Here is a 51,544-nt window from a genome sequence, read left to right as displayed (position 1 = left end):
TGCGCTCATGCGTGCCGGGAATATCCTTGGCATCGTAAAAGTGTCGCCGCAGGGCGCGCATGAGGATGTCATCGACCAACGTCGATTTTCCGCTTCCGGAAGGGCCGGTGACGCAGGTGAAGCTGCCAAGAGGAAAGGTGGCGGTGACGTTGCGCAAGTTGTGAGCGGTGGCGCCGTGGATCGTTAACGAGTTCTGGGTTCTTGGTTCTTGGCTCTTGATCAGGAGCGTTTGCGGCAATGCGGTGGCCTGGATGCGCACTCTTCCGCTCAAATAGCTGCCGGTGATCGAATTGGCATTCGCGGAGATTTGCCCGGGCGAGCCTTGGGCGATGATTTTTCCGCCGTGCGGACCGGCGGCGGGGCCTAGTTCGATGATATGATCGGCGGCACGCATCGTTGCCTCGTCGTGTTCGACGACGAGCACCGTGTTGCCGAGATCACGCAGGCGCAGGAGCGTTTGGATGAGCCGTTCGTTGTCGGCGGGATGGAGGCCGATGCTCGGTTCGTCCAAAACGTAGAGCACACCAGCCAAACCGGCGCCGATCTGCGAAGCTAGGCGGATGCGCTGCATCTCACCGCCGGAAAGCGTGCCGCTTTCACGGTTCAGAGCGAGATAACCGAGTCCCACATGCTCCAGGAACTCGATCCGCTTCACAATCTCGCGCTGCAACTCGCCCACATAAGCCTTCTGCTGCTCGGTGACCTCCAGTTCGCGCATCCAGCCGAGCGCGTCGCGGATTTGCAACGAGGTGAACTCGTGGATGTTGAGATCCAGGCCGGGTTTCAGGTTTGAAGTTTCAAGTTTCAAGTTGGTGTCCATCGCGGCGTCCAGCTTGAGACTTGAAACCTGAAACTTGGAACTCAACCTCACCGCCAGCGATTGCGGTTTGAGCCGTTTGCCTTCGCATTTCGCGCATGGCTGCGGATTCATCAGCCGCGTGAGATTCGCGCGGAGCATCTCGCTCTCGGCGTTGTCGTAGAGGCGGCGGACTTCGTTGAGCAGGCCTTCGAACGGCTTCGCCACGCTGCGCTTCGTGTCGGATTTTTTCCAGCCTGTGTTGATCAGCACATCGCCGGTGCCGTGGAAGAGCGCGTCTTTGAACTCCTGCGGCAGCGAATTGAAAGGCGCGTCCATCGACACCTCAAAATGCTGCGCCAGAGCTTCGATGCCGCGGTTGAAGACGACGCGGAGCTTCGGGTGCTTGGCCCACCAGGCTTTGATCGCGCCTTTGGCGAGCGATTTGGACTCATCGGGCACGAGCAGCGTCGCGTCCGGCGTCAACGTCGTTCCAGTGCCTTCGCACGCGGAACAGGCACCGAGGTGGGTGTTGAAGGAAAAGTGCTGCGGCGTGAGGCGTTCGATCACGTACCCGGTGCGTGGATTGGCGAACTCGGTCGTGTAGCTGAGGATTTCCTCGCTGCCATCGAGGTTCACGAGGAACTGCACCTCGCGCTCGTTCCAGTGCAGCGAGCTTTCGATGGCTTCCATGAGCCGCTGCCGCGAATCAGCCCGCACGACGAGGCGGTCGATCACGATCTCGACCCGATGTTGGCTGCTGGCTGCCGGCTTGAGCGAATCGTCGATCTCCACGACCTCGCCGTTTAAACGTACGCGCACGAAGCCCTGGCGCTTCAGCTTTTCAAACAACGCCCGCACCTCCGTGCCGTGCGCTTTCGCCTGCGGCGACAAAACGACCACGCGTGTGCCTTCGCCGAGTGCGAGAACCTTGTCGGCGATCTCTGGCGGCGTGCTGCGGATGAGTTTTTCACCCGTTTTCGGGTCGTGCGGTTGTCCAGCCACAGCATAGAGCACGCGGAGGTAATCGTAGATCTCCGTGACGGTGGCGATGGTCGAGCGCGGGTTTGGATTCGAGTGCACCTGCTCGATGGCCACCGCCGGGGAGAGTCCCTCGATGAAATCCACGTCCGGCTTCTGCATTTGATCCAGAAACTGCCGCGCGTAGGCCGAGAGGCTCTGCACATAACGCCGCTGCCCTTCCGCGAAGAGCGTGTCGAAGGCCAGGGAAGACTTCCCGCTGCCGCTCACACCCGTGAGCACCACGAGCCGGTGCCGCGGAATGTCCACGTCGATGTTCTGGAGGTTGTGCTGCCGTGCACCACGCACGCGGATCACGTCTTCGGGCATGAGGGGTAGTTGCCGCGTGGGGCGGGGGACTTCAAGCCCAAGAAAAGGCCGACAATGGCCGTTGCATGGGCGGCGGCAGAGAGCAGATTGCCGCCAAGTCTGTCACCCCCAGCCCATTCAGCCATGAAACCTCTCATCGTCATCATTCTCGCGATCGCCGTCGGATACGTCTCCTACGAGTATGTGTATCCGCCCTTCGCCGACGCCATGAAGTTCACCAAGCACGTGCCGAAGAAGGTCGAGCCGAAGAAAGAGGTCGTCGTGGCTCCGCCGCCGAAGCCGGTCGTCAAAGAAGAACCGAAGGTCGTGATGGAGGCTCCCAAGCCCGAGCCCAAACCGGAGATGAAGCCCGAGGAGCCGAAGCCCGAGATGCCGAAACTCCCCGAGCCGCCGCCGGTGGACCCGAACGCCTTTGTCGCTCCGGTGTTCCCGCCTGTCGAGGAACTCACGCAGAACTGGGCTGCGGTGCCTGCCGGTTTCTTCAATCCGAAGAATCCTCCGCAGGTCACTCTGAAGAAGGATTTGGAGATCAAGATGGCCATGGGCAAGGCCACTGCCGCCTCCAACTTCAAGACCGGTGCCAAAATCTACGTCATGGGCCAGCAGGGCACGGATCTCGTCGTCGGCGCTTCGGCAGGTTCACCCATGCGAGGCCTTGTGGCGATGGATGACACCGATTTCAAAGATGTTTTCAACAAAGCCTACGAGAACATCAAAATCGTCCGCACTGAGCAGGCCCGCAAAGCGCATGAATACCGCCTTGCCGCCGCCGAACGTGCCAAAAACGCCCCAGCATCCGCTGGCGGTGGTGGGGGCGGAGGCAGCAGCAATGACAAACCGGTCAAAGATGCGGATGGAACGTATCCGCTGCTCCTGGCCAGCATGAAGTCCGGCGAAGTGACCGAGATCAAACCTGACAACGTCAAATCGTGGGGCGAGGCGGCTCAGGAAAAAATCGACGGCACCGATTACTGGACCGTGAACGTCAAATACGAAACCCAGACCATGTTCGGCAAGTTCGAGACCGAGGCCCAGGCCCGCATCAAGAACGGCAAGGTCGAAAAATGGGTTTACACCGGCTCCGGTGAGATTGTCCCGTGATCCATTCGTCCGGAATGGCGGCCGGTTTAAACACCTGGTTGTTCCGTGTCCGGCACAAAATCAATTCGAGGAGCGGGCGCGGACCAGCGCCCGCTTTCCATTTTCAGCCGTAGTCTGGATTTCTTGACTCCTATTCCTTCCGCCCCATTGACTGGTGCTCCCCATGAAAGTCCTTCGTCCCAAAGATTCCGATTACTCCGCCGCCGTCACCGCTCTTAACCGCCGTGCCGAGGCCAGCGATGCGGTTCGTGATGTCGTGACAGATGTGATCAAGGCTGTGCGCGAACGTGGAGACGCCGCCGTGCTCGAACTTGTGGAGAAATTCGACGGCGCGAAGCTCACCTCCGCGCAAATGCGCGTTCCGCAGGCCGAAATCGACGCCGCTTGGAACAAAGCCGACGCCATGCTGCGCTCCGCGCTCGAGGCCTCACATCGCAACGTCACCGCTTTCGCCAAACGCAGCCTCCGCCAGGGCTGGAACGGCCGGAACGAGCAGGGAGCCGAGCTCGGAGAGGTTTTTCACCCGTTTGAACGCGTCGGCTGCTATGTCCCAGGCGGCACGGCGCCGCTCGTTTCAACGGCCATCATGACCGTCGCCATCGCCGCGGCCGCCGGAGTGCCGGAAATTGTCGTCTGCACGCCCTGCGGACGCGATGGCACCGTTAATCCCGGCCTGCTTGCCGCTCTCAAAGTCGCGGGAGCCACCGAGGTCTATAAAATCGGCGGATCACAGGCCATCGCAGCTCTCGCTTTCGGCACGGAGACGATTCGTCCCGTCGTGAAAATCTTCGGTCCTGGGAACAGCTACGTCGTCGAGGCCAAACGCCAGTGCTTCGGCGTCGTTTCCATCGATCTGCTGCCCGGCCCCAGCGAAGTGCTCATTCTTGCCGATAAGTCTGGCAACGCTGCTTTCATCGCCGCCGATATTCTCGCCCAGGCCGAGCACGGCAAGGACAGCATGGCCGGGTTCATCACCGATGACGCCGCTTTGCTGGATGCGGTGGTTGCCGAAGTCGAGACACAGTCGAAAACGCTCAGCCGTCAGGCCCAGCTCGCGCCGGTGCTCGAAAAAGGTGTGTTTTGCATGCTTGTGCCGTCTTTGGAGGAAGGCGCGCGTCTGGTTAATGATTTCGCGCCCGAGCACCTCTCGCTCATCACCACGCGTGAAGAGGTGATTCTGCCGCTCATCCGCACGGCGGGCGCGATTTTCCTTGGCAATCACTCTCCTGTGGCCGTGGGCGACTTCCTCGCCGGTCCCAGCCACACGCTGCCTACGGGCGGCTCCGGCAAATCCTTCCCCGGCATCACCGCCGACATGTTCCAGCGCCGCACCAGCATCATCCGCCTCAACCGCGAAAGCTGCGCCAATTCCGAGCCCGTCGTCCGCGCCTTCAGCCAGGTTGAAGGACTGGATGCTCACGGCCGCTCCGTTTCCATCCGCTGCTCATGAAGATTGTCGTTTTCATCGCTTTCGCCGCTCTGCTGCTGGCTTCCTGCCGCAAGGATGACGCCAAGCCTCAGGCTGTGCCCACCGCGGCCAAAAAAGCGGAGCCCGAGAAAAAGGTGCCGCTCATTCCCCAAGGTGAGCTGCCCAAGATGGAGCCGGAGAAAGCCAAGTTCATCGCCGTTCCGAGTACTCCAAAAGATTCGGTGCCCAAGAAGGAAGCGAAGCCTGTCGAAGAGGTCAAAAAGGCCGCTGAAAAGGCTGCCGAAGCGAAGAAGTAGCTGCGAGTTAAGCTGGAATCCGAATTCTCAGCCACTGGCTGTCTTTGACCAAGGGTTTCACTTCACGTGTCTTGGAGTCCAGACACGCTGGCACCAGCGCAAAGTCGCCCGCTTTCAAAGTCATGCCGCCGACGCTGATTTCGCCGCTTACCACGGCCAGTGTCACTCCTTCGCCGGCATTACCGGCCGCTCCGAGCTTGTCGCAAAGCTTCACGTCGAAGTATTCGCAGCTCACCAGCGTTCCATCGGCCTCGATCTGCTGTACCTGTGGTTCAAAATCATCAAAGTCGATGCTTTGCAGCGACTCCTCGACATGCAGCGCCCGCGGTTTGCCGTCCAGACCGACGCGGTTCCAGTCGAACACGCGATAGGTCGTGTCGCTGTTCTGCTGGATCTCATAGATCAGTAATCCAGCGCCGATGGCATGCACACGTCCGCTCGGGATGAACAGGCAGTCGCCGGTGCGCGGCTCGATCACATGCACCACCTCCGCAACGGTGCCGTTATCCAGGGCCTCTTCGAAATCTGCGCGTGTCACGCCGGGTTTGAGGCCCGCGTAGATCTTCGCGCCTGGATCGGCATGCGCGATGAACCACATCTCCGTTTTCGGTTCCCCGTTCAAGGCTGCGGCCATGCTCGCCGGCGGATGCACCTGGATGGAGAGATCGTCGCAGGCATCGAGGATCTTCATGAGCAGCGGGAAACGTTCGCAGGAAGGTGCGCTGCTGCCGAAAACCTCGTCGTGATGCTTTGACCAGAGATCATGCAATGACAGGCCGTCCTCAGTCACACTCTGCGCTTCCGGGCGGTCCGAGACGGCCCAGGCCTCGCCGAACGGCGTGGTTTGATCCGGCAGTGTGTGGCCGAGCAGGGTCTCCATGCGGCGGCCGCCCCAGACGCGGCTTTGGTGGATTGGGATGAAACGAATCGGCTGTGTGAATGGCATGGGTGGAGTATCGCGTTTGAAATTCCCCACCCCCAAATCAAAAAATGGGTGGATTGACAACACGCCATTTGCCACTCTCCGCCCGTGAACACCTGCGAAGCCAGCTTTATTCAATCGTTAAAGGAAGCCTTAGCGCCTGAGCGTGTGCTCACATCGGACGAAGACCTCGTGCCCTACAGCTTTGACGGCACTGCCGCCCTCAAGCAACGCCCGGGTGCCGTGGTGTTTCCGCTCACCACGCTCGAAGTGGCCGCCTGCGTCAAGCTGGCGAGGGATCGCTCCATTCCCGTCGTCAGCCGCGGCTCCGGCACCGGGTTGAGCGGCGGCAGCGTGCCGCTGGCGGGCTGTCTGGTGATCTGTCTCGTCAAAATGGACAAACTCATCGAGCTCGATGAGAAGAATCTCACCCTGCGGGCGCAGAGCGGTGTGATCACGAAAGAGATCGACGACGCCTGTGCCAAGGTGGGCCTGTTTTATCCACCGGACCCAGGTTCGATGAAAATCTCGACGATTGGCGGTAATGTGGCTGAAAACTCCGGCGGACTCCGCGGCCTGAAGTATGGCGTGACGCGGGATTACGTCATGGGCATGGAGGTCGTGCTGCCGGACGGCACGCAGACCTTCCTCGGCAACAAATGCGTGAAGGACGTGGCCGGCTACTCGATGAAGGACCTGTTCATTGGCAGCGAGGGCACGCTCGGAATCATCACCGAGGTGATCCTGAAGGTGCTGCCGCGGCCGAAGGCGCGTAAAACGATGCTTGCGCTCTATGATTCGATGGAAAAAGCAGCCGAGACCATCTCCGCCATCATCGCGGCGAAAATCATCCCCTGCACGTTGGAGTTCCTGGACCGCATGACGGTGCGATGCGTCGAGGATTACGCCAAAATCGGCCTGCCCACCGACGTGGAGGCGCTGGTGCTCATGGAAACCGACGGACATCCCGTCGTCGTCGAAGAGGAGGCCGCGCAGATGATGGCGCTCGCCAAAGCGAACGGGGCACGTGATGTCCGCGCTGCTGCTGACGAAAACGAGGGGGCGAAACTGGCTGCCGCACGCCGAAATGCCTTCTCCGCCCTCGCACGCATCCGCCCCACGACGATTCTCGAAGATGTCACCGTGCCGCGCAGCGAGCTGGCACGCATGGTTTCATTCATTGATGGCGTGGCAAAGCGGCATCGCCTGCTCATCGGCACTTTCGGCCATCTCGGCGATGGCAACCTGCACCCGACCTTCCTCACGAACGAACGCGACCACGAGGAGATGCACCGCATTGAAGCCGCGCTGGAGGAGATCGTTGATGAAACCATCCGCGTAGGCGGCACCGTGACCGGCGAGCACGGCGTGGGTCTCGCGAAGAAGGGCTTCCTCAAGCGCCAGCTTGGCGAAGGCAGCTACGAACTCATGCGCAGCATCAAGCAGGCGCTTGATCCGCAGGGATTGCTGAATCCGGGGAAGATTTTCGATGTGAGGAACTGACCATGGCGCAAGCAGCACTCCTCAAAGACCTCGACTACTCCGTGCTCCAGCAGTGCATGCACTGCGGCATGTGTCTGCCAGCCTGTCCGACGTATGTCGAGACGAAGCTGGAACGAAACAGCCCGCGTGGGCGCATCTCGCTGCTGCGGGCTGTGGCGGATGGCGAATTGGAGGTGTCGCGGGCGCTTTCGGACGAGATGTATTACTGCCTCGGTTGCCTGGCATGCCAGACGGCGTGCCCGGCGGGCGTGAAGTACGCGGAGCTGTTCGAGACAGCACGCGCCGAGGTGGAGCTGGCCAGTGTGAACGATGGTATTCAGCGCGGATTCTGGCGCTGGCTCACGCTGAATGTCATTTTCATGAAACCGTGGCTGCTGCGTCTCGTGGGGCGTGTGCTGCGTCTTTATCAAAGCACCAAGCTGGATGAGCTGATGCGCAAGGTGCGCTTCTTCGGCCTCATGCCGCGTTCGCTGGCCGCGCTGGAGCCGCAGACGCCGCGTGTCGCGGAAAAATTCTCGAACGAGCTCATCTGGCCCGTCGAATCGCCGAAACAGAAGCGGGAATACCGCGTGGCGCTGCTCACCGGCTGCGTGCAAGACCTGGCGTTCTCAAATATCAACCGCGACACAGCCGATGTGCTGCTCGCTAATGGCTGCGAGGTCGTCACGCTTTCTTCCCAGCATTGCTGCGGCTCGCTGCATGCTCACAACGGGGAGATCGAACTAGCCCGCGAACTGGCGCGCAAGCAGATCGACAGCCTCGACCTCGATTCACTCGACGCGATCATTACAAACGCTGGTGGCTGCGGCTCGCATTTGAAGGCTTACGGCCATCTGCTGCATGACGATCCGTTCTACGCGGCCAAGGCGAAGGTCTGGGACAAGAAGGTGAAAGACATTCACGAGTGGCTGGTGCAGATCCGCTTCCGCAAGCCGACCGCAGGCGCAGGTGTGAGCGAAGTGACGTATCACGAGAGCTGTCACCTTTGCCACGGTCAGAAAGTCGTTGCGCAGCCACGTCAAATTCTCTCCAGCATTCCCGGACTCGCGGTGAAGGAGTTGCCAGAGTCCAACTGGTGCTGCGGCAGTGCGGGCATTTACAACATCACACAGCCGGAGCAGAGTCAGAAGCTGCTCAAACGGAAACTGGCGAACCTGGAGCAGACGAAGGCAGCGGTCGTCGCGACGAGCAATCCGGGCTGTCATTTGCAACTCGCGAATGGTTTGAAGGCTCGTGGAGGTCATTCCTGTCACGAAGTCACGCAGCCAGTCACGTTGCTCGCGAGTGCCTACCGTGCGGAAAATGTCGAATGATGAATTTACGAATGACTAAATAATGCCGAAGCTCGAATGCCAGAAGGGGGCCGTCACTGGGCTTTCGAGCTTAATTCTTCATTCGGTATTACTCATTCGTCATTTTCATTCCTATGGAACTCGATCTCACCGGTCCGCATCGCGAAGACGCCTACATGATCCTCGCGGGGCTCGTCACGCCGCGCCCGATCGCGCTCACGACCACGGTTGATCCTGAAGGGCGTTTGAACGCGGCACCCTTCAGCTTTTTCAATGTGCTGGGTGATTCACCGCCGATTGTCGGAATCTGCCCCGGAGATCGCGAACCAGGTGTGCCGAAGGACACGGCGCGGAACATCCGGCTGACGCATGAATTCGTCGTGAACCTCGTCGATGAAGCCATCGCGGAGAAGATGAACCTTTGTGCTGCCTCGTTGCCGCCGGGTGAGAATGAACTGGCGCATGCGGGCCTCACGGCGGTCGCGAGCAGTGTGGTCAAACCACCGCGCATCGCCGAAGCCCCCGCCAGCCTCGAGTGTCGCAGCCACAGCATCATCGAGATCGGCGACAACCGCCTCATCGTCGGCGAGGTGCTGCGCGTGCATGTGCGCGATGGCATTTTCGACCCTGAAACGTGGCTGGTGAGGCCAGAGCGCTACCATCCGATCGCCCGCATGCAGAGCCCGCACTGGTATGCACGCACTCGGGACATGTTTGAGATGCGTCGGCCGAAGTGACTCACGCCAGCGGCATCAACTCGCGAATCGGCTCGCCAGACGGCAGGATCGGCATTGGGCGGCCTTGGAAGTCATCGAACGTGTCGTTCGGGTCGATGCCGAGATGCTGGTAAACCGTGGCCCACAGATCATTCGGGCTCAGCGGACGCTCGATGGGGAATTCCGCGCGCGGATTCGTGGCACCGATGATCTGCCCCGTCTGCATGCCGCCGCCACTGACGATGAAGGACATCGCCTGCGGCCAGTGATCGCGTCCCGGCTGGCTCACGCCGGTCTGCGTGCCGATTTGCGTGTTGATCTTCGGCGTGCGGCCAAATTCACCCGTGATGATCACCAGCACGTCCTTGTCGAGACCACGCTGATGGATGTCCTCGATCAAAGCGGACGCCGCCTGGTCATAGACCGGCATGCGCCAGCGCGCGTCGGCATACATGTCGCAATTCACCGCGTGGCTGTCCCAGTTGTAGGTGCAGTTTTTCGGAATCTGCGTCGAGAAGGGATTCTCCCACACCATCGTCACAAAGCGGCAGCCGGCCTCGACGAGGCGCCGCGCCATCAGTCCGCGCTGGCCGTAGGTGCTGTAGCCGTAGCGCTCGCGCACTTTTGCCGGCTCCCGGCTCAAATCGAAGGCGTCGCGCACTTTTTGCGTCGTGAGCATGCCCACCGCACGCTGGCTGAAGCTGTCCATCGCCTCCATGAGGCCGCCGCGGTCCATCGCGCGCTTCAGATTGTCCATGCCCTGAAGCAAGTGCACGCGGTCGTCGATGCGCGACGCCATGTCCGGCGTGAGGCCGATGTTTTCGACTTTGAAGTCCTTCGCGCTCGGATCACCAACGACCATGAAGGGCGATGCTGATGGCCCCAAGTAAGCGCTGCCGAGCGAAAACGTGTCGATCCCGCTGCGTCCGCGATCCACGCCCGCCACGCACACCGGCATCGGCTCGTCCGCACGCTGCAGCTTCCGCTGGATGATCGAGCTCACGGACGGCGCATCGTTCACGAAGCCCACCGGCAGCGCCGGCGCGCGGCCGGTCATGAAGCGCTTGTGGCCGCCGCCGTGGTCCGAGAACTCGTGATGCACACTGCGGATGATGTTGAATTTGTCCGCGATCTTTGCCTGCCGTGGAAACAGCTCACAAATGTGCGTGCCGGGCACATTCGTGCGGATGGGATTGAGCACACCGCGATACTCCACCGGCGCATTCGGCTTCATGTCATAGCTTTCGAGCTGCGACATGCCTCCCGGCAACCACACAAAAATCACCGATTTGTCCTTCAGCTTTCGTCCCGCCGCCTTCGCGATCGTTTCCGCGCGCAGCGTGTCCGCCAGCGACCAGCCGGTGAGCGCAAGGGAGCCGATGCTGAGAAAACTCCGGCGTGAAACCGGACCGCAGCAGGAATGTGGGGAAGTGGAGGGCATGAACGCCGACATTACGCCCGCAGTGTGAGGCTCATTTCAAACTCAAGATGAACGCCTTCACGTCCGCAAACTCCTGGGGCTTCAGGATGAGGTTCATCGGCGGCATCGGCGATATCGGCGTCGCGGTGTAGCCTTCGGCGAGCTTGGCGTTCGGGTTGATGAGGCTTTCGAGGATGTAGGCCTCGTCTTTGCGGCTGGCGATGCCGTCGAGAGCTGGGCCGACGGCGCTGCCCTGGCCTTTGAGGATGTGGCAGTTCTTGCAAGCGGCCACGGGATGCTCCCAGAAGATCTTTTCGCCGCGTTTGGCATCGCCGACGAGCTTGCTGGCATCGTCTTCGTTTTCGAGGATGAGCTCGCAGAGCTTCACGTCGTCGAAGTAAATGTCGCCTTTGCCGACGTGGAGGAGGTTGATGCTGGCTTTGGGGCGGTTCTTGCTGTTGAAGACGACTTCGACCTCGGTCCAGTCCTGGTTGCGGCTGATCTTCGGCGAGGTCTCAGCGCGGCCGATGTGGTCGTTGAGGCTGGCTTTGCCGCGGAAGGCGTGCGTTTTGATCCAGGCGCTGAGTCGATAGTCGGTGTTCGGTTTCAGCGCCACATCGGCGAAGGAGCTGGTGTCGGCGTCGTCGCGGGTGATGCAGCGCATGGCGCGTTTGCCGCTGTGGACCATCTTCGGATCGGTGACGAAGCCCCACTGCGCGTCTTTGTTGCCGGGGCGGTTGCCGTAGTCGCGCTTCTTCCAGGTGTCGCCGATGGGTTCTTCAAAGCCGGGGTTGGGGAGCAGGTTGGGGCCTTCTTTGTAATTCAGGGCCTTGTGCTTCTTCCCGAGCATCTTGGCGGCCTCGGCGAGCCATTCGTCGTTTTTGACGACAGGATCGCTGGCGAGCTTTTTGACGAGTGTTTGGATTTCCGGCGTCGTGGGGAAGTCGGAGAGCTTCACGAACGCGGCGAGGCGTGTGTTCAAATCGGGATCGGAGATGACGCCGGAGCCGAAGAAGAGATCCTGCGCGGCTTTGTCCGATCCTAGAGCGCGGATGGCGTTGCGGCGGAGTTTGGCGTCTTTGGAGATGAGGGCGGCTTGGTGGGTTTTGGCGTCGAGAGTGCCACGAGCCTGTTTGACCCAAAGAGCGTGGATGTCGGACAGGTCAGACACGTCTGACCCGTCGGACGCGAGACGCTGGTTCGTGAGCCTGCCATAAAGCGTATCCTTGGCCTTCGTGGCTCCTTTCGCGGTGATGCGGTAGATGCGCCCACGGCTGTGATCGCGCAGCTCATTCTCATGCGCACCACCGACGCCCGTGGTGGCCACGAAGCCGCCGCGTTCTTTGCTGGGTGTGGGGTTGTGCTGGATGATGAAGTTTTCGAAATCGGCCACCCATACCGCGCCATCGGGACCGACTTCGGCATGCACGGGGCTGTTCCATTCATCGCTGCTGGCGTAGATATTGAATGCATCGAGCGCCTTGTAGCCGGCGCCGTCGGGCTGCACGTCCATGAGGGCCACGACCTTCATCGTGGGCTCGCAGACCATCGCCATGCCCTGGAAGCGCTTTGGCAGCGCATCGCTGTAGATGAAGTTCGAGCCTGCGGCGGCGGTGTAGCCGCCGAAGACATCCACCTGGCGGAAGTTTGGCGTGATGGTGTGGCAGGTGTCGACCACGTTGATCTTCTTCGCGGTCATACCACGGCTTCCTTCGGCGTAGGCTGTAGCAGGAATGCCGCCGAAGAAGATGGGCGCACCATTGGCGGTGCCGCCGAATTGATCGCCCGCATCATTGTAGCTGTGGCCCCACGCGTTGTTGGTGAACTGATGCAGGAACTCCAAAGCGCTGCCGTCCGGCTTGAAGCGATACGTTCCCATCGCGAACTGGTGCTGCTTGCCGCCGACGTAGCCTTCGATGCCGCTGTAGCCGACGCAGCCGTAGATCCAGTTGTCGAAGCCGTAATGCAGGCTGCTGGCCTGTGCATGCGTGTCGCGGATGCCCCAGCAGTCGATGATGACCTCGCGCTTGTCGGCTTTGTCGTCGCCATTCGTGTCTTCCAGATAGATGAACTGCGGCGGCGCGGCCACGATGATGCCTTTGCGGGCGAAAACGATGCCGGTGGGCAGGTTCAGCTTGTCGGCGAAGACGGTGAATTTGTCCGCTTTGCCATCGCCATCGGTGTCTTCGCAGATTTTGACGCTGTCCTGGCCTTCATGGTTCTCGCTGACGCCGTGCGGGTAGTCGCGAGTCTCCACGACCCAGCAGCGACCACGCTCATCCCACGCGAAAGCGATGGGCTTGGCGATGTCTGGCTCGCTGGCGAAGAGTTTCAGCTCGCAATCGTCCGGCACCTGCGTGCGCTCCATGCTGCCTTTGGGCGAAAACGGCTTCTGGAAGGTCAGCGGCTCCGGGCGCTTCTCGTAGTTCGCGACCTGCGGATGCTTCTCACGCACCTCGGGCTCTCTTTGGGCCAAAAAGGCCTCGTAGGCGGCTTTTCTTTGAGGAGAGAGCTTTGCCAAAATGTGTGCCTTTAAGTCTGACGGGTCGGACTTGTCGTACAAGTCTGACGGCGTGACCGTTAGATCGTAGTCAGCGGAAACCTTCTCCTTCGCGTAATCAAACCAGATGGCGTCTCTTCCGAGATCCCGCATGGCATTGTGCAGCGGCGTGGTGTCGGCACCGGGCGTGTCGATGTAGAGCACGCGGATAGGATTGGCGGCGGCGGTGAAGGCTGCGAGCAGGAACAGGATCGTTTTCATGGTTGTGCTCATGTTACGGGCTCGGCGTGCCGCCCGTGCGGACAACTTTTGGGCGAAATCGGCCACGGAGTATTGGCGGTTGTGGATTCATCGGCGCGGGGCATCATCCGCGCCCGTGACCGATTCAAAACAACTGCGTCTATTTCTGCTCCTGGCTCCGTTGCTCAGCGGGTTCATCCTGGTCTTCGCATTTCCTGGCTGGAATTCCAACCTGGCAGTCTGGGTGTGGTTGTTTCCAATGCTCGCGGTGCTGTGGGCGTGGCGGGATTTGGAAGGTGTGAAGGTGCGGCCTTTCTGGCGCGGGTATCTCGCGGGGTTGGCGTTCTTTCTGCCGAACCTGTGGTGGGTGCGGCATTCCTCGCGGGTGATCGGCGGTGCCTACGATGACTCGTGGGTGGGCTGGGGGCCGGAGCTGATGGGCTTTGGCGCGGTGATCGGGCTGTCGGCGTATTGCGCGGTTTATTTCGGCCTGTGGGCGTGGTTCACCCATCGTTTTGCACGGCCTCGGGTGAAGACGCTGACAAAGGACGCGTGGTGGCCGAGCGTGCTGCATTCCTTGAGGTGCGCGTTCCTCGCGGCGGCGGCGTGGGTGGCTTGCGAGTGGCTGCGCAGCACGACGGTCTTCACCGGCTTCGGCTGGAACGGCCTCGGCGTGGCGATGCATCGAAATCTCGTGCTCATCCAGGCTGCGGATTTCGTCGGCGTGATGGGGTTGTCGTTTCTGCCGGTGTTCACGGCATGCACGGTCTGGAACACGCTCACGCGGCTCATCTATGCATATCGCGGGGAGGGGACGTGCAAGACGCGGCTCGACTTCACGGTCGCTTTGATCCTGATGCTGGTGGCCGCCGGCCACGGCATGCTCCAATTGACCGCAAAGCCTGGGGAGAGTGTCAAGGTGCGCACGGTGATGGTGCAGCCGAACGTGGCGCAGGTGGACGCGTGGACCGGACGGCTGACGGAGCAGATTTACGGGCGGTTGGACAAGTTCACGCGCATGTATGCCTCCGCCCGCGATGGAAAGACACCCGCCGACCTCGTGATCTGGCCGGAGAGCGCGCTGCCGGTGAACATCAACGACAAGTTCCATCAACTGCCCGAAGGCTGGCACACGCGATACTTTGACGACCTGCTGCACTCCGGCGACTTCGCCCTGCTCACCGGCACGGAGATCCTGCAGGAGGATGACAAGGCGCATGTGTCAGCGGTCTTGTTTCACGGCAACGCGGCGAGCCGGCAGGACTACCACAAGGTGCATCTCGTGCCCTTCGGCGAATACCTGCCACTGCGGGACATTCCGCCGTTTTCCTTCCTGCGCGGCGTGCTGCCGGGGGATTTCACTCCGGGTGTGCAAACCGAGCCGTTACGGCTCATGAAGCCAGACGTACAGATCATTCCGCTCATCTGCTTCGAGGACACGGTGGGACGTGTGGCGCGGAAATTCGCGCGTGAGCAGCCGCAGATGATCGTGAGCCTCAGCAACGACGGCTGGTTCCTCAACAGCATCGAGACCGAGGTGCATCTGGCCAACGCGATCTTCCGCGCCATCGAACTGCGACGCCCGATGGCGCGCGCGACGAACACCGGCGTGACCTGCTTCATCGACACGCACGGCCGTGTGACTTCGCGGCTGGATGATCCAGACACCGGCACGTCTTTTCTCGAAGGCGTCCTGCCCGGCGAGGTCCATGTGCCGCTGAAGGGCGAGATGACGGTTTATGCGCGGTTCGGTGACTGGTTTGCGATTTCGATGCTGCTGGTCTGCATCGCCACGTGGTTTTCGGCGCGCCTGTTTCGCCCGGCTACTTCGTGACCTGGATCAATCCCGCGCCCACGGCTGTGTTGGGTGCGTCGAGCGGCTTCGCGGTGCGCGTGAGCAGCGGGATGATGTTCTGCGAGTAATAGCCGCGTCCGAGAAGATAAGCGACGACGCCGGTGGTGATCGCGGTGGACTGCGAGGTGCCGCTGCCGATGACGAGCTTGTTGTCAGCGTAACCGGAGACGATGCCTACGCCCGGGGCGACGAGGGTGAGGCCGCTGCCGGAGTTGGAAAAATAGGCCTGAGTGCCTGTCGCATCGACCGCGCCGACGCTGAGCACGCCGGAGAGGCCGGCGGGCATGGAGAGGGCGTTTTGCTGCTCGTTTCCAGCGGCGGCGACGATGACGGCGTTGCGACTTTGCGCATAGCGAACGGCTTCTTCCAGCATCGGCGATGTAGCGGAGGAACCGAGGCTGATGTTGATAACGCGGGCACCGAGGTCGGCGGCTTTGACGATGGCGCTGGAGAGCAGGGCGGTGTTGCTGTCGCCATTCGTGTCGGCGACGCGGATGTCGAGCAGTTTGACCGCCGGAGCGACGCCGCCGACGGTTTCACTGCTGCCGGCGATGAGCGAGGCCATCGCGGTGCCGTGGCCGTTCATGGCGCTGCCGTCGTTGACGAGGTCGATGTGGGTGATCTGTGCGTTTCGCAGCGAGGGATGCGCGGAAATGCCGGAATCAATGACGGCGACGGTGACACCCTGTCCCCAGCCGGAGCGATCTCCCGCGGCACCGATCATTTCGAGCCCCTGGCTGCGAAACGGCTCGCGTCCGCCGGCGTTCGCGGTGTCGGTTTGCGGCAGTCCCGGCACGCGCACGAGGTAATTCGGCCCGACGTGAGTGTAATCGTCGCCGTGCTCGTTCAGATCGCGTTCAAGGCCGCTCGTGTCGCGAAAGCGCACGCGTGCGCTGCGCAGTTTGGGATCGTAACCGAGCACTTCGAGGCCGACTAATGCCGCACGGTCGCGAAATGCGGCCAGCGCCTCCGGCGTGCGGAACGTGAGCAGCGCTTCGTTCGGGATTGAGCCGGGAACGTTGAGCGTTTGAACCTTCGGTGCCGGTTTGGCGGCCTGTGAAGCTGGTTCGACCACGGCCGGTGCTGCGACTGGCGCTGATGTGGTTTTAATGACGGGCCTGTCACTTCTCACGGGTATCGCCGCCGGGATGGCTACAGCTTGCGGGGCGCGATTCATCTCAATGAGCAGCCAGCCGAGCGCGCCCGTCATCAAAAGGATGGCGGCGGCGAACGCGATGACTGGCAGGCGGCTGGGCGGCATGGGCGCAAAAATTTCGCACAGGGCGGCGCTGGCGCGAGTTTTGCTTTTTTTGAGAGCGTCGCCGCACTTTCCTGAACAACAGTCTTGTCGCGTCGCGACGCTTTGCCTAACCTCGCCGCCATGTCGCAACAAAAAGAAGCTTGGGGATCACGTCTGGGAGTCATCATGGCCGTCGCGGGCAGCGCGGTGGGATTGGGGAACTTTCTCCGCTTTCCGGGCCTCGCGGCGCAGTATGGCGGCGGAGCTTTCATGCTGGCCTACGCCATCAGCTTCCTGATCATCGGCCTGCCGATCGGCTGGGCGGAATGGGCGATGGGGCGCTACGCGGGCAGCAAGGGCTACAATTCCTGCCCAGGTGCCTTCGCGGCGATCCTGAACAGCCGCTGGGCCAAGTATGTGGGTATCATCGGCGTCATCGTGCCGGTGGTGATCTACATGTACTATGTCTTCATCGAGTCGTGGTGCATCGGCTATGCGGTGAAGTTCTGGACGGGGCAAATCCACCTCAGCAACACGGAGCAGACGGTGGAGATGTTCAAGATGATCAGCGGGCAGGCCGGGGACGGCGCGGCGTTGTCCTTGTCCTGGAACTCGGCGCTGCCGTGGCTGGTCATCGTGTTTGTTTTCAACTTTTGGCTGATCTACCGCGGCCTCTCCGGCGGCATCGAGAAGATGTGCAACTACGGCATGCCGCTGCTCATCGTGCTGGCACTCGTGGTGCTCGGCCGCGTGATGACCCTCGGCGCTCCTGATCCCGCCAAGCCGCATGACAACGTGGTCAACGGCCTGGGCTACATGTGGAATCCGAGCAAGGTGCAGGTTGAGCGCGCGCAGCCCGCCGAAGGTGAGAAAACCCTCGTGCGCGAGGTCGTGGGTGCGGCGTCCATCGCCGAGGCGGAAAAGGAGGTCGCGGCCAGCGGAGGTGCTTTGAAGCTCGTCACCATCACACCGTGGCAGCAGCTCAAAAACCCGCTGCTGTGGATGGCGGCGGCGGCGCAGATCTTCTTCAGTCTCTCGGTGGGCTTTGGCGTCATCATCGTGTATGCGAGCTACTTGAAAAAGCAGGACGACGTGGTGCTCAGCGGCCTCACCGCCAGCAGCGCGAACGAGTTCTGCGAGGTCGCGCTGGGTGGATTGATCACCGTGCCGGCGGCGGTGGCCTTCCTCGGCCTCGCCTCGGTCGCGGGGCAGGGGACCTTCGGTCTCGGCTTCACCGTGCTGCCGCTGGTGTTCGCCAAGATGCCCTTCGGGGCGTTTTTCGGCGGCGCGTTCTTCTTCATGCTCTTCCTCGCGGCCATCACGAGCTCAATCTCGATGCTGCAGCCCGGCATCGCCTTCCTGGAGGAGGCAATGAATGTCGGTCGCAAGGTCAGCGTGACCATCCTCGGCCTGCTCACGACCTTCGGCACCGGCTTCGTGGTCTATTTCACGCACGACCTGAAGGCGCTCGACACGCTCGACTTCTGGGTGGGCACCTTCCTCATCTTCATCCTCGCCACCATCCAGATCATCGTCTTCGGCTGGCACTGGGGCATCGAGCGCGGCCTGCGGGAGGCGCATCAGGGAGCCTCCATTCGAATTCCGTCGTTCTTCGGTCCCATCATGAAATGGATCTGCCCGGTGTTCCTGCTGGCCATTTTTGCCATGACGGTGCTGACGAGCCTTTTCGGCTTCGATTTGAACTCGATGACCTTCGGCGCGCCGTCCGCCTACGTCATGGATTTGATCGGCGGAACGAAGGACGGCAAGGCCGTGGGCACGAACCAAGCCGCGCAGCTCAGCGTCGTGCTGGTGGTCGTCGTCGCCATCTTCTTCAGTCTGCTCTCCGCCCGCTCGAAGGCCTACCAACGCGCCGAGCAGGGCCTCAACAAGCATGATTGAACCAAGCACGAAGAACAACGAACCAGAAACCATCCCATGACCACCTCCGGCCTCCTCGTCATGCTACTGTCAGTCGGCACCGTCACCGTACTGTTCGGCTGGTGCATCTACAAGGTGCTCACCACGCCAAATGAGACTGAAAAAGTCCATGGCGTGGAGTTTCACACGCCGGACATGGACGCGGACCGTTAGGCGCGCACTTCCGCAAGGTACTCGCGCACGGCACGCAACGTTTCTCCTGCGACGTCGGCGCGGGCTTTCGCAAATGGTGGACGAAACCACGGGAAGCTGCCGAGAATGTCCGGCGTGACAAGAACCTGCCCGTCGGTGCCCATGCCCGCTCCGATGCCGATGGTGCTCGCCTTCACCATCGCTGTGATTTGCGTCGCCACATCTGGAACGATGCTTTCCAGCACCATCGCCACGGCTCCGGCCTGATCCAGGGCCTGTGCGTCGGCGATGAGGCGGTCGATTTGCTCGCTCGTCTTGCCTTTCTTCTTGTAGCCGCCCTCCTCCTTCACGCTCTGCGGCAGCATGCCGATGTGACCGACAAAGGGGATGCCCGAGTCGATGATCGCACGCACCTGCGGCAGCATGCCGACGCCTCCTTCGAGCTTCACGGCGGATGCGCCGCATTCCATGAGGCGTTTTGAGTTCATCACGGCCTCCTCGGGCGTGCGGTAGCTCTGAAACGGCAGGTCGGCGATCACTGGAGCCCGTTTCACGCCGCGACAAACCGAGGCGGTGTGGATGAGCATCATGTCCATCGTCACACCGGTGGTGTCCGGCAGGCCGTGCACGACCATGCCGAGCGAATCGCCCACGAGGATCAAATCGATGCCCGCTTCATCAAGCATGCGACCGGTGGGGTAATCGTAGGCGGTCAGCACGGCGATTTTGGGGCCGTGTTGTTTGCGCAGGGGGAGGTCGGAAAGGCTGGAGAGCATGTTGCGCATGCATCGCAGCCAGCGTGTGGCAATTCAAGTCGTGGAGTGGTGGAGATTGAACACGAAGAAGAGCCGCCGCCCGCCGTTAGTTGCCCGCATGCCCTCCTCTCCTGAAGATGATGCCGCGCTCAACCGCGCCCTGTGCCGTGGAGAAGCACAACGGCTTGGTCGTCAGTGGTTTGCCTTTTGCGCGGCCACGCTCGCGGTTGTCACTGCAAAGTGGGTTTCAAAGTGAGAGCACAGTGTTGCGGGCGCGCTGTGATTGCCGCCTGGGCAGCGCGCTACCTCATTTTGAAGAAGTCCTCGCCCTTGATGACTTTGCCCTCGCCCATGACCACGGTGAACTTCCCGTTGTTGCGTCTCGCCAGATCATCCAGCTCACGCGCGGCATCCGGCTGCTGCATGGCACTGGTGTGGATCGTCGTCATGGGCGGCCTGCGCTTGTTTTCTGTCGTGACAATGTCGATCCAGCCCATTTCGTCAGACTGGTTTCCATCGGTCATGAAAAAGATCACGTCGGGCTTCGGGCTGGCGTTCAGCGCCATGAGCAACCCTGATCCCCAGTTGGTGCCGCCCGGATTATCGGACCGCTCGATGATCTCCCGGCTGTCCTGCAAAGAGAACGGACTGGCCTGAAGGTATTTGAAGGTGGGGATTTTCACTTTCTTGTATTCCTTCGGTTCGATTTCCCAGCGGTACTTGATGAGCGCGTCCGAATTCCGGCTGTCCACCTCGTTGTGCGGCCAGGCGAAATCGGAAAAGAACAGGACCTGATAAGCAGTGCCCGGAGGGATCTGGCTGATGCTTTTGACCAGTTCCTTTTTCAGCAGATCGAAGCGGGAGATTTTTTCTCCCTGTCCGATGGCGGACATGGATCCCGACACATCCACGACAAACACCACGCGCCGCCCGATGGCGGTCTGGCCGACAAAACTGAACTTGCCGCCACGCCCGATCCCGGCGCCAAAACCGCCGCCCGCACCACCTGCGCCCATTCCCATCGGCTGGCTTGCGCCCATGGCACCCGCCTTGCTGATGTCCATGCGGCTGGTGATCTTCGAGAAATCCATCATGTCCATCGGCGGCATCTCGGGCAGCACGATGTCCGCCGCTATGGTCTGCACGGTGATCTTTTGCATCCTGGGCTTCGCCTTCACCCATGGATTTTTCTTCTGTTGAATCTTGTGCGCCAGATTTTCAGCCGCCGCCTCAGACTGGGGAGAACTGCCGCCGGGCAGGAAGTCCACCTGTCGCTCCATCACCTGTGACACACCCACGAAAGCAGCGATCAGCAGCAGAAACAGATGCACACCAACGCTCAGGCCGAGCGAGCTCACGCCCACTTTTTCCGCCAGCTTCCGCCAGCGTGTTTTTTTGGCTGTGTCCGGATCTTCCGGCTCTTCAGGCTTGGGTTTCGGGGCGATGAAAGGCTTGGGATTTGCCAAGGTGTCCGGCTGCTCTTCCGCCTTGGGCAAGGACTCCACCCTGGCCTTTCCTGTCGGCATTCTCGCCGGCGTGACAGCTTTCTCCATCGAACTACGGCTCCTCAAGGAGACAGCGGGCGTCTCCACTGGACCGCTCTTTAGATCGGGCAGCCGCAGGGCTTCAGGAGCACGTGGTGTTGGCAGGGGGGCTTCTGCTTCCGACGGCTTGGGATTTACCGCCGCTTTTTCATGAGGCGGGCTGACTGTCGGGGCCTGTTCCTTTTCAAACGCCTCCCAAAAGGCTCGCCCGTCTTGTTCTGGCTCGGCCGGCGCACTCGGCGGAATGGTTGTTTCAGCAACATCAGGCTCAAACACACGCGCCTTCTTCGCTGATTGAGGTGCCTGGAAGGAAAGTGGCGTTTCCTGAGGCGCTGGCGCGATCTCGGGAGGTTCCTCATGCGCAGGCTGCTCCGGCTCTGCTGTCCCGGGCTGCGGGAGGCTGCGTCCTGCTTTCCAAAGCACCTCCTTCTCCATGACTTCTTCCTCCGTCGAATCGACGGTGGGCAGGAAACTGAAATCGTCGGGGACGTGCCTGGGCATGGCGTGAGCGATAGTGGCGGTAAACGCGCCCGGTTCAAGAAAGTTCCTGCAAGGTTTAGGCGGCAAAATGAACCTCTGAGCAGGACAGCCAGCGTCATCCTTTTTTTAATCCAGCGCCCTTTCAGATCATCGAGATGAGCCAGCAGCGGCGGTTACCACCCGGACATGCGCATTCACACCGGGCTATCGTAGGTTGTGTCCTCACGCATGTGCGCGAGTGGAGGTGGTGATGAATATAACGCGTTGGTCATCATCGGGACCAAACTCGCCGCCGCGACGAAGGAGTTCGAGGCGTGTTTGAAGTGAGCGGAGCGCGGACACTCCTGTCGGCCTCGTGAATTTACCGCACCGGCACGAAACGCACGATGTTGCGGTGATACACCTCGCACTCCTTCTTGTGCAGCCAGATGCTGAACCAGAACAGCAGCCCGCCGTAAATCACGACTGCGAGCAGCAGCGGCCTGCCTTTTGACGAACGCGAGAACGACAATGCCACGGCGCTGAGCAAGGCCATCGCATAATACGGCCAGGACCAGTCCTTGCGCCGCTGCGTCTGCTCCTGGATCAGCGGCGCGAAGTCCGGCGAGCGCGTCGCCAGGATGCGCGGCGTGGCCTTCTCACGCAGGTCGATGTAGGGCCACACGCTGGCGCATGACACGCAGATGATCCCAAGCGCCAGCATGCGGCTTCTGCCCTCGCGAAAGACGAACGAAATGATCAGGAACACCAGCCCGAGCCCCAGGCCGAACAACGGCAGCGGCTCCAGCAGGAGATGCAGATACTCCGGGTCGCAGATGCTCTGCCAGAGGGTTGTCAGTTCACGCCACATGCGGGTGGATGCTGAATGACGAATGACGGCGGCGCAAGGCGCGTGATGGCTGCTCTCCCGCGAAAATTCTTGCCGCCCGAGCCTTCGATTGCGTAGCCTTGCGACCATGAAACGAAGAATGTTGCTCGCCCTGCCTCTCGCGGCGCTGCCGCTGGCCTCATGCAAGGACATGACCCGCGGCATCCGCCTGGCGGACGCCGCCGTTGATGATTTCCACAAGCGGTTCAACGAGCGGAAGTTCAAGGAGATCTATGCGGACGCACACGCGGACCTGAAGGCCGCGACGACAGAGGCCGACTTCATGAAACTACTCGAGGCCGTGCATCGAAAGCTGGGCAAACACACAGGCGCTTCCAGCTCGGGATGGCGCATCAACAGCCACAATCTCAAAACCACAGTCGCCCTCACGCAGGATGCCTTCTTTGAGCAGGGGAAGGGGACCGAGGTCTTCACCTTTGTCATCTCCGGGGAGTCTTGCGCCCTGCAAGGCTATGACATCGAGTCGAAGGACATGATGCTCAAATGACCCCGGTGGCCGGGAGCGGATGGACGTGGTTCAAAACAGCTCCGCCTGCGATTTCACCGGCGGGATGAGCCCCAGCTTCTTGTAGGCGGCAGGCATCGCCACGCGTCCACGCGGCGTGCGCTTCAGATACCCCTGCATCACGAGGTAGGGTTCATGCACATCCTCCAAGGTGCTCGCGTCCTCGCCCACGGCGACAGCGACGCTGTTGAGACCGACGGGGCCTCCATCAAACTTGCCGATGACCGCCTCCAGGATGCGCTTGTCCATTTCATCGAGTCCGCTTTCATCAATGTCACGCATGCTGAGGGCCTGATTGGCGACTTCCTCCGTCACGACATTCTGCGCCTTCACCTGCGCGTAATCGCGCACCCAGCGCAGCAGATGATTCGCGATGCGTGGCGTGCCGCGGGAGCGGCGGGCGATCTCATGCGCACCGGCTTCCTCCATCGCCACGTTCATGAGGCGTGCCGAGCGCATCAGGATGTGCTGCAGTTCCTCGCTCGTGTAGTAGTCGAGCCGGTTCGGAATGCCAAAACGCGAGCGCATCGGCGCTGTGAGCATGCCCGCGCGTGTGGTGGCACCCACGAGCGTGAAGGGCGGCAGATCGAGGCGGATGGTGCGGGCCTTCGGCCCCTGGTCGATAATGATGTCGAGCCGGAAGTCTTCGATGGCCGGATACAGGTATTCTTCGACGCTCGGGTGCAGGCGGTGGATTTCGTCGATGAAGAGAATGTCCCGCTCCTGCAAATTCGTGAGAATGCCCGCCAGATCGCCAGCACGCTCGATTTGCGGCCCGCTGGTGGTGTGCAGCTTCGTTCCGACCGCGTTGGCGATGAGATTGGCGAGCGTCGTCTTGCCCAAACCGGGTGGTCCGCAGAGCAGCACGTGATCCAGCGACTCCCCGCGCATCTTTGCCGCCTCAACCATGACGAGGAGCTGCTCCTTCACCTTCGTCTGGCCATGAAACTCCGAAAAATCCGCCGGGCGGAGGGCGAGATCGAAAGGAGAGTCGGGATCGTTGAGCGCGGGATTCACTGCCGCTCATATGAGCGTGCGAACAGCGATGCGCAAGGCGCGGGACGCTTCACTCGCGGCGGATGGCCTCGGTCAGCCGTCCTTGGACCGCCGACGAAACGGCGATGACACAAACGATGAGGCCAAATACAAACACAGCCGTGATCAGTTGGCCCAAAAAGGCCACGGGCAGCCCGCCGCCGCTGCTTGTGAGCTGCGGAATGACCGCTAGGGCCGCCGTCGCTACACCCAGCAACATGCCGAGCATCAGCAGCACGCCATGTTCTCCCAGAATCATCCAGCGCAGCGCTCCTTGCTCGAAACCAAGCGCCTGCATTAGTCCCAGTTCGCCACGGCGCTCCAGCACATGCCGCGCGATGAGCACTCCGATGCCTGCGGTGCCCAGCAGCACGCCGAGACCACCCAGAACGGTGAAAATGCCGATGTAGGTGTTTTGGACGCTCAGGAACAACTCCAGTCGTTGCTTTGTCGGTTCGAGTGCCAGACCGCGTGGTTCGAGCTGACGCGTCAGATGCGCGGCGATCTCATCTCGCTGCTCCGGTTTGGCATCGACGAGGAAGAAGCGATAGCCGGCCGCATCGGGATACTTCGCGAGGAAGGCTGCCTCGCTGATGATCATTTTACCCTGGAGGACCGAACCGGCCAGCAGGCCGACGATTTTGACCTGGAAAGTGTTTCCGCTGGCATCCTGGTAATCGATCGTGTCGCCGACGCCTTTGCCCAGGCCCCACATGGCGGTCGCTTGATCGGCGATGGCGGGCACAAACGAGGAATCGCTCAGCTTTTCCCAGGCACCGGAGGCGAAGGCGAATGATCCGGCGAGTTTCGTGGGATCGACTCCCACCAGCAGCGGCTTCTGCGCGCGGTTGAGGTTCAAGCAGCTCGCGTCATCGCCTTCACGAACACGAAACGGCACCACACGGGCCTGTGGCATGAGCTTCTCATCGAGACCGAAGGCTTCCCAGCCTGCTTTCGAGTTCAGATCCTCATAAACGGGCAGGGACGACTCGCCAACGAGCGCAAAGCCGCCTGTGCCGCTGCTGCGCTGCGTTTCATCACCTGCGCTCATGCGGAAGGCGTTCACCGCCACTACAAGGAAGATGCCGCCCGCCATCATGCCGATGACCGCGAGGCTCCGCGAAGGACGACGCGAGACATTGCGCGAACCGATCTGCCACAGCGAGCGGGCCAAGCTGCCGCTGTCGCGATGCATGCGGCTTTTCAACCAGAGAAGGCCTGCGATCATGAGCAGCATGCCCGAGCCGAAAAACATGCCGGCGACGGCTTCCGGGTTCTTCACGAAGAATCCGCCGGCAAGAAGCAGCACCGCGATCGCTGCCAGAACAGGCATTACCTTCGATCGTTTCGTCGTGCCGGCTGGAGCGGCGCTTTCCTGCCATGAGCCGGCTAGCAGGTCCCGCGTGGCAATTTGGAAGAGTTTGCGGCTGGCCCAGAACAAGGTGAGCAGCACGACGACCAGCGTGGCGAGGCCTGCGTTGAAGATGGTGGCAAAACTCGCACTGAAGACCAGCGGCAGGCCCTGCGTGGCGCCATGCCACACGTTGGAGAGGCCGTGCAGCGCTGTTTGCGTGTAGGCGATGCCGCCGAACACTCCGAGCCCGATGCCAGCCACAGCGATGACACCGGCCTCCATCAGCCAGACGCGGCGCACCATGCCACGCGTCCAACCCATGGCCATCAGCAGGCCGATCTGAGAGGCGCGACGCTCCAGCGTGAACAAAAACAGCAGCGCCGCGAACACGAGCGCCGCAGCGATGAGGAACATGCTCAGGCCGATGAACAAGCCGCCGAAATCCACGCTGCCTTTCGCCGCCGCACCGGCCTCGCCTTTGAAGTCGCGGGGAACGAGTCCAATGTCCGACAAATTCAACCGCAGGGCCAGCATGTTGGCCTTCGCCTCCTCTGTCTGGCCTTCATCCGGCAGACGCACGGCGGTGAGCTTGCCAAAACGGTTCGCCCAGAGCTTCTGACCTGCGGCGAGGGTGATGAAGCCTTTGGGCGTGCCTTTGTATTCGTCCCAGTAGTCCTCGTCCTTGTCGCGGATGGCCTTCATGTCCATCGGGATGCCAGGTTCCCAGTCGCGGCAGTTGTCCACGTCGGAAACGCCGGGGAAATCGGGCGTCCAGGCCTTGGTGACCATCGGGTGATCCATGGGAAGGATCGCGCCCACTTTGAATTTCGCCTCCTGCTGCTTCAGATCGCGGCCGAGGCCGACCACGAAGTATTTCACGGTGACTTCGTCGCCGATGACCAGTTTCTGATCGTCTGCAAGCCACTGCGTGATGGTGATCTCGTCGTCCTTGCCCTCGCCGACGGCGGTGATCATCGAGTAAGGCGTTCCACCCTTCGCGGAGGTGATTCCATTGACCAGATAGGTCAGCACGCCGCGTGCGCCTTTGAACTCGAACAGCTTCGTGGCCAGGCTGTCGTCCAGAAACACGCGGCTGGTGCTGATCTCCCATTCCTTGGCCACGCCGGCGATGCGTTTGAGCTGCATGGAGAAGTCCGCCAGCGTGCGGAAGTTTTCCAGTACGGCACGCAGCGCGTTGAACTGCGGATGCAGCAACGCGTTCACACGCCCATCCATCTCAAGCTGGTTCTGCAAGTCAGACAGGTTCACAAAGACCGCATCTGGCGGAATCTGCGAGGCGATGAGCTGGAAGGTGCCGAAGTCCTCCGCACTGACGATGGCGGCGATCTTGCGACGCAGGGAGATGTCTTCGTTCGTGCTGCCGGACAGCGGTGCATCGCGTGAGATGGCACTCGGACGCTCCAAACGCACCAGTACCGTGTCTCCCACCTTCATATCGAGCTTGCGGGCGAGTGATTCGTTGATGGCGACGGAGGATTTGTCGAAGGAAATAGCCTTGCTGCTGGAGCTGAGCTTCCAGAACGCCTCGTCCACGCCGAGCACCTGGGTGCCGTTGACGCGCGTTTTGCCACTGGCTGCGCTGGCGGAGCCGGTGGCGAGAATGAGCGGCGCGGCTTGGGACTTGCGGGCCAGTCCCTCGGTGAACCAGCGATCTCCGCCCAGCACACCGCCTTCGACCTTGCCCAGACGCAGTGCAGCGACGCGTCGCAGGCTCGCGCGCACCGAATCACCCACGAGCAGTGAGCCGGTCAGGATCGTGGCGGCGAGAAAGGTGCCGAAAAGCAGGCCCAGATGGCCGCGCCAGTAGTGGCGGGCTGATTGCAGCACGTAATCCTTCAGCTTCATGACAGGACGCCTTCGTGAATCGTCATCACGCGGTTCATGCGCTCCGCCTGCGCTCGATGGTGCGTGACCATGACGAGCGTGACGCCGCTGCTCTGTTGCAATTTGAGCAGCAGGTCGGTCAATGCGGCCGCATTGGCCTCGTCGAGGGCTCCAGTGGGCTCATCGGCCAGGATGAGACGCGGCTGATTGATCAGCGCACGAACGAAAGCCACGCGTTGGCGTTCGCCGCCGGAAAGCTGCGCTGGTTTCCAGCTCATGCGGTCCTTCAAGCCAACCTGCTCCAGCAGTGATTGCGCACGCGTCTGCGAATCAGCGGGCGGTGATTTGAGCGCCAGCGTGGGCAGTAGCACGTTTTCCAATACGGAGCACTGCGGCATCAGGTGATGAAGCTGGAAGATGAAGCCAATCTTCTGGCTGCGGATCGCCGCGAGCTCCTTGGCTGTGCTTTGCGTGAGATCCTGCCCATCAAAAACGAAGCTGCCCTCGTCTGGCGAATCGAGCGTGCCGAGAATGTTCAGCAGCGTGCTCTTGCCGCAGCCGGACGGCCCGACAATGGCCACGGATTCTCCCGCCGAAATGCCGAGCGTGATGCCGCGGAGAACGGGCACGCGAGCACCGCTGCCCGGGTCGAGGTAGGATTTGGTGACGTTGGTGAGCTGAATGAGGGGCATGGTGGAAATGGCGAAAGACTAAATCAGAATGACGGCCGACGTGGAGTTTTGTCATTCTTGCGCGACAAGACGCCAACGCTTCGCCTTGAACTCATGGCGCGGAAGGCTGTTCGGTTCGGCGAGCCTGACCGGGATGCGCAGGGAAAAGGTGTCCTTCAGCTTGGTTTCAATGCGTTTGAGCAGAGGTTTGGCGACATTGCCGTCCATCTCGACCAGAAGCTCGATCTCGTCCATCGCATCCACCTTGCGCTGCTCCACCATGAATTCGATGACCTCGGGGAACTGGCGGACGACAGCCTCGACCGCGCTGGGGTAGATGTTCACGCCGCGCACGACGACCATGTCGTCCACGCGGCTGAGGATGCCGCCGTCGAGGATCAAGCGGCCGCGGTGCAGCTTCTTTTTCACCCAGTCGCCGGTGCGATAGCGCAGCAGCGGACAGGAGGTACGGTCCAGCGTGGAGAGAATCAGCTCGCCGCACTCGCCATCCTCCACTTCCTTGCCCGTTTGTGGATCGACGACTTCGGCCAGATAGGCGTCCTCCATCACGATGAGCTTCTGCGGCATGTCCTCAGCCTCGTAGCTCACCGGTCCGACCTCCGTCATGCCGTGATGATCGAAGATCCGCGCGTCCCAGAGTTTTTCGAGGCGTTGGCGGACTTCCGTCACGCTGCCGCCGGTTTCGCCGGCGACGATGATCTTGCTGATGCGCAGGCTCATGCGCTCCACTCCGGAGGATTCGCCGATCAATTCACCGAGACGAAGCGCATAGGTGGGAGTGCAGCACAAAACGGTCGCACCGTAGCGTGCCATCGCCTCAAGGCGTGCCTGGCTGGAGAGTCCGCCCGCGGGAATGACAAGGAAATCCTTTGCCGCGGCCTCATAGGCCGTCCAGAAGCCGAGAAACGGTCCGAATGAAAATGCGAAGAAGATGCGGTCGCGGCCTTTGACGAGTCCGGCGGCGTCAAACACGCGCTGCCAGCATTTCAGCATCGCGTCCCAGCTTTCCGGCGTGTCCACCCAGGCCATCGGCTCGCCCGTGCTGGTGCCGCTCGTCTGGCAGAAACGCGTGTATTGATGAATCGCGCGCGTCAGGTTCGTGCCGAAGGGCGGATGCGCGGCGCGGTCGGCCTGGATGTCTGCCTTGGTGGTGAAGGGCACCTGCGCGATAAAATCCTCGATCCGGTTCATGCGGCTGACCTTCAGCTCCCACTCGCGGATTTTTTTGCCGTAGAAACTGTCCGTCGTGGCCAGATTGAGCACGATGGAGCGCAGTTTGCGCCACTGGTTGGAGCGCAAACGCACGCGGTCGATCAATGGAGGACCGTCAGCCATCACTCAGACATGGCGAGGCATGCGGCGGGGTCAAGCAACGCGCTCTTCAGACGCACCTGCGGCGGTGATTGCCTCACAGAACCAAAGTATTGCGCTTAATTTTTTTGAACACGCAGCCGCTGTTCCAGCACATGCTCCTTGCCGGGAGGCATTGCTATGACATCCGGCACAGCATTGGCGGCCTCGATGCAGACGAAATGCGGATAGGCGTCGTCGGGCAGGTCGGCGAGACGCTTTGATTTATCGATCCAAGGATTCCAAACGATGGTCGCCCGGCTGCCGGATTTCTCGACCACGATGGTCCTGCGGCCTTTTTTGTCGAGCAGGCGCACGGTGTCGCGTGACTCGTAGTTGCGGTCCACCTCGCGGTCGAAATACACGGGGCCGCTCTGTTCGATGCGCTCGGGCGAAAGGCGGCTTTCGACGTAAAACGCGTCATCCAGGCCGATCACCGCTGCTTCTGTGACATCCTCGACACAGAGGTAAGTGTGCAGCGCTCCCGTCATCGACCAAGCCTCCGCGCTGGTATTCTTGATGTGCAGTGCCATGCCGAGCTGCGCGCCCATTTTTACTTCGAAACGCAGTTCAAACGCGTGCGGCCAGAAGGCGCGTGAGGCATCGCTGTCGCGCAAATGGAACTGAAGCTTCACGCCTGCGAAGTTTTCCGTCACTTCGCCGATCTCCCACATCAAATTGCGCACGAATCCATGCGCGGGCTTGTCGCTTTCCATCGGGTGCGGGCCAAACCATGGCCAGCAGACCGGAACACCGCCGCGGATGGCTTTGCCCGGCTCCAGCAGGGCTTGAGGGCTCATGTAGAGCACCGGTTTCTCGCCTGCGGGTGTCCATTCCATGACATGCGCGCCGTTCAACGCGATGCGACCGCTCGCTGCAGCGTGATTGATGACGAGGACGGGATAGCCGGCGGGTTCTTCGATGAGCGTGACGGAGGGCGGGAGGTTCATGCGCGCCCATTCATATCTTGAAGCCGGACGGCAGCAACTCCGCCATTGTCATCGCCACCGGTTTTCCATCGCACAGAAACCACACGACCGTCTCCGGCGTGGCAAATTCGGCAATCACCTGCCTGCACGCGCCGCAGGGAGGGAATTCGTGGCCGAGAGCGATCACGGCGAGCGTGGCGATCTTCATCTGCGATCCTTCCTCGGCCACCGCGTGGAAGATCGCATTGCGTTCGGCGCAGATTGTCAGCCCGTAGCTCGCATTCTCCACATTGCAGCCCTTGAACAACCGGCCGCTGCTCGTGACCAAGACGCAACCGACCTGGAACTTCGAATACGGCGCATAAGCCTTCAAGGCGGCGGCTTTGGCGTGATTGAGTAGTTCGGCGGAGTTCATGAACGAAAGAAACTGCGTTTTTCGATTTGCGCGACAGCGTTTTGGAGTGCTCCAGCCCTCTGGAGCTTTCCGCAGGCCGACTGACTCTCGAAAGCGCCGGAGGGCCGGCGCACTCCAGGACGCTGCCGCGATTCACTCATGACTTTGGCTTTTCAGCCGCCGCAGAAGCCGAGGTGGTTGCCTTTGCCTCCTCCTTCATCAAACCAGCACGGATGAGCTGCGCCTTCACCTTGTCCGCGTTCATGCCGCCCACGGGCAGATCAAAGCCGAGCGTGTCGCCGTTCGGCTTGAAGCCGTTTCCGTCGGCATCGACGAAGATGGGGTTGTTGTAGGCGCAGGGGCGCATCTTGGCGTAGTCGCTGCTGCCGTAACCGGTTTTCTGATCGCCGTCTTCATCGATGGCCACGACGATGAGATGCGCGTCGTGCTGGAGCGGCACATGGATCTTCTCGTCGAACTTCACGATGCCGTCCTTGAACATTTTCGGATGGCTTTGGCGGGTGAAATTGAGCTTCGGATCGGGGCGGCTGTTCACCAGCACCTGCACGCGGTCGATGTCCATCCAGTCGGTGCACTGCACGCGCACCTTGAGGTCGATGCCGCCGGTGCTGCGGTCGTCATCTCCGGCGATTTTGCTGTTTTGTGTCGTCACTTCGAGGAAGGGGCCGGTGCTGAGCACGATGTGGCCGGCCTTCGCATGCGGGGAGAGTTCGGCCCAGTCGATCTTGGCCGGTTCATCGGTGCTGGAGGGCAGGTAGCAGCGCCAGCAGCCGACTCCGTTGCCATAAACGGAGTGCGCGTCTGCCACGCCGACGGCGGTGACGCGCAGGCCTTGATTCAACAATTGCCGCCACAGGAACTCGCGAATCTGCGATACTTTCATCGCCAGCGAACCTGCCGGACGGCTCAGACGGAAAGGTGAGTCTGCGAGGATGTCGGTGCCGGGCCCGTTTTCGCTTTCGGAGCCGTCGATCATGCCGTCCACACCGACGAAGCCGCCATCGGCGACGCCGTCGCTGTCACGATCCATGAACATGTTGGCCAGATCGGGATGATTGAACTGAATCCAGCGGTCGTCTCGTTCGCCCTGCCAGCGACGCAATGTGAGGGCCGTGATGCGCGGATCATCGTTCCAAACTGGAGCGCCGCCGTCTTGTTTGAGCGGATCAGGCTCAAACGGGAAGGCGTTGAAGTGCTGGCGGCTGCCGGTGAGCTCCATGCCCTTGACCGTCTTGATGTGATTTTCAAGACCCAGCGCCTTGATCGTCGGTTCCCAGTCGTAAAGGCGGTTGTGCTCGGTTGTTGGGGCGAATTCGAGATGCTCGGCGGCGATGTTGATGAGGCGGCCGTCGGTGTCGCAGACGTTGTCCCCGCTCGGCGTGCTGTGGTTGTGGAAGTCAGCGCTGATCCAGCCCTTGGTATCGACGAGACGTTTCAGCGTGCCTTTGAACTCGACAACCTTGCCGGCCTCCACCGTGATGTCTTTGGCGATGTGGCCATACTCTGGCCCGCGCACGACGACGACATGGTATTTCCCCGGCGGGAGCTGCTGGGTGAAATGCCCGTTCTCGCTGTGATACTGGTCCACACAGCCGTGGGCGCGCCATTTGGGTCCGAGGTTGAGCTTCGTCGCCTTTTCATCGAGCGGCGCGAAGTGCGCCTTGCAGGGCAGGGGCTTGCCATCCTCGCCGGTGATGGCGAAACGGATGGCCGAGGCGGCATCGAGCAACAGCTCCCTGTCACTCGGCACTTGTCGCTTCCACCGGACATCGGTGCGGCCTAAGTCTTTGACGATTAGCTCCACCTCGCTCGGAGGCAGCTTGAAACTGAACCGTCCTTTGTCGTCGGTGTATCCTGGGACCACGCTATTGCCAAATGGAACCTGGATAGAGGCAGTCGTGATGGGCGCGCCATTTTTTCCGATGTCACTGATGCTGCCCGCCAGCACTTCTACCTTCACGCCTTTCACCGACAACACTTCACCCACTGCCTGCGCAGGCGAGGTGCCGACGGCGAAGAAGCGCGAGATGACGACTTCCTGCTTCGGTTGCAATTCGATGGTGTCGGCCAGCTTGTCGATGCCGCTCAGGCTCAAGGTCGCAAAGGCATAGCCGCATTTGTGCGCCGGGTTGATCGCATCGGCCCAGCGAATGCCGTCCGAGGTTGTTCCTGTTTCATCGAAGCGGGTGAAGTCGTCTTTGGTGAAAGTCTTCTGTGGCTTGTCGGTCTCATTCCGCAGCACGGTGGTGATGAAGATGCCCTGAACGCCGTCTTTGACGCGGTATTCGTGGCGTTTGAAGACGCCGCCGTTCTTTGCCGCCGTGGTGACGGACTCGACCGCAGCGCTGCCTTCTTCCTTCACATTCGCGATCTTCACATAGCTGACCTGACCATGACCGCAGGGGCTGTAGATGACGAGTTGGTCGTTGTTCGCGCCGCGCAGGGTCAGATCGTAGAGCGCGCCGGGGGTCACGCCGTCCTCGCCGTAAAACGTGCTCATGTTCGCGCGGCGGTTCGGCGCGTTTTGGGAGATCGTGGCCTCGACCTTGTCGCTGCGCAGCACGAAGTCGCCTCGGATGCCGTCGGCCTCCTTGCCTTTCGGCAACTCGGTTTCGCGGCCGAGCGCAGCTTCAAAGACTTCGGCGGCAGGCATGGAAGCTGCGATCAGGAGTGAGGACAGGAGGATCAATTTCATGGCGGGAGCAGGGAAGCCTTACCAAACGAGTCCAGGAGAGTCATCTTGTGATGAAGCACAACTTTGTTAACCTCACGCGCATGTCTTCTGCCGCCCGGCGTCTTGAATGGCTCGATCTCTTCCGCGGTTTCGCGGTGCTGGGCATGGTGTGGACGCATGCGGCGAACACTTTTCTCGATTCCTCGCTTCAGGCGACATCGTGGTATGGCGAGCTGAGTTACTATCACGGCTTGATCGCACCCGCGTTGTTCTGGATCGCCGGATTCGTGCGTGCGCATGTCACCGCAGGCAAAACGAAGCCCGCATGGCCGGCGATGAAGCGTCTGCTCATGGTGCTGCTCATCGGCTACCTCATGCATGTGCCGTGGCAGGCGCTGTTTGATGCGAAAGCGTGGCGTGCAGCCTGCACGGTGAATGTGCTGCACTGCCTCGCGATCAGCGGCATGCTGATGCTGCTGGCTGAGCGATGCGGCCGCTGGCGCGATGCTGTGGCGGCTGGGTTGATGGTCTTCTTCGTCGCTCTGCAAACGTCGGCCGAAAGCTGGCACACAGGCGTGCTTTTCATCGACCAGTATTTCAATCGCAACCACGGCTCATGGTTCGCGCTGTTTCCGTGGGTGGGATTCGGCCTCGCCGGTTTTCTCACACGACACCTGTTCTGGAACGGCACGATGGGGCCTGGTTCCTGGATCGTTGCAGCCCTCGGCGGCCTGCTGGCCTTCGCCCAACCGTATTCACCATGGCCCGGAGGCGCGCCGGAGTTTTTCTTCGAACGACTCGGCTGGGTGATGATCGCGGCGGTGGCTGTCGCAGCCATGGCCGGAGTGGTTAGCCGATTGACAGCATGGTTGCGGCTCGCCGGACGAGAATCGCTGCTGCTTTACGTCGCCCATCTGCTGCTGATTCACGCCATCCCGATGCCCCGCCAGCCTTTGCAGCATCTCATCGGCATGACGCAGCCTGTTTGGAGTGTCGTCTTGATCTTCCTCGCCCTGTTTGCCGCCTCGCTGGGCCTCGGTTGGCTCAATGAGCGGCGCAAGGCTCGTTGAGCGCGGCATCAGGCAAGAGCGGCGGCTGATGTTCCGTAGTCTGCGACGCTCATGATCCGCCGACTTTTACCTTTGATTCTCATCACCTCGCTCGCTGCAGAGGAGAAAACGCGTGTGCCCACGGCCCAGGCGATGGGTTTGCTGAAAACGCAGTGCATGGGCTGCCACAATTCGGAGAAGAAAAAGGGCGATCTCTCGCTCGAAACACGTGAAGCGGCTCTCGAAGTGATCAAATCGGGCAAAATCATCTCCTCGCTCACGGCGGAGGGGGATGAGCACATGCCGCCGAAGAAGCAGTTGCCGGAAAAGCAGATCAATCTGGTCAAATCGTGGGTGCAGGCCGGTGCGGCCTGGGATGTGGCGGCGTTGAAGAAGTTCGGCGAGCTGACTCCGGCGGACAAACTGGCCACTTTGCCGCCCGGACATGCTCCAGCGACGACTTTGGCGCTCAGCGCCGATGGCAAATGGCTCGCGGCAGGCATTGGCAATCGCGTGGTCGTGCGGGATGCCAAAACGAAGGATTTTCCGGCCGTCGCGACGCTGGAAGGGCACAAGGATGTCATCCAATCGCTCGCCTGGAATGGCGACGGCACGAAGTTGGCCGCGGGAGGTTATCGCAGCGTGCTGGTGTGGAATTCGGCCGATTGGAAAATCGCGAACACACTCGCCGCGCCGCTCGAAGGCCGCGTGACGGGCCTGACCTTCCTCGCTGACAAATCGACGCTGATCCTCGCGGACGGCCCCACGGGCGTGAAGGGCGTTTTGCATCGTTGGAAGCTAGGCGAGCCAAAGCCGGCGCAAACCATCGACGCGCATGCCGACAACGTTTTGAGCATCACGCTGAGTAAAGACGGCAAACAGATCGCCACCGGCGGCGCAGACACCCTCGCGAAAGTTTGGGATGCGGCCACGCTGAAGGAGATCGCGAAGATCGAAGGCCATGTCGGTCACATCACGGCGCTCGCTTTCAATCACGATGGCAAATGGCTCGCCACCGGCAGCGCGGACAAGGAACTGAAGGTCTGGGACATCGCCACGAAGGAGATGCTGATGCTCCTCGGCGACAAATCCGCCCCCGTGAACGCCGTGATGTGGTCGCCCGACTCCACCGCGCTCACTTACCTCACCGACGCCGGTGCCGTCTTCAACATCACCGAGCTCAAAACGCATGACGGCGTTCGCCTCGCCTTCACCAGCGGCAAGTCGAAGAAGCTTACGACGCTCGAAGGCGTGCCGTATGCGGCGCTGTTGAATGCTGAGACCAAAACAACCTTCGCCGCGCTCGACAGCGGCAAGGTCGTGCAACTCGATGAGAAGGCGAACGTCACGAAGCTCACCTCTGACATCTCACCTCTCACTTCTAACACTCCGAAGCTCTCCTACACCCGCGACATCCTCCCGATACTCACGAAGGCAGGCTGCAACCTCGGCTCCTGCCATGCGAAATCGAGCGGGCAGGCGGGTTTCCGGCTCTCGATCTTCGCCTTCGACACGAAGAGTGACTTCATGGAGTTCGTGAACGATTCGCGTGGCCGTCGAGTCTTCCCCGCGCTGCCGGAGGACAGTCTCATCCTTCAAAAAGCCACGGTGCGCGTGCAGCACGAAGGTGGGCAGCGATTTGAACCGGATTCGGCATGGGCGAAGACGATCGCGGACTGGATTCGCCAAGGCATGCCCTACGAGACGGCGAATCAGCCCACGCTGGCCGAAGTAGCGATCACGCCGAGCGAAAAGACGTATCGCAAAGGCGAGGAGGTCGCGCTGAAGGTCACGGCGAAGTACAGCGACGGCTCGACGCGCGATGTGACGGACCTCGCGGACTACATCTCGACGGAGAAAGCCATCGCGGGCGTGGATGAGAATGGAAAAGTCAAAGCCTCGACCGAAAGCGGCGAGACGGTCATCGTGGCGCGTTACATGGGGCAGGTGGCGATCTCACGCGTGGATGTGCCTGCGGAGAAACTGCAGCCTGCGGAGCGCTACGCGAAGCTGCCGGTGCGCAACGAGATCGACAAGCTCGTCTATGCCCGCCTGCAAAAGGTCGGCTACCTGCCGAGCGACACGTGCAGCGACGCCGAGTTCCTCCGCCGCACCTCGCTCGATACCATCGGCATGCTGCCGAGCGTGGAGGAGGCTCGCGCTTTCCTTGCCGACAAAAACCCGTCGAAGTATGAGCAGTGGATCGATCAACTGCTCGAACGTGCCGAGTGGGCCGATCACTGGGCCATCAAGTGGGGCGATCTCATTCGCCCGAACCCATCGCGAGTCGGCGTGAAGCCGGTCTATCTGCTCGATCAGTGGATTCGGCAGTCGTTTCGCGAAAACAAGCCGTGGAACCGCTTCGTGACCGAGCTCCTGACCGCCGAGGGCAACACGCACAAAAACGGCCCCGTGGCGATTTGGCGTGACAAACGCGAGCCCATCGACGCCGCGACCTTCATCGGCCAAATTTTCCTCGGGGTGCGTTTGGAATGCGCGAAGTGTCATCACCACCCAACGGAGAAGTGGGACCAGACGGACTACTACCAGATGGCGGCGTTCTTCACGCAGATGAAGCGCAAGGGCCAAGGCATCTCCGCACCGATCAGCGGCGAGCCGGAGCAGATGTGGTTCGCGCCCGGCACAGCCAGCATCGAGCATCCCGTCACCAAAGTGTCGCTCAAGCCGCGTCCGCCTGCCGACAAGGAGATCCCCATCGCCGAATCGCAGGATCCGCGTGCGGTGCTGGCCGATTGGATGACGAATCCGAAGAATCCGCACTTTGCGCACGCCATCGTGAACCGCGTGTGGTCCAGCTTCATGGGCCGCGGCATCGTCGATCCCGTGGACGACTTCCGCGCGTCGAATCCACCCACCAATCCCGCGCTGCTCGACTGGCTGGCCGCCGACTTCGTGCAGCACGGCTACGATTTGAAGCATCTCATGCGCACCATCATGCGTTCGCAGATTTACCGCCTCAGCAGCCTGCCGAACGAGACCAACGCCGCCGATTTGAAGAACTACAGCCGCAGCTACCGCCGCCGCCTGCCTGCTGAAACGCTGCTGGATGCCGTCTGCGCCGTCACCGAGGTCAAAGAGGCCTTCTCCGGCATGCCGCCCGATGCGCTGGCCAAGCAAACCTGGAATCACAAACTCGAAAGCCAGTTCATGGACGCCTTCGGCCGTCCAAACGCCAGCTCCGAGTGCCCCTGCGAACGCGATGCCAAACCCAGCGTCGTGCAAGCCCTGCACCTCATGAATTCCAACAAGCTGCAAGAGATGCTCGTCAGCGCCAAAGGCCGCGTGGCGCGCCTCGCGAAGAGCGACGCCAAGCCCGAGCAGATCATCGAGGAACTTTATCTCGCCTGCTTCTCACGCCTCCCGGATGCCGAGGAAATGGCAATTGCTCGGAAAGCGATTGATGTCGGCGTGCAGAATCGTCAGGCCGGCATCGAGGATGTGCTGTGGAGTCTGCTGAACTCGGCGGAGTTTGTGTTTAACCATTGATGTGGGCTTTTTTTCCGCATTCGCAAGAATCGCATCCTGCGCCCGTAGTTTCCGGGTCTTTTCCCCCAAAGAATGTCCCGCATCACTCACAACTGCGCCGGTCACAGGCGCCGCGATTTCTTGAAGCTCGGTCTGACCGCGGCTGGCGGTGGCTTGGGCTTTACCGATTTGTTGAGAGCCAAGGCGATGGCTGCTTCGGCACCACAACCTTCGATCGGCAAGCCGGTGAACTGCATCCTGATCTGGTTGGACGGCGGACCCTCGCATTACGAAATGTTCGATCCGAAGCCTGACGCGCCCAGCGACATCCGGGGCGAGTACAAGCCCATCAAGACCAGCGTGCCGGGCGTTCATTTTTCCGAGAGCGTTCCTTATCTCGCGAAGGCGGCGGACAAGTTCACGGTGCTACGCAGCGTGACGCACAAGGATCCGAACCACGGCGGCGGCAATCACTACATGATGACCGGTGCGCCGACGCCAGTGCCTGTCGGCTGCGGGGCATTCGTGACCTTCCATCCGTCGTTTGGAAGCGTGGTGAGCTACAAGCGTGGCGTGCAGAATGGACTGCCCGGCTACATGACGCTGCCGAGCATCACACGCAGCGGCGGACCTAATTTCCTCGGGGCTGAGCATGCCCCGTTTGTCGCTGGCGGCGATCCGAACTCGAAGGGCTTCAAGGTGCGCGATGTGGTGCTGCCATCTGACATTTCCGAGGCACGCGGCCTGTCCCGTCGTGAACTGCGCATGTCGCTCGATCGCATGAAGCGTCTGAACGACGCCGTGGCGGAAGATCCCGCAGTTAGCTTTGACACCTTCTATGGCAAGGCGGTCGATCTGATCGCCTCCAAGCCAGCGCAAGAGGCCTTCGACATCAATCTGGAGGACGAGAAGACTCGCGATCTCTATGGGCGCAACGATCTCGGTCAGCGCATGCTGCTGGCGCGTCGTCTCGTCGAAGTAGGCGTGCCCTTTGTCACCGTGAACTACGGCGGCTGGGATCATCACCGTGAGCTGTTCAAGACCTGCAAAAGCGAGTTCATGCAGAAGTTTGACCAAGGACTTGCCGCTTTGATTACCGACCTGGAACGCCGTGGCCTGCTGGAAAGCACACTCGTCGTCACCCTGGGTGAGTTTGGCCGCACGCCGAAGATCAACAAAGACGGTGGTCGCGATCACTGGCCTGGCGCGATGAATATCCTCTTCGCCGGCGCAGGTGTGCCTCGTGGAGGAATCGTCGGCGCCACAGATCCCAAAGGCTACTACGCGAGTGATAGCATCTACTCGCCCGAGGACTTTGCGGTCACGCTTTACACGAAGCTGGGCATTGATCCGCACCAGATTCTGCACACGAACACCGGACGGCCCGTCCAGCTCATCAACGGCGGCCGGCCCATCCGTGAACTGTTCGCGTGAGACCGGTGGCAATGACGAATGCTGAATGTCGAATGACGAGCCGAGCGCAGCGAGACAGACTGCCGCAGGCAGCCCGAAGGGAAGCGAAGCGCATCAATGACCGGCGTGTGCTGGCATTCGTCATTCTGCTTTCGTCACTCGTCATTCCAGCAAGAGCGGCACCACCGGGTTTGGAGAATGTTTTTCCCGCAGGAGGGCAGGCCGGTCAGCGTGTGGACATCACGGTGGCCGGGAAAGACCTGGAAAAGACATCTCCACAGGCCTGGTGCAGCGAGCCAAAGATCGCCGTTCTGGCTGGCGACAAGCCGAAGAAATTCGTACTCGGCATCGGATCTGATGTTCTGCCTGGGCCGTATCTTTTGCGCTTGTTCACCAACGATGGAGTCACGCCGCCACGCATCATCGAGGTGGGCAAACTTCCAGAGCAGCTCGAAAAGGAACCCAACGATGCCTTCGCGGATGTGAAGAGCGTCGAACCCGCCATGAACGTCACGTTCAACGGCGTTCTGGAGAAGGCTGGTGACGTCGATGGCTTCGCCTTGCGCGTCCAGAAGGGCAAGGTGGTCACGCTCGAGCTGCACGGTTATGCGCTGGGGTCGCCGATGGACCCGGCCATGCGGCTGCTTAGCGACCGTGGTGTTGAAATCGCTGGCGGTCATGACACGCACAACCTCGATCCGCGCATCCAGCACACGCCGACGGCTGATGGCGTGCTGTTTGTGCAGGTGTTCGCCTTTGCGCATCCTCCGGCGGCGGATGTGGCGCTGAAAGGCAGTGCGAATCACGTCTATCGGCTCACCGTCACCGACGGTCCTGGCAAGGCTCCGCCTGCGGACGAAGCCAAAGCACTGACGATTCCCGCCAGCATCAACGGCTGCATTGCCAAGTCGCGGGAGGAGGATGCTTACACCTTCACCGCGAAGAAGGGCGACGATTTGCAGTTCACCCTGCGTGCCCAGGCGCTGCGCAGCCCGCTGGATGCCACGCTGCGCATCGAGGATGCGGATGGCAAAGTTCTGCAACAGGCCGATGACGGTGAAAAAGAGAATCTCGACCCCGCATTGCGCTGGAAGGCTCCGAAGGATGGCTCATTCAAGCTGGTGGTTGCCGATCGTTTTCATCAAGGCAGCGCCGATCATGCTTATGAACTCGCGGTGAAACCGTTCGCGCCCTCGTTGTCAGGCACGCTGGACACGCACGCTTACGTTCTGGCCGCAGGCAAGACGGTGGAAGTGAAGCTCAACGTGAAGACGAGCGGCACCTTCAGCGGCAAGATTCAGGCCAAGGCGACGCAACTGCCTGCTGGTGTGACCGCTGATCCCGTGGATGTGCCCGCGAAGGGCGGTGATGTGAAGCTCACGCTGAAGGCTGCGCCTGAAGCTGCCGTCAGCCAGGCTCCGTTTGCCGTCGAGATCGTCACCAGTGCGCCAGATGCGGTGCAGACGGTGCTGGCGAGCTATGCGATTCCATTCACCGAGCCACGAGGCGATCTGCTCATCACGTCAGACACGCATCCGTGGCTGACGGTCACGGCGAAGAAGTAATCGCCGGTCCCCAGCCGCCACCGCCGGGGGTTTCGATGATCACACGGTCTCCGGGTTGAGTGTCGAAGGTGGTGCAGCCATCAAGCACCTTGCTGCTACCGTCGCGAATCAGTGTCTGACGTCCAGGCATGCCGTTTTGACCACCGTGCAGGCCAAAGGGAGTCTCCACACGATGCTGGGTGAGCAAACTGACTGTCAGCGGCTCCACGAACTCGAACTCGCGGATCACGCCGTCGCCACCATTCCACTGTCCACGACCACCCGAGCCGCGACGGATGGCAAACTGCCGCAACCGCACTGGATAACGCTGCTCCAGGATCTCTGGATCGGTGATCGCCGTGTTGGTCATGTGCGTGTGCAGGCCTGAAGTGCCGTGGTGTCCTTCGCCCGCGCCGGAGCCGCCAGCGATCGTTTCGTAGTAGCCGAATCGTCCACCGCCAAAGAGAAAGTTGTTCATCGTGCCCTGACTGCAGGCCTGAAGGCCGAGCGCTTTGATCAAGGTGTCCACGAGTCGCTGGCTGACCTCCACATTCCCACCGACCACGGCCGGGCACTGCGCTGGATCATCGACGAAGGTGGGGCTCAGCAACGAGATGGGCGTGATGATCTCCACCGGATCGAGCAGACCTTCATTCAAAGGCAGGTCCTCCTGAAGCATGAGCCGCATGACGTAGAGCACGGCACTGCGCACAATCGCGTTCGTGGCGTTCAGATTGCGCGGATGAACGTCCGCGGTGCCGGAGAAGTCGATCACGAGCTTCTTTTTCGATTTCCGCATCGAGACGACGATTTGCGAGCCATCGTCGAGTTTTTCGGTGGCTGCGATGGTGTCGGGCAGACGGCCGATTTGACCGCGCATGACGGTCGCCGAGTGATCCAGGATGCTTTGCATCGTCGCTAGCAGCGAATCGCCCGCCAGAGCCTGCAAACGCTCCACACCATGGAGATTCGCGGCCAATTGCGCGTGCAGATCGGCGAGGTTGTCGGCCAGATTGCGTGTGGGATAGGGCGCTGAGCTGAGAAGTTGGCTGATCTCATCGAAGCACGAGGTTCCGCCGCGAATGAGATGTCGTGGAGCGATGACGACGCCTTCTTCGATGAGCCGCGTTGCATTTGCGGGCATCGAGCCGGGTGAAATGCCACCGATCTCAGCATGATGTGCTCGATTGGCGATGTAACCGATGAGGACGCCCGATGAATCATGCACCGGCGTGATGAGTGTGACATCAGGCAGGTGCGAGCCGCCGAATGCGGGATGATTGGTGATGATCGTGTCACCGGGCAGCATCGGCACGGCTTGGGCGACTTCACGTACGCACACGCCGAGTGCTCCGAGATGCACAGGGATGTGCGGGGCGCTGGAAAGCAGCCGTCCGTGCGGATCGAGCAGCGCGCAGGAGAAATCGAGCCGCTCGCGAATATTGGTCGAGATCGCAGTGCGGCAGAGCAGGGCACCCATGTCGCTCACGATGGCGTGAAAACGATGGCGCAGCAGGTCGCGTTCGAGGGCCGGCAGTGTGGTGGTCGTTTTTGCCTCCTGGTGAAGCACATGTCCGAAACCTTCGACCTGCGCGACACTCCAACCCGGAGCTACGACAATCGTGCTGAAGGCGTCTTGGATCAGCGCGGGTGCTGGAACGATGGCTGTGCGTTGCTGCAGCGTGGAGATGGCGGGAGCATCGCCCTCCTTGATGATGACACGAACGCTGACGAGTTCGATTTCACGACTGGCAGGTGGTGCGTAGCCAAACAGGCGCTGGTAAGCATCACGAAAGAGCTGCGGGAGGTTGGCCGGATCCTCAAACTGGACCTGAATGGGCGTGTCCTGGCCTTTGAGGCGCAGTTCGGCGATCTGGGTGGTAGTGTCAGACTGGTCCGACCATTCCGACAGGCCCGACAAAAATGCAGCCAAAGGAATGCGGTACTCTTTTTCCACGATGCGTTCCGGCACGGCCTCTTGCAGACCGACGGCGCTGAGGATGCCGGCGTGTTGTGGGACGAGGATGGTTTGCATGCCGAGGGCGGCGGCGACTTCGCAGGCGTGTTGCGGCCCGGCTCCACCGAAGGCGAGGAGCGCATGATCAGCCGGGTCGTAGCCTTCTCCGATGGAGATGCGGCGGATGGCGTCGGTCATGTGCTCGATGGCGAGGCGGAGGAGGGCGTGCAGCAATTCCTCATCGCTCATGGTGCCGTCGGTTTGGGCCTGAAGCTCACTCAGACGACGTCTGGCGGCTTCGACATCGAGCGGAATCGGCGCTTTGGCCGGATCAAAGCGGCCGAGCAGCAGATTCACGTCGGTGATGGTCAGCGGGCCGCCTTTGCCGTAGCAGGCAGGGCCGGGATTCGATCCCGCGCTCTCCGGGCCGACGGCGAGTCCATGATGCGTGACGCGGCAGATCGATCCGCCGCCAGCGGCAACGGTTTCGATGGCGACACAAGGCGCGAGGAGTTTCATCCCCGCGACATCCTGGCTGAAACGATACCCTGGACGCGTGTCGATGCGTGCCACGTCTGTGCTCGTGCCGCCCATGTCGAGCGTGATGATCTTGGTGATGCCCAGCCTGCGTGCCGCGTTCGCAGCGCCGATGGCTCCACCGGCAGGTCCGCTGAGCAGCATGTCTTTGGGGCGGATGTCTTCGGCGGTTTTGAGGCCGCCGGCACTGGTCATCACGCGCATGTCAGGCGAGACGCGGCGGATGCCATTCAAAAACGACTGCACGGGTTCGTTCAAGTAAGCGTCTGCCACGGTGCTTTGCGCGCGTGGCAGCAGTTTGGTGAACGCGGCCGTCTGGTGGGAGAGCGTTAGGTGCGTGAAGCCGCATTCACGCAGGATTTCAGCGACGCGTAGCTCATGCTGCGAGTGTGGATGGCCGTGGAGGAGACAAATGGCCGCCGTGGTGATGCCTTTGGCGATGCAATCGAGCGCGGAAATCCGAACGGCGGCCTCATCGAGAGGTTCGAGAACGTCTCCAGTAACATCGAGCCGTTCCGGCACCTCGCAGACGATTTCGTGGAATACAGGGCGCGGTTCATGTCGGAGTGCGAAGAGATCGCTGCGGCGCTGGTCGCCGATTTGCAGGAGATCGCCGAAGCCTTTCGTGATGAAGAGCGCGATGCGGCCGCCTTTGCGCTCCAGCAGCGCGTTCGTGGCGCGCGTTGTGGCGATGCGAAGGCTCAGCGGCGGGAAATCACGTCCTGGCGTTGTGTTGGTGAGGATGCGGGCACCGAGCACGGGTGCTTCCTCACCCGTGGTGATTTCCAAAAGCGTTCCTGGTTGCCAGGCAACGGGGTAATCAAATGTGATAGAAGACGTGGTGGCGTCGAAGGAGGTGACGATACGGGAGTCGTTGTCTCCAATCGCTTTGATTCGAAAACCGACGAGGAACGCGTCGGGAAGGGGAGGAAGGCCGGAGAGGCGGGCAGGAGTTCCGGCTTCACTCAAGATGGCGCGGAGATGGCCGGTGGAGAGGACTTTGCAGCGGGATTCGCGGCCTTGCGGATCGAGAGCGTGGCAGTCAGTAAAAGTGCCGCCCGTGTCGGCTGCGATGCACCACTTCACGGCTGCTTGGGCTGGTCTTTGGGCGCGTTGAGATCCATGTCCGGCACCCAGCGCAGTTCTTTGAAGGCGTCGTAGTAGGGCTCGCAGGCGGGGCCTTTGAACACGGCGACGCCGCGTTGGACCCATTCGCCGGCCTTGGCCTTGTCTCCAAGCTCAAAGGCGAGCGCCGCCTTGCTGAAGTAGTAGGCGGGTGTGTCGTCCATGAAGGTGAAGCTGTCCGCGATGATCTGCTCGGCTGCGGCACGGTGGCCGAGCTTAAGCTCACACAGGGCGCGTTTGTAATGCACGAGGTGGCGGATGACCATAGGCAGCTTCGGGAAATCTGCGGCGAGTTTGGTGAAGGACTGCAGAGCGGTCTCAAAATCGTGCTTCACGAAGAAATACTCGGAGAGGTTGAACTTCGGAAGCGGGCTCTGCGGCTCGAGTTCAGCGGCTTTCTGGAACTGCGGCAGGGCGAGATCGAAATCGCGGCGGCGGGGTGCCAGGTAGATGTCACCGCGCAGGGCGTAGATGTCAGACAGGTTCGGGGCGAGCTTCTCGGCCTCGTCGAGTTTCGCCAGCGCGTCGGTGTAGCGGTGCTGCACGCGCATCTCGCGGGCTTCCAGGAGGATTTTTTTCACCTCGTCGGACACCTTGGGGCGCTCGGCGGCAGGCTCCTGCGCCAGGAGAGACGAAAGGCCGGTGACGAGCAGGAACGAAAGGAGGCGATGTTTCATGACGGAGGTTAGAACGCGAATTTGAGTCAGGCAAGGCGGCTGCGCATGCTGGCTTCAGCCGAGTCGCACATGCTGCGAAGGATTTCCGGACTCAGCCAGTCCGCGCCGAGTGACAAAATCGTTTCACGCACCATTCCATCCGCCGAAACGACGCGCATGGGCCGCTCGCTGGCGTATTTGGCGACAAGACGCTCGATGATGGTGTCCGCCGTGGTTCCTGGGTCGGCGTAGATGATTTGCAGGCCGTCACGCTCCCGCTCCTCGTTGGTACCCTGCTTCGCTCCGTCAAAAACGGCCACGACCTGCACGCCCGTCATGTCCTGGAGGTTGCGCAGGCGTTTCAGCAACTCCGTGCGGGCGAGATGGCGTCGCGATGCGACGATGTGCTCCTTGCGCAGTTCCGGCCAGGCGTGGATGACGCTGTGGCCGTCGATGATAAGGTAGGAGAGCGGGGAGGGCATCGAGCCCAGTTTCAAGTTTCAGGTTCCAAGTTTCAAGCTCTGCCTCTTCTCTGAGACAACTTGGAACCTGAAGTCAGGCAGGAATCGCCCGTGCCTTTTCGTAGTCTTCGTTGATGAGGCAAAGATCGCCGAGGGCCGCTTTGAGCGGGTCGATATCCTTCGCGCTGAAGCCGAGGTGCAGGTGTCGGCGCCAGCCTTCGGCGAAGTTAAACTTGCCGGAGAGCCGTCCCACGGCACGGGATGCCTCGTCCATCGTGATGAGATAGGAATCCATGCCCTGGGAGACATCGAGCCAGTGTTTCTGGCTTTCGTGGGCGGCCAGAGCGTCGCGCTTGCGGGTGTGAACGGTCGTCGTGTCCACAAAGGAACCTGCCATGAGTTTTTGACGGAGCGGATCGCACAAACCGTGGGGCATGGCGTGATAGACGGTCACGTCATGCGAGTAGGACGGCAGGTGCGGGTCAGTCTGGAAGTTCGGAATGCAGTGCGCGAATGCAGCGGTGACCGCCAGGCGGCACGCGGCCATGTGATCCTCCATGTAGTCTTGCGGCGAGTGGGTCAGCACGATGTCCGGCTTGGCCATTCGCACGACGGCGGCGACTTGGCGCAGGTATTTCACGTCGTAGGTCAGCTCCAGGTCATCGCAGATCGGCGGATAGAAGGTGGCACCGAGGATGCGGGCGGCTTCCTTGCCTTCTTCGAGGCGTTTTTTCGTCGTGGTTGGCCCGTCCATCTGCACGGAGCCGCCGTTGCCGGTGCAGAGGTTGATGTAATGCAGGTCCCAGCCGCGCTCTTGGAGGAGAAGCATGGTTCCGGCGGCGACGAACTCGATATCGTCAGGATGGGCGAAAATGGCGAGGACGGAGGGCATCGTATGAAATGACGAAACCAGAATGACAAATGTCGAATGGATGGATCACATCGCGAAGATGGTGTCCATGCGCTCGGTGAGCGTTTTGAGGCCGTTCGGGTTGATGCCGCCACGTTGCTCACTAATCGCCCAGCCGGTGTAGCCAATGCTGTCGAGCGCCTTCATGATGGCGGGCCAGTTGTTGTCACCCTGTGTCAGATCGCAATCGAAGCCCTTCCACACGCCCTCGTCCTTCATCTTTTTCGTGCTGTATTCTTTGACGTGGATGCGGTTGATGCGTTTGCCGAGGACCGGAATCCAGTGCTCCGGCCAGCCGTAGCGCAGCACGTTGCCGATGTCGAAGTGCCAGCCGACGATGGGATCGCCGATTTCATCGAGGAACTTCACCGCCTCGATCGGGCTTAGGATGAAATTGTTCCAGACGTTCTCGATGGAGATCTTCACACCCAGTTCCTTTGCCAGCGGCACGGCCTTCTTGAGCTCGGCGATTGAGCGCTCCCAGGCGGCCTGATAATTGACTTCTTCATTCACAACGCCAGGAACGACGAGGATGGAGTCGGCGCCGTAGGCTTTGGCATCGCGCAGGGTTTGCAGCACGCCTTGCAGGCCCTGTTCGCGGATGGCGGCGTCGTTGTGCGTCAGCGTCTGCTTCCAATGTGTGTGGCAGCACACGCTGGCGGCCTGCAGGCCGGACTGGCCGAGCGCGTCGATCACCTCCTGCTGGTTCATGCCTCCAGAAGGCTCCACGCCTTCGTAGCCGGCTTCCTTCGCGGCTTTGTATTTCTCAATGAGCGTTCCCTTGATGCCAAGCGTGCCGCCCATGATGGCCTTGCGCAGCTTGCGCGCGGGTTTGGCGGCTTCTTGGGCGACGCTACCAGCGGCGGCGAAAAGAGCGGTGGATGTGATGGATTGCAGGAAGTGGCGGCGGTTGGACATGACGCGAGAATACGGTGAGGGAAGCCGTGAGTTGTCACCGGAGTGTCAAGTAAACGGCAAGTAGGCCAGACGGCCTCAGCCATTCTTTGCGAGCAGCGCCTTCGCGGCTTTCTCGATCTTCGGCAGCAAATTCTCCGGCAGACCGCTCAGCAGCGGGAGAACAGGGCCGGTGTTGGCGACGCCAGCGAGTTCGACGGCGTGATGCAGCACGAGGATCGGGCTGTGCGCGTTGCGCAGATCCTCGAGGCCGACAAATTCCTCGCGGATGGCTTCAGCGGCTGCGTAGTCCTTGTTCAGGATGGCCTTCAGCATGGCGGTGGAGCGGGAGGGTGCCACGCACACGCAACCGGCGGTGAATCCGGCGACGCCGAAGTCGCGCATGTGAATAATGGCCGGTTGTTCGCCGATGCCGCTGATGACGATGTTTGGATCGACAAGCTTGAGCAGTTTCTTGAGATACGGGTCCTTCTTCGGGTCTTCCTCGACGATGGCGTATTTAATCCAAGAGATGAGGCCATCGTTGACGAGATCGGCGGCGAGTTCAGGCGTGATGTACGCACCGTCCTTGATGTAGAGCACGGCCTTGATGCCGGATTTCTCCACGAAATGACGGACAGCGGTGGCGACACCGGCTGGCTTTGACGGGAAGAGCGTCGGCAGCAGCATCGCGGTGGGGAAGGCGAACTCGGTCAGGATTTTCGCCTGATCCATCGCGGTGCCATACATCGGGCCGACGGAGGGCACGATCCACATGTCCTCGGGCGCGAGTTCCTGGAGCATGCGAAGCATCGAGTGATATTCGCTGATGGCGATGTTGTAGAGGTTCGCATTGCCGCCGTACAGCAGCGTGCGGATGCCACCCTTGTACATGTGTTTGATCAGGCGGTTGTTCTGCGACTTGCTCAGCGAAAGGTCCTTGTTCCGGCAAAGCGGCGGCACGGCGATGACCGACGACTGCAAATCCTCAAAAGTAACGGGGGTGGTTTTCATGACTGGCTCACAGGAGCGCGGAGAGTGGGGGCTGCAAAGGAAAACAAGCCCGGTTTCACGGGAGGATCAGAGTCCCTCGATGAAGCTAATGAGGTCCGCCATGTCCTCGACGGTCATGCCTGTCTCCAGTCCCTCCGGCATCAGACTCTGGCCGCTGGAGCTGCTGCCTTTGATTTCGCTGCGCTGGAGTGTCTTCTCGATGCCGCCCATCATTCGAATCGTCATGCTGCTGGCCGTGTCGTTCGTTATGATGCCGGACAGCGTCTGTCCATCCTTTGTGTTCACGGTGTAAGCGATGAACTGCGATGCCACTTCCTTGTGTGGCTCCAGGATTGCCGTCAGCAGCGCCTCGCGCCCCTTCGTCTTCACCGTGATCAAATCCGGGCCGACCGCGAGTCCGTTTGTTCCCGCTTTGTGACAGGCCATGCAGCGCGCCATGTAATGCACCTGCCCCTTTTTGGCATCGCCCTTCGCCACGATGGCCGGCTTGAATTTTGCCGTTACTTCCTCACGTGACGGCGGAATCACCGACGCCAGCGCAGTTTTCGCCGCCGCTGCCACTTGCGGGGACTTGTGCTTGATGAGCGCCTGCACCTGAGCCGCCGAGAACGCCTCCGGCTTCACCACCTTCGCCTCCAACAAGGCCACCGCCCGGTCATCGCGGGCCAAAAGTGCCTCCAAGGCCGCACTTTGAGCCTTCGGGCCATAGTGCGGCGAATTCCCAATCAAAGCCGTCGTCACCGCCGTCGAGCTATTCTGCGCCAAAACACGAATCGCTGCTGTTTGGACGCTCTCCGGCTGCTTTTCGCCGAGGCAGGTGATCAAGGCATCGAGTGACTCTTTGGAGGAACTTACGCCGAGGAGTTCGATGGCGTCGATGCGGGCGGATGCGGCGGCTTGAGCGCTGGCCGCGGTTTGCGCGGCCTTGGTCAAGATCGCTGCCAACTTCCCATCGTTGTCGGCTTTGCTGAGGCTGGAGCCAGAGCGACGCAAACCATCGCCGAGGGCCTTCACCCAGCTTGCTTTGACCGGTTCCTGAGTCACCGCCGCGATCAACGAATCCGTGTCTTTGGCTTCAGCCGCGGAGAGCATGATCAGCGACTCGACGAAGGCTGGCTCGAGTTTGCCCAAATCACTGCGGAGTTGCTCAAACAACCCGCTTCCCGCGCCGCCGAGCACGGCAGCGCTCATCCACTTTCCGTTCACGCTTTCACGAGCCATCTTGGCAAGCCACGCATCGCGTGAAGCACTCTTCGGCGCGGCCAGGGCGGTTTGAAAACGCACTCGCGGCGAAGCATCGGCCGCCAGCGAGGCTAACGTGGCGTCATCCAGTTTGGAAACACGACGCAGCGCTGCCTCACGCACCTGTGCATCAGCATCCTTTGCAGCGGTGATGACGTTCACGAAGCTCAAAGATCCGAACGTCTCCAAGGCATTCATGGCATGCAACTTCGCCAGCGCATTTTCTCCGGTGAGCACCTTCTCCAGAAGCGGCACGGCGGTTTTGTCCTGACGCTCGAAGAGCAAACGCTGCGCGGTGTCGCGGTGCCAGCCATTGGGATGGCTGAGGGTCTTCACGAGGTCTTCGGTGCTCGCGTTGGCGAGAGTGACCTTCTGACCGATGCGCTCGACGCCTTTGTCCGGCACGATGCGATAGATGCGGCCACGATCATTCCCGTTGTTGAGGTCGATGTGCTTTTTGATCTCATCCGGGATGCTCCAGGGATGCTCGATGACCTCGCGATACATGTCGCAGATGTGCAGGCAGCCGTCAGGAGCATTCGCGAAGTTCACGACGCGGACCCAGGTGTCTTTGGAGGCGGCGAATTCAAAGCCGTGTTCGTCGGCGGGGCGTTCGCCGATCAAGGAGATGCCGTCGGCGCTGGGTTTGATGATCTTGCGATGCACGAGCTGGCCACCGGCATCGCCGGAGAAGCTGTTGTTCAAGAAGTCGGGACCGTAGGCATCGCCGCGATAGATCGTGGTGCCTGTGGCACCGGTAAAGTATCCGCTGACGCGTCCGCCACCCTCGACCGCGCCTTTGACCACGCCAGCGATGCGCCAGCGCGTGCGGATGATGCGCCAGGGCTCGTCCGGGCTCAGACGGAAGACCTCCGCTGCGCCGCCATCGACCGCGATGCTCTGTCTCGCAGGCGGCATCTGATAGTAGGGATTGCGGTTCGCATACTTGTCGTCGTAAACCCAGTATTGAAGGTGGTCGCTGTTCGAGCAGCCGAACTTGCGGCCGTAGTTGTCGAAGCTCATGCCGTATTGCGCGCCACCGCCTTCGAGGCCGAATTCGAGCGTGCGCGGATCAAACCAGAAGTCCTTCCCACCGAGTTCGATGCCCTTCAAATCGCCACGCTTGGGCGAGGTGATGACGCCGCGGTTGCCGCCACCGGCGAGCACATGCACGCGATTGTCCTGTCCCCATTGGAAACTGTTCATGAGTCCCTGCACGTTGAGGATTTTCAGCCCGGTGCCAAAGCCGGTGAAGACCTTCTCGCGCACCTCGGCCTTGCCATCGTCGTCCTTGTCCTCAAAGCGCCAGATGTCCGGCGTGGCGCCGACAAACAGGCCGCCATTGGCCCAAATGAGGCCGGTGGGCCAGGGCAGATCATCGGCGAAGACCTGGCTGGTCTCGTAGTAGCCGTCGCCATCTTTGTCCTCGAGCATCGAGATGCGGCCGAGATGCGGCGTCACGTCCCGCATCTCGCTGTAGTCGATCATTTCGCAGACAAACATGCGCCCGCGCTCGTCGAAACAGATCGCAATCGGATCACGCACCTGCGGCTCATGCGCGGCGAGCTGGAGCTTGAAGCCCTTTTTCACCTGCCAGGTGCCGATGGCGTCCTTCGGCTCCACGGCGGGATAACGCGGCAGATCTTTGGCCGGATCGACGGCGACGGGGTTCTTCGTTTCGCCGTAGGCCTTGGCGTAGGTGGTCTTCGTCACGATTTTGTCCTGCGCGGAGAGCAGAGGGCTGAGAGTGAAGAGGAAGAAGGCGAGCCGTTTCATCAAGATATGATACGGGAAACTTCTCCGAGCATGAAGCACTGAAAATACCTGATCGTGATATTCTTGTGATAGCCCCCCGTTCCGACGAGCATTCCATCGCGAAGTGTATGGATATGGTACCCAACACGATTTGAAGACGGAATCTATAGAGAGCCCTAGGGCGTGTTTTAAAATTGGTTTCTGAGGGATAAAGTGCAGATGGCAAGAAGGACAAAAGCCATGAATGAAACATCGGTTTTGTCATACCGGGTGGCCACGCGTTGCATGCGTTTGATCTTTT

At 61.1% G+C, this 51,544-nt stretch carries 37 protein-coding genes; 15 read left to right on the top strand and 22 right to left on the bottom strand.

Annotated elements, in window-relative coordinates:
* Window positions 1–2,146 (bottom strand): excinuclease ABC subunit UvrA (uvrA, locus tag ACILSE_RS20265; RefSeq protein WP_395719259.1); only part of this gene is annotated, 2,146 nt, incomplete at its 3' end.
* 123 nt (window positions 2,147–2,269) lie between these two features.
* Here uvrA and ACILSE_RS20260 point away from each other — a divergent pair.
* From ACILSE_RS20260 to ACILSE_RS20250, 3 genes are all read left to right on the top strand, one after another.
* Window positions 2,270–3,247, top strand: a complete 978-nt coding sequence (locus ACILSE_RS20260) for a hypothetical protein (protein WP_395719258.1) — start codon at window positions 2,270–2,272, stop codon at window positions 3,245–3,247.
* A 163-nt stretch (window positions 3,248–3,410) separates the two neighbouring features.
* The gene (hisD, locus tag ACILSE_RS20255; protein WP_395719257.1) at window positions 3,411–4,697 is read left to right on the top strand and encodes a histidinol dehydrogenase; all 1,287 of its coding nucleotides are present in this window, start codon (window positions 3,411–3,413) and stop codon (window positions 4,695–4,697) included.
* On the top strand, window positions 4,694–4,972 hold the full coding sequence (locus tag ACILSE_RS20250; RefSeq protein ID WP_395719256.1) for a hypothetical protein: 279 nt from the start codon (window positions 4,694–4,696) through the stop codon (window positions 4,970–4,972). Before hisD ends, ACILSE_RS20250 begins: the two co-directional genes overlap by 4 nt.
* A 7-nt stretch (window positions 4,973–4,979) precedes the next feature.
* Here the strand turns inward: ACILSE_RS20250 and ACILSE_RS20245 are convergent, their stop codons facing one another.
* A complete protein-coding gene (locus tag ACILSE_RS20245; protein WP_395719255.1) occupies window positions 4,980–5,918 on the bottom strand; it encodes a type I phosphomannose isomerase catalytic subunit in 939 nt (312 codons plus the stop codon).
* Window positions 5,919–6,002: 84 nt separating this feature from the next.
* On the opposite strand from ACILSE_RS20245, the gene ACILSE_RS20240 reads away from it, so the two are divergent.
* The 3 genes from ACILSE_RS20240 (at window position 6,003) to ACILSE_RS20230 (ending at window position 9,426) form a co-directional block, all read left to right on the top strand.
* Window positions 6,003–7,397 carry an FAD-binding oxidoreductase gene (locus tag ACILSE_RS20240; RefSeq protein ID WP_395719254.1) on the top strand — a complete coding sequence of 465 codons (1,395 nt, stop codon included), beginning with the start codon at window positions 6,003–6,005 and terminating at the stop codon, window positions 7,395–7,397.
* 2 nt (window positions 7,398–7,399) lie between these two features.
* Complete coding sequence (locus ACILSE_RS20235) at window positions 7,400–8,710, top strand: (Fe-S)-binding protein (protein ID WP_395719253.1); 1,311 nt, start codon at window positions 7,400–7,402, stop codon at window positions 8,708–8,710.
* Window positions 8,711–8,823: 113 nt separating this feature from the next.
* Window positions 8,824–9,426, top strand: coding sequence for a flavin reductase family protein (locus tag ACILSE_RS20230; RefSeq protein ID WP_395719252.1), 603 nt, complete (start codon window positions 8,824–8,826; stop codon window positions 9,424–9,426).
* 1 nt (window position 9,427) lies between these two features.
* On the opposite strand, the gene ACILSE_RS20225 is transcribed toward ACILSE_RS20230, so the two are convergent.
* Together ACILSE_RS20225 and ACILSE_RS20220 are read right to left on the bottom strand one after the other, a co-directional pair.
* Window positions 9,428–10,846, bottom strand: coding sequence for a DUF1501 domain-containing protein (locus tag ACILSE_RS20225; RefSeq protein ID WP_395719251.1), 1,419 nt, complete (start codon window positions 10,844–10,846; stop codon window positions 9,428–9,430).
* Window positions 10,847–10,877: 31 nt separating this feature from the next.
* A complete protein-coding gene (locus ACILSE_RS20220; RefSeq protein WP_395719250.1) occupies window positions 10,878–13,586 on the bottom strand; it encodes a PVC-type heme-binding CxxCH protein in 2,709 nt (902 codons plus the stop codon).
* Between the two features lie 115 nt (window positions 13,587–13,701).
* Here ACILSE_RS20220 and lnt point away from each other — a divergent pair, with 115 nt between their 5' ends.
* Window positions 13,702–15,399 carry an apolipoprotein N-acyltransferase gene (gene lnt, locus ACILSE_RS20215; protein ID WP_395719249.1) on the top strand — a complete coding sequence of 566 codons (1,698 nt, stop codon included), beginning with the start codon at window positions 13,702–13,704 and terminating at the stop codon, window positions 15,397–15,399.
* On the opposite strand, the gene ACILSE_RS20210 is transcribed toward lnt, so the two are convergent.
* Window positions 15,389–16,681: a S8 family peptidase gene (locus ACILSE_RS20210; protein WP_395719248.1), complete on the bottom strand. Its 1,293-nt coding sequence runs from the start codon at window positions 16,679–16,681 to the stop codon at window positions 15,389–15,391. The genes lnt and ACILSE_RS20210 overlap by 11 nt on opposite strands.
* Window positions 16,682–16,801: 120 nt before the next feature.
* Between ACILSE_RS20210 and ACILSE_RS20205 the strand changes: the two genes are divergently transcribed.
* Window positions 16,802–18,562 (top strand): sodium:calcium symporter, encoded by a 1,761-nt coding sequence (locus ACILSE_RS20205; protein ID WP_395719247.1) that lies wholly within the window; start codon window positions 16,802–16,804, stop codon window positions 18,560–18,562.
* Window positions 18,563–18,598: 36 nt separating this feature from the next.
* Complete coding sequence (locus ACILSE_RS20200; protein WP_395719246.1) at window positions 18,599–18,754, top strand: hypothetical protein; 156 nt, start codon at window positions 18,599–18,601, stop codon at window positions 18,752–18,754.
* Here the strand turns inward: ACILSE_RS20200 and panB are convergent.
* On the bottom strand, window positions 18,751–19,509 hold the full coding sequence (gene panB, locus ACILSE_RS20195; RefSeq protein ID WP_395719245.1) for a 3-methyl-2-oxobutanoate hydroxymethyltransferase: 759 nt from the start codon (window positions 19,507–19,509) through the stop codon (window positions 18,751–18,753). The genes ACILSE_RS20200 and panB overlap by 4 nt on opposite strands.
* 97 nt (window positions 19,510–19,606) lie before the next feature.
* Between panB and ACILSE_RS20190 the strand changes: the two genes are divergently transcribed.
* Entirely contained in the window at window positions 19,607–19,744 is a 138-nt protein-coding gene (locus ACILSE_RS20190) for a hypothetical protein (protein ID WP_395719244.1), read from the top strand.
* 46 nt (window positions 19,745–19,790) lie between these two features.
* On the opposite strand, the gene ACILSE_RS20185 is transcribed toward ACILSE_RS20190, so the two are convergent.
* A complete protein-coding gene (locus ACILSE_RS20185; RefSeq protein WP_395719243.1) occupies window positions 19,791–21,533 on the bottom strand; it encodes a hypothetical protein in 1,743 nt (580 codons plus the stop codon).
* Window positions 21,534–21,873: 340 nt separating this feature from the next.
* Window positions 21,874–22,362, bottom strand: coding sequence for a hypothetical protein (locus ACILSE_RS20180; RefSeq protein ID WP_395719242.1), 489 nt, complete (start codon window positions 22,360–22,362; stop codon window positions 21,874–21,876).
* Between the two features lie 106 nt (window positions 22,363–22,468).
* On the opposite strand from ACILSE_RS20180, the gene ACILSE_RS20175 reads away from it, so the two are divergent.
* On the top strand, window positions 22,469–22,888 hold the full coding sequence (locus ACILSE_RS20175; RefSeq protein WP_395719241.1) for a hypothetical protein: 420 nt from the start codon (window positions 22,469–22,471) through the stop codon (window positions 22,886–22,888).
* 30 nt (window positions 22,889–22,918) lie between these two features.
* On the opposite strand, the gene ruvB is transcribed toward ACILSE_RS20175, so the two are convergent.
* The 7 genes from ruvB to ACILSE_RS20140 all read right to left on the bottom strand — a co-directional run bounded on the left by ruvB (window position 22,919) and on the right by ACILSE_RS20140 (window position 33,221).
* On the bottom strand, window positions 22,919–23,923 hold the full coding sequence (gene ruvB / locus ACILSE_RS20170) for a Holliday junction branch migration DNA helicase RuvB (protein ID WP_395719240.1): 1,005 nt from the start codon (window positions 23,921–23,923) through the stop codon (window positions 22,919–22,921).
* Window positions 23,924–23,972: 49 nt separating this feature from the next.
* Window positions 23,973–27,161 (bottom strand): FtsX-like permease family protein, encoded by a 3,189-nt coding sequence (locus ACILSE_RS20165; protein ID WP_395719239.1) that lies wholly within the window; start codon window positions 27,159–27,161, stop codon window positions 23,973–23,975.
* Window positions 27,158–27,832 carry an ABC transporter ATP-binding protein gene (locus tag ACILSE_RS20160; RefSeq protein WP_395719238.1) on the bottom strand — a complete coding sequence of 225 codons (675 nt, stop codon included), beginning with the start codon at window positions 27,830–27,832 and terminating at the stop codon, window positions 27,158–27,160. The genes ACILSE_RS20165 and ACILSE_RS20160 overlap by 4 nt, the downstream gene beginning before the upstream one ends.
* 51 nt (window positions 27,833–27,883) lie before the next feature.
* Complete coding sequence (locus tag ACILSE_RS20155; RefSeq protein WP_395719237.1) at window positions 27,884–29,167, bottom strand: phenylacetate--CoA ligase family protein; 1,284 nt, start codon at window positions 29,165–29,167, stop codon at window positions 27,884–27,886.
* A 95-nt stretch (window positions 29,168–29,262) separates the two neighbouring features.
* Entirely contained in the window at window positions 29,263–30,132 is an 870-nt protein-coding gene (locus ACILSE_RS20150; RefSeq protein WP_395719236.1) for a D-hexose-6-phosphate mutarotase, read from the bottom strand.
* Between the two features lie 10 nt (window positions 30,133–30,142).
* On the bottom strand, window positions 30,143–30,601 hold the full coding sequence (cdd, locus tag ACILSE_RS20145; RefSeq protein WP_395719260.1) for a cytidine deaminase: 459 nt from the start codon (window positions 30,599–30,601) through the stop codon (window positions 30,143–30,145).
* A 61-nt stretch (window positions 30,602–30,662) separates the two neighbouring features.
* Window positions 30,663–33,221, bottom strand: coding sequence for a CehA/McbA family metallohydrolase (locus tag ACILSE_RS20140; RefSeq protein ID WP_395719235.1), 2,559 nt, complete (start codon window positions 33,219–33,221; stop codon window positions 30,663–30,665).
* 80 nt (window positions 33,222–33,301) lie between these two features.
* Here ACILSE_RS20140 and ACILSE_RS20135 point away from each other — a divergent pair, with 80 nt between their 5' ends.
* From ACILSE_RS20135 to ACILSE_RS20120, 4 genes are all read left to right on the top strand, one after another.
* Window positions 33,302–34,270 (top strand): heparan-alpha-glucosaminide N-acetyltransferase domain-containing protein, encoded by a 969-nt coding sequence (locus ACILSE_RS20135; RefSeq protein ID WP_395719234.1) that lies wholly within the window; start codon window positions 33,302–33,304, stop codon window positions 34,268–34,270.
* 51 nt (window positions 34,271–34,321) lie between these two features.
* Window positions 34,322–37,756, top strand: a complete 3,435-nt coding sequence (locus ACILSE_RS20130) for a DUF1553 domain-containing protein (RefSeq protein ID WP_395719233.1) — start codon at window positions 34,322–34,324, stop codon at window positions 37,754–37,756.
* A 72-nt stretch (window positions 37,757–37,828) separates the two neighbouring features.
* Complete coding sequence (locus tag ACILSE_RS20125; protein ID WP_395719232.1) at window positions 37,829–39,169, top strand: DUF1501 domain-containing protein; 1,341 nt, start codon at window positions 37,829–37,831, stop codon at window positions 39,167–39,169.
* A gap of 32 nt (window positions 39,170–39,201) precedes the next feature.
* The gene (locus ACILSE_RS20120) at window positions 39,202–40,713 is read left to right on the top strand and encodes a PPC domain-containing protein (protein WP_395719231.1); all 1,512 of its coding nucleotides are present in this window, start codon (window positions 39,202–39,204) and stop codon (window positions 40,711–40,713) included.
* On the opposite strand, the gene ACILSE_RS20115 is transcribed toward ACILSE_RS20120, so the two are convergent.
* The 7 genes from ACILSE_RS20115 to ACILSE_RS20085 form a co-directional block, all read right to left on the bottom strand.
* Complete coding sequence (locus ACILSE_RS20115; RefSeq protein WP_395719230.1) at window positions 40,697–44,272, bottom strand: hydantoinase B/oxoprolinase family protein; 3,576 nt, start codon at window positions 44,270–44,272, stop codon at window positions 40,697–40,699. The two genes, ACILSE_RS20120 and ACILSE_RS20115, sit on opposite strands and share 17 nt — an antisense overlap.
* On the bottom strand, window positions 44,269–44,988 hold the full coding sequence (locus ACILSE_RS20110; RefSeq protein WP_395719229.1) for a tetratricopeptide repeat protein: 720 nt from the start codon (window positions 44,986–44,988) through the stop codon (window positions 44,269–44,271). The genes ACILSE_RS20115 and ACILSE_RS20110 overlap by 4 nt, the downstream gene beginning before the upstream one ends.
* 26 nt (window positions 44,989–45,014) lie before the next feature.
* Window positions 45,015–45,449 (bottom strand): NYN domain-containing protein, encoded by a 435-nt coding sequence (locus ACILSE_RS20105; protein ID WP_395719228.1) that lies wholly within the window; start codon window positions 45,447–45,449, stop codon window positions 45,015–45,017.
* Window positions 45,450–45,522: 73 nt separating this feature from the next.
* The gene (locus ACILSE_RS20100) at window positions 45,523–46,320 is read right to left on the bottom strand and encodes a PIG-L deacetylase family protein (protein ID WP_395719227.1); all 798 of its coding nucleotides are present in this window, start codon (window positions 46,318–46,320) and stop codon (window positions 45,523–45,525) included.
* 45 nt (window positions 46,321–46,365) lie between these two features.
* A complete protein-coding gene (locus ACILSE_RS20095) occupies window positions 46,366–47,256 on the bottom strand; it encodes a sugar phosphate isomerase/epimerase family protein (RefSeq protein WP_395719226.1) in 891 nt (296 codons plus the stop codon).
* A 75-nt stretch (window positions 47,257–47,331) separates the two neighbouring features.
* Window positions 47,332–48,246: a dihydrodipicolinate synthase family protein gene (locus ACILSE_RS20090; protein ID WP_395719225.1), complete on the bottom strand. Its 915-nt coding sequence runs from the start codon at window positions 48,244–48,246 to the stop codon at window positions 47,332–47,334.
* Window positions 48,247–48,312: 66 nt separating this feature from the next.
* Window positions 48,313–51,264 carry a PVC-type heme-binding CxxCH protein gene (locus ACILSE_RS20085; protein ID WP_395719224.1) on the bottom strand — a complete coding sequence of 984 codons (2,952 nt, stop codon included), beginning with the start codon at window positions 51,262–51,264 and terminating at the stop codon, window positions 48,313–48,315.
* Between the last annotated feature and the right edge of the window lie 280 nt (window positions 51,265–51,544).

It is taken from the genome of Prosthecobacter sp., assembly GCF_044236155.1.
Lineage (GTDB): Bacteria > Verrucomicrobiota > Verrucomicrobiia > Verrucomicrobiales > Verrucomicrobiaceae > Prosthecobacter.
Note: the sequence above shows the minus strand (reverse complement) of the source record. Positions and strands in the feature narration are given on the sequence as shown.

Coding starts and splice junctions, on each gene's coding strand:
- ACILSE_RS20105 (WP_395719228.1), bottom strand. CDS start 45,449: ATGCCCTCCCCGCTCTCCTACCTTATCATCGACGGCCACAGCGTCATC.
- ACILSE_RS20230 (WP_395719252.1), top strand. CDS start 8,824: ATGGAACTCGATCTCACCGGTCCGCATCGCGAAGACGCCTACATGATC.
- ACILSE_RS20185 (WP_395719243.1), bottom strand. CDS start 21,533: ATGCCCAGGCACGTCCCCGACGATTTCAGTTTCCTGCCCACCGTCGAT.
- ACILSE_RS20200 (WP_395719246.1), top strand. CDS start 18,599: ATGACCACCTCCGGCCTCCTCGTCATGCTACTGTCAGTCGGCACCGTC.
- ACILSE_RS20165 (WP_395719239.1), bottom strand. CDS start 27,161: ATGAAGCTGAAGGATTACGTGCTGCAATCAGCCCGCCACTACTGGCGC.
- ACILSE_RS20190 (WP_395719244.1), top strand. CDS start 19,607: ATGCCCTCCTCTCCTGAAGATGATGCCGCGCTCAACCGCGCCCTGTGC.
- ACILSE_RS20125 (WP_395719232.1), top strand. CDS start 37,829: ATGTCCCGCATCACTCACAACTGCGCCGGTCACAGGCGCCGCGATTTC.
- ACILSE_RS20140 (WP_395719235.1), bottom strand. CDS start 33,221: ATGAAATTGATCCTCCTGTCCTCACTCCTGATCGCAGCTTCCATGCCT.
- ACILSE_RS20180 (WP_395719242.1), bottom strand. CDS start 22,362: ATGTGGCGTGAACTGACAACCCTCTGGCAGAGCATCTGCGACCCGGAG.
- ACILSE_RS20150 (WP_395719236.1), bottom strand. CDS start 30,132: ATGAACCTCCCGCCCTCCGTCACGCTCATCGAAGAACCCGCCGGCTAT.
- ACILSE_RS20260 (WP_395719258.1), top strand. CDS start 2,270: ATGAAACCTCTCATCGTCATCATTCTCGCGATCGCCGTCGGATACGTC.
- ACILSE_RS20250 (WP_395719256.1), top strand. CDS start 4,694: ATGAAGATTGTCGTTTTCATCGCTTTCGCCGCTCTGCTGCTGGCTTCC.
- ACILSE_RS20110 (WP_395719229.1), bottom strand. CDS start 44,988: ATGAAACATCGCCTCCTTTCGTTCCTGCTCGTCACCGGCCTTTCGTCT.
- ACILSE_RS20175 (WP_395719241.1), top strand. CDS start 22,469: ATGAAACGAAGAATGTTGCTCGCCCTGCCTCTCGCGGCGCTGCCGCTG.
- ACILSE_RS20160 (WP_395719238.1), bottom strand. CDS start 27,832: ATGCCCCTCATTCAGCTCACCAACGTCACCAAATCCTACCTCGACCCG.
- ACILSE_RS20095 (WP_395719226.1), bottom strand. CDS start 47,256: ATGTCCAACCGCCGCCACTTCCTGCAATCCATCACATCCACCGCTCTT.
- ACILSE_RS20085 (WP_395719224.1), bottom strand. CDS start 51,264: ATGAAACGGCTCGCCTTCTTCCTCTTCACTCTCAGCCCTCTGCTCTCC.
- ACILSE_RS20245 (WP_395719255.1), bottom strand. CDS start 5,918: ATGCCATTCACACAGCCGATTCGTTTCATCCCAATCCACCAAAGCCGC.
- ACILSE_RS20120 (WP_395719231.1), top strand. CDS start 39,202: ATGACGAGCCGAGCGCAGCGAGACAGACTGCCGCAGGCAGCCCGAAGG.
- ACILSE_RS20205 (WP_395719247.1), top strand. CDS start 16,802: ATGTCGCAACAAAAAGAAGCTTGGGGATCACGTCTGGGAGTCATCATG.
- panB (WP_395719245.1), bottom strand. CDS start 19,509: ATGCTCTCCAGCCTTTCCGACCTCCCCCTGCGCAAACAACACGGCCCC.
- hisD (WP_395719257.1), top strand. CDS start 3,411: ATGAAAGTCCTTCGTCCCAAAGATTCCGATTACTCCGCCGCCGTCACC.
- ACILSE_RS20220 (WP_395719250.1), bottom strand. CDS start 13,586: ATGAAAACGATCCTGTTCCTGCTCGCAGCCTTCACCGCCGCCGCCAAT.
- ACILSE_RS20210 (WP_395719248.1), bottom strand. CDS start 16,681: ATGCCGCCCAGCCGCCTGCCAGTCATCGCGTTCGCCGCCGCCATCCTT.
- ACILSE_RS20155 (WP_395719237.1), bottom strand. CDS start 29,167: ATGGCTGACGGTCCTCCATTGATCGACCGCGTGCGTTTGCGCTCCAAC.
- ACILSE_RS20090 (WP_395719225.1), bottom strand. CDS start 48,246: ATGAAAACCACCCCCGTTACTTTTGAGGATTTGCAGTCGTCGGTCATC.
- ACILSE_RS20135 (WP_395719234.1), top strand. CDS start 33,302: ATGTCTTCTGCCGCCCGGCGTCTTGAATGGCTCGATCTCTTCCGCGGT.
- ACILSE_RS20225 (WP_395719251.1), bottom strand. CDS start 10,846: ATGCCCTCCACTTCCCCACATTCCTGCTGCGGTCCGGTTTCACGCCGG.
- ACILSE_RS20130 (WP_395719233.1), top strand. CDS start 34,322: ATGATCCGCCGACTTTTACCTTTGATTCTCATCACCTCGCTCGCTGCA.
- ACILSE_RS20235 (WP_395719253.1), top strand. CDS start 7,400: ATGGCGCAAGCAGCACTCCTCAAAGACCTCGACTACTCCGTGCTCCAG.
- ACILSE_RS20100 (WP_395719227.1), bottom strand. CDS start 46,320: ATGCCCTCCGTCCTCGCCATTTTCGCCCATCCTGACGATATCGAGTTC.